The following is a 57,671-nucleotide window of genomic DNA, read 5'->3' on the forward strand; positions in this document are numbered from 1 at the left end:
CGGGAAAGCAGAATGCAGAAACGGCTACGACGAACAAACAAAGCCTGGGAGGGGTGGCAACGACGGGATTTCGCAACGGGCGGGGCTCCGGGGGGGGGCGTGGTGACACAGCATGGTTCTCCATGTTGAGTATACACGTGCATCCAATCTTTCCATGAAAACGCCAGCAAAAAAGGCAGAGACGCGGCGAGAAACGTCCAATTGACCGGTCATCGGGTCTGACGTGATCCTGGATTATTCACGCGACTCGCTGGACTGCTCAAAGTTTGGTGTTGTTTCTTTTTGGGTTTGCGCAAGTTTATGTCTCTACTGCCGGCGCAGCTGGTGGCCCCCAGTGAGCCTCAGGCGCTAGCCGTGGGCCTGAGGCGGATTGTGGTGCCGGCCCACGGCTAGCGCCTGAGGCTCACTTTGATTGCGATGCATAGAACGAAAACATGGACTGAAAAAACAATGTCAACACCAAACTTTGAGCAGTCCAGACCCCGCGGGAGAGGTCGCGTGTCACACTTATTCCTTGAAACGATATCCCACTCCGCGAACCGTTTCGATCAAATCGGCGGCGTCGCCCATTTTCTTGCGAAGCGCACGAACGTGAACGTCGATCGTTCGATCCAGGACGATCGTGTCTTCTCCCAACGCAGCGTCCACGAGCTCGCTGCGCCCGAATGCCCGTCCCGGTTGGCGGATCAAAGTCTCTAGCAATCGAAACTCGCTCTTGGTCAGTTTCAACTGATCACCGCCAATCGAAACAACAAACCGTCGTCGGTCCACGGTGACGTCTCGATGGCTGAACGAATCGCTATCGTCCACGACCGGTTCCCGACGACGCAGTAGAGCCTTGATCCGTTGCAGGAGCACCTTGTAGCTCTCAACGGGTTTGACCACGTAGTCGTCGGCGCCGACCGCAAATCCGACCACTTGGTCAGATTCCTCGCCCATCGCGGTCAGCATCAAAATCAGAATGTCACGGGTCTTGGGATTGGCACGCAACTGTTTGCAAACCTCGATACCGCTGAGCAGTGGCAAGTCGATATCGAGCAAGATCACGTCGGGCAAGTAGAGGCGAGCCATCTCCAACGCTTCCTTGCCATCGGAAGCGCGATAGACCTCGTACCCCGCTCGTTTGACTTGGTACTCAAGTGACTCTGCAAGGGGCAAGTAGTCTTCAACAATCAAGATCTTGTTGGTGGACATGCAGAATGGACGGTCTTTGGATCGTTAACTTCTCTGTTGGCGATTCTGTCCGATCATCGGACAGAACGGACCATTCGTGGTGCCGTCGCCGTAGGCCAGTAATGTGGTTGCAAGCGGGAAAAAAGTACACCAGTGAATGCCCGTTCTGCACATGAAAGTTGCGTTAAGAGACAGGCTCAGCGATCTCCCCTGAGCTCACCCCAGCGGCCGGAAAAGGACGCATGGTTGTCAGCTCAGATTGGGTTTGCAACAGTATTCGATCGGCAGGGCGGTATCATCCCAAATGAGGGAGAAAGTTGCGTGTTTTCGCCACAAATGATCAAATTGCCGTGACCATTGCCCTGACCATTGCCGAACCATTTTCCGATCCAATCGCCCGCAGCGATTCGCTCCATTTCCTCTCTCCCGCTGGACGAAAACACAATGCCCGACCTCTACACCCTGGATGAATCGGGTGCATTGCTGGCCACCCATCTGCCGCTGCCCAGGCGGAGCGGGAAAGTTCGGGATGTGTACGATCTGGGCCAACATCTGCTGATCGTCAGCACGGATCGGATCAGTGCGTTCGACTACATTTTACCGAGCGGAATACCCGGAAAAGGTGAATTACTGACGTCGATGAGCCGCTTTTGGTTCGAAACGCTCGACGTCCGACATCACTTGATTTCCACCGATGTCCCCCAAACACTGGGTCAGCAATTCGACGTGACGCCGCTGGCGGGCCGCGTGATGGTTGTGGAGAAAGCAGAGGTGGTCCCCTTTGAATGCGTGGTTCGCGGTTATCTCGAGGGCAGCGGCCTGCGGGAATACAACGAAACGGGCGAAATTTGTGGGAACAAGTTGCCTGCCGGACTGACACAATGCGATCGATTGCCCAAGCCGATCTTTACGCCGGCAACTAAAGCGGTCGAGGGGCATGATGAGAACGTGACAATCGGACGCATGATCGCCGACTTGGGCAGCGAGCTCGCTCTGCAACTGAGGGAACAAAGCATCGGGATCTACAACGCGGCGTCTGACATCGCGGCGGAACGTGGCATCTTGATCGCGGACACCAAATTCGAATTCGGCATGGTCGACGGTGAACTCGTGCTGGTCGACGAAGTCTTGACTCCGGACAGCTCTCGATTTTGGGACAGCAAGACTTATCAACCCGGTCACGCCCAACCGTCGTTTGACAAGCAGTTCGTCCGCGAATGGCTTTCTCAATGCGGATGGGACAAACAAAGTGATCCGCCGAAGTTGCCCGAGGACATCGTTCGTCAAACGGCAGAAAAGTATCACGAGGCGTATCGACGATTGACGCAAAGTTAGTCTGAACGTGCCATATCATCTGCTGATGCCGCTGATGGCGAGCATCTTGTTTGTCCTCGGTCTGCTGCTGCTAAAACGTGCCACCACGGCCGGTATCAGTCCGTGGACCGTTACCTTCGTTGCCAATCAGTGGGCCGGTTTGATCTTCTCAGCCCTTTGGTTTCTAGGCGGCAACACTCCCACACTGCAGCAGCTTTGGCAGCCGGCTGTGATCGCGTTGCTGTACATCGGCGGCCAAGTAGGAACGTTTGTGGCGATCACGCACGGTGACGTCTCGATCGCGGCACCCATGTTCGGCGTCAAAGTCATCATGGTGGCGGTACTGTTGACCATCATCGGCGGCGTCTCTTTGCCGCTGGCGATTTGGATCGCCGCCGGACTGGCGACCGCCGGAATCGCTTTGGTCCAATGGACGGGAACCGGACTTGGCAAGAATCGGCTGCTCGGATTCACGATTGCTGCGGCGATGGCCGCCAGCACCTGCTTTTCATTCTTTGACGTGCTCGTGCAGCGATGGTCTCCCGAATTCGGCGTGGGACGACTGGTCCCCATCATGTTTTGGTTTGTCGCCGTGTTTTCCATCGGCTTTGCTCCCTGGATCCAGCGACAGAAACTTCGTGATCCTCAGCTACGAAAAGCCGTCTTGGGTGGCGGTCTGCTGATCGCGATGCAAGCCTTCTGCATTGTGTTCACGATCTCGAACTTCGGCGACGCCGCAGCGGTCAACGTCGTTTATTCGATGAGAGGAATCTGGGGCGTATCGTTGGCTTGGCTGATCGCGCGTCGGTTTGGAGGCGCCGAAGCCGACTTGGGACGCAGCAAGATGCTGACCAGACTCGCCGGCGCGACACTGATCACGATCGCCGTCGTACTGGCCGTACTGAGTCGCTAAAGTTGTGCAAACTGAATATTTTTAGGGTAGTGGATCTTGTTAAAGATCCTGTAGCGGTGGGATCTTTGGCAAGATCCACTACGTTAAACCCTAACTTTTAGCTGTCCCAGACCACTAGGTTGTCTCACGGGCGAGCCACCGCTCGACGGGCAAAGATCTCTTGCATCTGTTGAATGATTTTTGGCGAAGGCAGGTCGGTTCGCTCGAGCATCCAGAATGAGAAATTGTCTGCCAAGATCTCGTCGGGGTGAATGATGTAGCCAGTGTTTTGGCCGATCTGCTCTGAAAAGCCTCCCGCATTAACGGTGTGAACCAATTCAGGTTCGGCCTCTGGATCTGCCTGAATGATCCGTCCCGTCGACTCGTCACGTTGGATGACCAGCAAACGAAACTGCAGGTAATCAAAGAATTGGCCGCCGCGTTGCTCGTCGTACTTTTCCTGAGACGCGTACAGGATCGGCATCGCCCACACATCGCGCTGGTCGACGCGCACCTTGATGCAATGCTCGATCACAGGTGCATCCGGATTGGTCAGTTTGCGAGCGGCCAACTCGGATGAAAACTTCACTTCGCCGCAATGTTGAAACCCGATCAAGGCATACAGATCGTCCCTGAGTGAATCGTCCGCTCGCGACAGGATGTGAAACAGTTCGTGTAACAACATCGACTTCAGTTTGTCTGTCGCGGTATTCAATCGTTGCCCAGGAATCACGATCGCCGTCCCACGCGTGTACGGTGCTTGCCCTTCCTCCGATCCATTCGTCTTGACCAGTGTGATCCGATCGGGGACCGTGATTTTTCGTTGCTGAACAAGCTCGCTGATCTCTTTGAGCAAGGGTTGCAACAACTGTCGTTCAGAATCGTTCCACGGCTTGACGCAACTGGCAACGAAATCCAGGTACTGCTGCTCGGTCACCACTCGGCTTGTTTTCAGTCGAGCAGAGCGATCGAAGGGGCTGAGTCGTTTGACGAAATCATCATTCCGCGTCAGCACTGCGACGCCCTCTGGCACGTCGGCAAAATGCCAAACGCTCGTCTCGGGATCATTGAGCACAGGGTCATCGGCATAGGCGAGGACGTCCAGCACACCAGTGAACAACATGCAGAAACAAGCGGTGGTCGTGCAGGCATTCATCATTCGTTTCATTGTCATTCGTTTGAATTTGTGGTGGAAAAACCACACGTAGCCGCGTCCCCCGAGACGCGGAGTCTTTACGCATGTTTACTCGACCACCGGTCCCGCAACTCGGCGAGTCTTTCGGCCATGGTTTGCTTGGGAGTGTACCCCAATCGCTGCTTCGCTGCCGAAATGTCAAAGTAGTGATGGCGTGCCAGTTGAGCAGCGACAAATCTCGTCATGGGCGGCTCCTCTTTCCGGCCCATCCATCGATAGGCGGTCTCAAGCAACGCCCCCATTCGATAAGCGGTCGAGAAACCAATTCGCTTGGTCGGTTTGGCGACACCGGCCGTCTCACAGATCTGCCCGATCCAATCCCAGCAGTTGACGGGCTCGTCTTGTGTGACGAAATACGCTTGGCCGCCCGCGGTTTCAGGGGACTTTCCAAGAGCGTCCAGTGCGTACAAGTGAGACGCCGCTGCATCGGAGACGTGCACCGTGTCGATCAAGTTTTGACCGTCACCGACAATCCGTAGCTTGCCAGAGCGTGCGCGGTCGACGACGCGTGCTAGGAGATGCGGGTCGTCTGCGCCCCAGATCAAATGTGGCCTTAGCGCGCAGGTACTGAACCGTCCCGGTTCGTGAGCTTTCAAGACGGCTTGCTCAGCCAGGGCCTTGGTATGCGGATAGTGACACATCCATTTGGGCGGGTACGGGACTGCTTCATCGATCCCGCACTGATCACTGCCGTCGAACGTGACGCTCGGACTGCTAGTGTACACCAAGCTCGGGATCTTGTTCTGCCGACAAGCGTCGATGACGTGCTCTGTTGCCAACGTGTTGATGCGGTAGTACCGTTGCCACGGCCCCCAAACACCGGCAACTGCGGCCGTGTGAATCACCGCGTCCACATCGACCAAGGCATTTTGTGTGAATGACGCGTTACACAAATCGCCACGTCGATGGGTCATGCCGAGTGCCTCCAGGTCAGCATACGACTGACGAGAAACACCCACAACGTGATCGCCGCGACGAAGCAACTGCCGAACGATCTCGCTGCCCAAGAATCCTCCGCATCCGGTCACTAGGATTTGCATGGGCAGAATATGGCTCGCGAAATAATGAGATCCTCTATCGACGAGCCAAAAAGATAATTCAGACCCTAAAGATTGTCGACCGGCGATGGGATGTCTTGGAACGACAGGACCAGGACCATCTGCTGTTCCACTCGTCCGGCATCTTCGCCACTGAGCATCAGTCGACCCAGCCCACGCCGCGGCAATGTTTCGCCGATGACGAACACATCGTTTTCGCCACCGGTGAGCGAAAAATGCAACGGATCCAGTGTCCAGGCATCGCGACGCGTGTCGATCCTGAGCGCCGAATCACTGCTGGTCCAGCGTTGTCGCATCGCGCCGTGTTGAATCTCCGGAACCAATTGCAATTCGATCTCCCGTGAACTCTTGCCGCGATTGGCGGTCATCGCGAACAGGAACTGCGGTTCGTCCAAGGAGCGTCCGATCACTTGGTCGTCATATCGGACCAGCGGAGTCAGCGCGCCCTCGACGGGCAATCGAACAGGAAACTCGTAGCGTTTGCCCATACGAAGCGGGATCCTGTCCTTACCTGCCGGGTTTTCGCTGGCAACATCTGCCTTGACTAAGAACTCAGTGACCTCATCAGTCGACGTTGGTTGACTCAACTCCGTCAGCTTGGACTCAAACCGTCCCGACTCGGTAACGCGGCCAACGCGAATGCCATTCTCCAACAGCATGCGTCGTTGCTCTGCTGGGATGACCGTCTCGTCCGTCCACTGCCACAGTGACTCGACGTGATCCGGGTTCTTGCTGTCAACGTTCAACGGCACGAATCGTGTCGCCAAAATCATTGACTGTCGACTCTTGTGAACCTGTGGCTCCGCCGGACCGGCTTGCGTCAACGAAGTACGTTCCGACCAGGACGCGCATCCGCAAACAAGGATCACCGAAAGCGATCCAAGACACATCAAGACGGTTGTGTTGAATGTTTTTGCCAAGCGAAAGCGTCGATAGAACGTCAGCCTTTTCAGGCTGACACGAATACAGATCCAGTAACCCACAAAGCCAGACTTTTGTACCGATAAACCGATTGCACGTTAGACAGACGGCGTTTTCCGCGTCAACGGCGATCACCATCAGTCGATTTGCTAGCTTATGGTCGTTTGGCTCGGAAACACGTGTTTCACAATTCCTCTTTCCGTGAAACTGACAGTTCACTAAATTCGCCGCTGTACCCCGCATCTGCGAACACTTGAGCAACCGGACCCGAATGCTCACAGCGACATCACATCGTCGTTGATCAGACAATGGTGTTTGCAACTAGAAACACGTGGCCATGGAGGAGCCTGATCATGCTGCTGGATCGCATCGATATTGATAGTCACGGACCGCTCAATCGAGTAGAGTTGGGACCGTTTGCCGAGCATCTCAACGTGGTCACCGGTCCTGAGGGATCAGGCAAGACGGCGATTGCCCGGTTCATTCGTGACTCGCTCATCCACCGCGAGTACCCGCTTGGAATGATGAGTTCATCTACCGGACGTGTCGTCTGGGCGGACGTCAACGGTCGCCTGCATTGCCGTCGCGAAAAGGACGGTACATCAACCGGACGCCGGACGGTGGAGTTCGAATCTCGCGGCGACTCCGCCTACGGATACGACGGGCTCAGAGGCAGTTGGCTTGCCGCTGCCTCAGGCTCCACCGATGCCACCCGAGCACTGCAATCACTACGTGTGCCCGAATCGCTGATCGATGGCGTCGTCGTCGATACCGCGATCAGCAGTGTGACGCGAGTGGTTGCCGCATGCATTCGTAGCGGATTGGACACGCAAGAATTTTACCGCGATCTGCCGGCGAATTCATCGTCAATGCACCAATGCCGAAACGGGCAACTCGGTTCGGAGTCGAAAGAATCGGATGAACGACGCAAGCTGAGGGACGAGCTGGCGAGAGTGGAAGCCGAATTGGCTCGCTCGAGTCAGCATGGCGAGCATGTCGGGCCGAGCACGACGGAACATGAGCGTCTGACCGCTCGTCGAAACGAATTGTCACGCCGCCTGGCCAATCACAGCAAGTCCGATTCTCCGCGTCCCGTGCCGCCGACGCGGCAGCACTCTGCGGAATACATGCAGTGGAGCCATCGACTGGAGCAGTTGCATGATCGCATCTGGAATCTGCAAGTCGAACAAAACGAGCTGAGACGCTGGATCGATTACCTTGATGCCGATCGTCAACGTTTTGCAACCAGCGAAGCATCGTTGCGAAGCCGATATGCCGCGGATGGTCTGCCGGTCGATTCCTATCAAGCCGTTCGCGCGCTGCGTGATGACGCGCGGTTGCGATCACAGCTGCAAGAAATCGATGTCCAAGTCTTACGGTGGCGTCGTGTCCTGGCAGAAATTCGTGGGCTGCAGGAAGCCGCACTTGCCAGCCGCCAGAACCATCCCGCCGGTTGGTATGGCTTGCGTTACCCTGGTGACCCGACGGAAACTCGACGCAACCGAATGGAGCAGTTCATTCGATCGCTGGACCATCATGGCGAACGAAATCAATGGGATGACTATTATCGACATTCAGGTACGAGCGGCATCGACGAGATTGACGCACGTATCGAAGCAGCGTTGCGACAACTGGATGGATTGGTCCGCCAGTACGCCGGGAACCGCGATCTAGACTTTGCCGCCACTGACGCCCCTATTTGGAACGCGTCTTGGTACCGCGGGGTGACGCCGGTGCACGGACGCGGCGAGAATGCAACGTTGGTGGATACCCTACGATCGATCCGCTCGGACTTGGAAAACGCACGACAACACGGATTCCGGTACGACGGAGTCGACCGCAACGCCACGGAATCGATGCTTTCGGCGACCGCGGAACGGCAACGCCAGCGTCGCGAGTCGGAACTCTACGACTTGGGGCGATGCGAACGATGGCTGGTCGGTTCAATCGAGCAACTGCTTTCGCATCGAGAGTCTTTGATTCGCCAATACGACTTTGCTGATCAACTTCGCTATCCGGCTTGGGGATCGAACACTCGGTACACGGAACACGGCGACGGCCAGTACTCCGACTGGTACTTGCTGCATCTGCAACGCGAAGGTGATTTGCGTCGGGCGGACCATCAACGCGTGACGGCGGAACTGGAACGATGCTTGGATGAAGCAGCGTCGATCCGTCGCTCCATGCGGGGCTTGCCGGTTGTCGCTCAGTGGAATGATGTGACGTCGCACTTGGACTCGGAGATCTGGATTGATCGCGAAGCCATTTTGACGGAGTTGCGGGACATCGACCGACGATTGGCCGGTCACTCGCGGACACGCTGGTTGCGAAACCGCCGCGCGGAGCTGATCGATCGTCTTGGCGTGCCTCACACCAGAGACACTTATCAAGAGATCTCTCCCTTGGCGACAGAGGCCAGTCAGTGGCTGGTACGTTTGTCCGCCGGGCGTCTGCGGCAGGTCAACTGGGATCGCAATGCGGTTCAATGGTCGCGCACGAACGAGCCTGCCAACGGCAACGTTTCCTACGGCCGAGTTTTGATCGACGGACGCGACGAAGCGACATGCTCTGGTGTCGATCGAGCCCTGGCGTCATTGGCTGTTCGCATGGCTGCAGCGGATCTGTTGGAGGGGGCAGGACGAAGCCTGCCGCTTGTAATCGAAACACACCGAGAATTATTGACTCAAGAAACCGTTGCGTCAGGCGAATTCCGCGGCGATGGGTACCTGCCCGCTTCACTGCGAAATCATGACATCGACGGACGCGGTGCCTTGGCATTGGTCGCGGCACTGCAGGATTTTGTCACTCAAGGACGCCAGGTCATCTTGTTGACCAGCAGTGAAGCGTTGACACATCAAGTCATCAAAGCCGGTGCTCGTTCCTTTCGATTGCAAGCCGACCGAATCGTTCATCCCCACCGTCCCATCTGGCGTCCTCATTATGCGTCGGAAACCTATGTCGGTCCGTACGCACACACCTACGGTGACCACGTGGCCACTGGCCCCGCGTCGTTCGTCGACAACTATCACGATCATTTTGTCGATGCGCCGCCAGTACCATCGCCGCCAGTACCATCGCCGGTTGCGCCGCTCCGTCGGCCGGCCTTTCGTCCTGCTGCGTTGTCTCCCAATGCTCCGGCCGCGGACATCAATCGCAACTTCGACATGGCTTGGCGAGAAGCCTACGGGTTGTACGACAACCCCGAGAGACCGGCGCCTCCCGTCAGCCAGCATCCTGAATGGATCGACGGATATTACTTTGCCGATGCCTACACCACGTCACCGAGATCGCGTGACATGGTGATGAATGACTCGGCAAATGGCGTCGCGGCAAGCGGCTCCGTGTTTGGCATGCGAGACACCGTGTTTACCACTGCGGGGGAATCGCAACAGATCTCCCAAAGCATCGCTGCTCGCGGATTGGCTCGGCCGACATCGCCGTTTTTCTTGACCGTCGACAGCCCGATCGACCAAGCTCCATCGGTCGATGCGGTCGCGGCGGCTCGTCTGAGAGGACTGAGTGTCACTCACGTGAACCACTTGATGCAACAAGACCCCAACCGATTGGCCGATGCGTTGGGCTTGGCGAACGTCGACGCCGCTACGGTCCGACGTTGGCAATCCGAATGTCGGCTTGTGTGCCACGTCCCGCAATTGCGAGGATTCGACGCTCGCGTGTTGGTGGGATGCGGCATCACCAACCCTGCCCAACTGGCATCGACAAACCCAGTCGAGCTGCTCGAACGCGTCGAGTCGTTCCTGGCAACCGCTGACGGACAACGAATCTTGCTCAGTGGAACCAGTTACGAGCTGTCTCGCATCACAAGCTGGATCGCCGCAGCCAACCGGAATGCTTTGGATCCGGATACCGTACGATACTACGACACTCGTACCATTGATGGTCGGGTGCTGAAAGCACGCGGTGTGATCGGAGATCACGACAGCGATCGATATGAGTATCGGTTCGACGACGACGGTAATGAGATCGTGTATCCCTCATTTGAGCAGCAGCGAAACCGAGCACGACGCCGCGAAATCTTGCGAGCTCGACGTAACCGCTCCCAATCCAACTACGGCATCCGAAATGTTGCCGGAGACGACCGCGACGTAAGCGGAACGGGAGGCTATGCAGCCGGAAACGGAAATGGTTTTGGAAACGGATTCGGCAGGCCCAACCGGGCGACGGGCAACTCAGTGTCCAGCTCGGGACTCGGAAACGGATCTCGAAATGGCTCAGGAAGCGGCTCAGGAAATGGCAACGGTTCCGGAAGTGGTTACGGATCGGGTGCCGGCAACGGGCAGGCTCGCTCCAATGGATCGCGCAGATCAAGCGAGAGAGGAGAGCGAACGCCACGTCAGTACGTCAGTCTGCCAAACGATGCATCGGTCGAGAGCGAATACCGACGTGCAGAACGACCTGAGCGAGAATCCCGTGAAGCTCGCCAAGCTCGTGAGTCTCGCGACACCCGCGAAGGACGCAGGTCGCGTGAGGATCGCGATCGACGCGAACGCTCATCGAGTGACTCCGAGCGTGAGTTGCGATTCTATTTGGCGAGAAACAGTCCCATCGTTGATGCACCCTCGATCGGATCTCGGATGGCTGCCCGCCTGGAGGCTGTCGGAATCTATACCGTCGATGACTTGCTCAACGCGGACGCCGATGCGTTGGCGGCGGAGTTGGATCACCGTCGGATCGACGCCAGCGTGATCACGGCTTGGCAGCAACAAGCTACCTTGGTGTGCCGCATTCCGATGCTGCGGGGCCATGACGCTCAGTTGCTGGTCGCGGCCGAGATCACGACGGCTGAGGAAGTCGCTTCGCAGGACCCGCAGGAGCTGCTGTCTCTGGTCACTCCGGTCGCGCGGAGCAACGAGGGCAAGCGAATCCTACGTGGCAGCAAGAGTCCAGACTTGGAGGAAGTCACCGAGTGGATCGAGTGCGCCTCGCAAAACCGCGAGCTGGTCGCCGCATAGGGCTGGGCTGTTCAGATTTGGTGTTGGCATTGTTTTTTCAGTCCATGTTTTCGTTCCATGCATCGCAATCAAAGTGAGCCTCAGGCGCTAGCCGTGGGCCGGCGCCACAATCCGCATCGGGCCCACGTCTAGCGCCTGAGGCACTGGACGCCACCAGTTGTTGGTTCCATGCATCGCAATCAAAGTGAGCCTTAGGCGCTAGCCGTGGGCCGGCGCCACAATCCGCATCGGGCCCACGGCTAGCGCCTGAGGCACTGGACGCCACCAGTTGTTGGTTCCATGCATCGCAATCAAAGTGAGGCGCTAGCCGTGGGCCGGCGCCACATCCGCATCGGGCCCACGGCTAGCGCCTGAGGCTCACTGGGGCCGGCAGCTATCGACTTGGAAAGTCGAGCGACGATTGTCGTTCGACTTTCCAAGTCGAAAACGAACACCACCATCCGCCCAAGCACAAGCCATACGCCTTCTGCCTTACTTGCCCACGCCCAAGACAGCGGGGACACGGAAGCATTCTTCGTCGGAGGCGGGGGCGTTGGCCAACGCCTGATCACGGGTCAGGCCTTTCGTCGGCGAATCAGGCCGCCAGCGATTGTCGACATCAAGAGCCGTCGTCATCGGCTCGACCTGATCGGTGTCCAACTCTGACAGTTTGTGGATGAACCCCAGAATGCTTTCCAACTGGGGGCCAAGCGTCTGAATTTCTTCGTCGCTCAGTTCCAAACGCGCCAGCAATCCTAGCTGGCGGATTTCATCGTGGGAAAGTGCCATCGGTCAGATCACTTGATCGAGATGCTCGAGAGACAGATCACGCTTTGGCTTTGCCGCCGCTGACATCAAACGGCTTGGTTTTTACTGTTTTTCGAATCGTGCCACTGCGAATGCATTGCGTGCAAACCCGCATCGACTTGTTTTGGCCGGATGGCATCGTCACGTGGATGCGTTGCAGGTTGGGGACGAATTTTCGACGTGTGATTCCCGTGACCTTGGTACCAACACCACCGAGATACTTCGCCTTACCGCGAGTCTCGATTCGGTTACCCATTTGCACTCCCTTGCCACACACTTCACATTGCCGAGCCATCGTGTTGCCTTGTTTGAACGTTGATGTATTGTTCGGGCCGCCCTGATTTGGCAGGCCACGTTTGTCTTGGTATGCCGGTCGCTGGGTGAAACTCGGCACCGATGCCGATCTTTCGCTAGTCCGGAAAAGCCCAGGAATATAACGATCAATCGGCCGGGGCGAAAGCAGGAAAAGCCAATCGACGCATTCGGAAAACCGCTTTATTTCAGATTGTCTGGCGGAATGGAACCCAGGTAGCCGGCCATTGGTGGAATCCACGAGGGATTTCGTTGCCGAGGGGAGACGGTTCCGCCGAATGGGTGGCGTGGGCTCGGCCAACAAAGACCAATCTACAACGGCAGTCGATTGCCCAGTGCTTTCGGATATTGCGATTTCGGTCGCGGCAACGCTGGCGACCTACTGTCCGGCATCCCGGCCGCGGCGGCTTGAGCTTTATTTACGAAAAAACCTGAAGTCTGACCGCTGGGATCGCCGAAGAGAGTTACAGACCTCCCAATCGGCAAAGTTTTCCAACCTGATCTGCTCCCTCAGACTCACTCCCTCCTCGGCGGATTCCACTGATGTCAAGTCGTCTCACTCAGCGTTCGACTCTTTGGGTCATGCTTCTCGGACTGCTCGCCTGCGCCTCGACGGGCTGCTCCTCGCTTTCGTTACCTGCGTTCAAAGCGCCATCCGTTCCGCTTCCGGGCCTATCCGACGCCTCGGGCGATCCGTCCTATTCGGGACTGGAGGGGCAAACGCTGTCTGCGTCAATGACAGCGGAGAGCTATCAAAAAATCAAACAGGCAAAGGCCCAGAATGCCGTGGTTCTGCAGGTGCAGGGCGACAGCGTCCCGGTACGACTCTTGCCCCTGCCCGACGGTAGTCGATCGGTATTCGTCAGTGAGTTGCTGGAGCAAACAGGGCTTCAGTCGCGTCTGGGCTCGCGAACACAAGCCGTTTTGCATCGCCCGTCGCCCGACTCGTTGACGGGGATCAAGATGGAGATTGAGTTGAATGACAACGGCGAAGGAATCGCAACCGCGTGTGATTATGCGTTGCGTCCGGGAGACCGAATTGTGATCAGCAAGGCTGAGACCACGGGGGCTCAAGAATTGGTCAACATGGTTTTGCGACGTTGAGCGATTAGCTAGATGATTCCGGCAAACAGCGCAGAACCGATCCGCACCATCGTGGCGCCTTCCGCGATCGCTGCTGCGTAGTCACCGCTCATTCCCATCGAGAGATGGGGTAAGTTCAGCGAGAACTCATCGGCCAGTTCATCGCGTAGTTGACGCGCCAGTGCGAATTGACGCCTTGCTTGCTGTGAATCGGTTTCCCAGCCGGCCATCGCCATCAGGCCTTGAATGGAAACGCAAGCCGGTTGCTGCGTTGCGTTTTCGCAGTATGCCCTCAGCAGACGACGTAACTCCGCCGGTTGCATCCCTGTCTTGTTGGCTTCACCGCTCACGTTGACTTCCAGCAGCACATCGATCGAACGAACTTGATCGGCAGTCTCCGTTTGGATCGCTGTCATCAGCCGTTCACTATCGATGGAGTGAATCATCGTCACGTGTGGAATCAATCGCCGGATTTTGTTGCGTTGCAAATGTCCAATCAGATGCCAACGGATCTCCTTTCGCTCGTTCAGCGTTTCAGCCTTTTGCCAGAGCATCTGAGGCCGGTTTTCGCCCAATGAATGACATCCGGCGTCAGCCAAGATCGCAGTCGTCTCTGCATCGACGTATTTGGTGACGCCGATGATTTCGACGGTCGCGGGATCTCGGCCGACCGCTTTGGCTGCGTCATGAACAGACTGACGGACCTCGATCCAGTTTTGTGAAATTTGCTCGCGTTGAGAGATGTTATTCATGTGTTTGATCAGCTCTCGTCCGCTTCACTATCGTCGACGGTCACGAGATCTTCGATCGAACCGTCGCCCATGTTGAAACGGCCGCAGAAGAATTCGACAATGAAGTGTTTGCCCATCACCGTTCGTGGGCGGCGACCGTGCAGCGACCGGTAGACGATCCACTGTTCGCTGCCGAACTGGATCCGGTACCCGACGGCTTCACCTCTGGGCACGATTCGAAGCTCATCGGCGACGGTCAATTGTCGCCAAGTCCGTTTGCGTTGAAAACGACGTCTCTGAAAATCCATCCAAATGGGGGCGAAAAGGCAGCCATTTCCGGTCGATGACAATACGAGATGTCCGTCCTCGGTTCCACGCAATGATGCAGGCGAAGGGCTGGCACGCCATTCACCGGCGTCCAGTGGCAATACCAAGACCTCAGGCCGTTGACTGTCCAACGTGACTTCTCGCGTGGATTCGTCTGCAGTGATCGTTACGTTCTGAGCCGTGGGCAATCGCAGCAGATGTTTGATGCCATGGGCCGGCAAGTCGATGACTTCGTAGCTGTCACTGGAATAGAGTGATTGGCTCGGCAGCACCGAGTCCGCGATCATAACAGATCGATCCTCTCTGATTTGCAAGAACTGTCGCTGCACCACGATCCCGCCGGTCCAGGGCTGCTCCAGCTCCAAGTAATGAACTTCGTCATCGCTGTATTCGCAAGTCGTCACCCAACCCGCCGACGCTTCTTGTGCATCACCATCGATCTCGATCATGGTTTGGATGGGGCCGGACACGATTGTTGACTTGCCAGCTTGGATCTCCAGGACGGTTTCGTTGCCCGAGTAGTCAATGTGCATGCGACCGCGGTTGACATCCCATCGTGGCAACAGGCTCGCCGTTCTCGCGTCTTCACAGTGCAGCATCGATTCAGGCAAGTCGACTTCCCACGCCATTCGTCCTTTGACTTTGGTCTTTCCGAGGCTGGACTCAAACGCGGGAGCAAGCATTTTTTCGTTGAACGATATTGCGACCTCGAACAAACCATGATTGGCAAAGTCATCTTTGCAATCGGCTGACGTCGCTGACGAAAAGACACTGGAGCCGCCTCGTCGAACCTGGCTGGCAACCCATGTCGCCAAGTCTGCGGCAACGCGTCGCTGTTGTCGCTTGAACTTGCGACGCGTGGTGTTTTCCAACCATACTCGGTAGCGACAAAGCGACGCCAGCACGAGCCGTCCGTCTGTCACGCCCGTGATGGCTTGTGAGATCGAGTCTTCTTCGTTTTCCAACCAACGCGACACGGCGTCGATGGATGATTTTTGTAACCGATGGCAGGAGGGCAGGTCAGGCAGTCGATTGGAAATCACCATCCCCAGTTCGCCACCACCGATCAGGTAGTGCGGCGTTGCCGAGTTGCGGCGTAAACATGCGTCGCGATACTCTTGGAGCGCTCCGAGCAATCGCCACCAATCATTGGCGTCCAAGTATTCGATCAACCGAGGCAGTGCGGCCGCCCACATCACCGCTTCGGCACTGTCTAGCACGGTCGTCTGTCCACCGCTCAATGTCTCGCCCAGTAATCGACTCGCCTGAGACAACTCGGCCTCAGCGATCCGCTTTGCGGAAACCTTTCGATCGCAGGCCAGTCGAGAGAGAACCTGTTGGACTTCGTTAGGGGCTTGTCCACTGGCAACGGCAACGCCCCAGCGATAGACACCTCCTTTGGATGCGGAGTCGCCGAAAACGTCTGCCGCTGTCTCTTTCAACCGTCGTTTATGAATCTTCTTTCGCAGCGAATCCCATTGATCTTCAAAAACCTGGGCCGCCAAAGGGTCCGAATCGCCGTCCTGCGTTGATGAAAACTCCTCCTCACCGGACCAATCTTGATCCGCCACGGAAGCCAGAAACTCATCGGTCGTGTCAAAGGTCATGGTGTGCTGTGTATACTGAGGAGGTTGGCTGACGCTGAGTAACTTACCGATCTTTGGGGGCATCTGTCGATCCGCTGGGCGAATCCCAGACGCCGATGGCTCGCGTCTCGTGAGATCCCCATATCCCTTCACCCACAAGTGATGTCCATGCTTGGAAACCTGTTTGCAGTGCTGCTGATGTGCGGGGTGGCTGTGATTCCCGCGAGTTTTTCTGGATCGTGCTGGGCCCAGGAAGCAGCAGGCAACACCGAGGCTGAAACCACCGAGGCTGAAACCACAGCGTCAGAGAAACCACAGTTACCCGCGCCAGGGGCAGCCCAAGCCACCGAGGCCAAATCCGAGACGACCGAGGAAACGCGGTCCCCCGAGGATGTGGCCAGGACGGCGTTCGGGGATCCGCCTGATGCAAAGCAGCTCACCAAGCTGCGTGGGCTGTGGATCGACCGAAAACGTCACCGGGTCTACATCGACGGCTATGTCGCAACCAACCGTGGTGCCCTAGAGATGTTTGCATGTCCAGCTGGCACAAAAGAACACGAGTCGGTCGTCGCAACCTTGGCAAAGAGCAGCGAGGTGCACGGAGCGTTATTGGCAGTGGAAGCCAATCCGGGGACCCCGGTTCGCTTTGACCCCGAGTTCCTGCCGCCCACGGGGCAAGTCATTCAGATTTGGGTTTGCTGGCGTGACGACAAGAAAAAGTTCCATGTCGCTGATGCCCGCAGTTGGGTTCAAAAAGAGGGAACAGAAGAGTCGATGGATTCTGATTTCGTTTTTGCCGGCAGCAGTTTCTGGCAGGATCCCAGCGACGGCAAAGAGTACTATCGCGCGGACGCGGGCGACATGATTTGTGTCTCCAACTTTTCCAGTGCGATGATTGACGTTTCCGACAACAGCAGCGCCAATGCCGACGCGCTGCTGTTCAGTGCTTACGAAACTCGTGTCCCCGAGCGTCACACGCCGGTCAGGTTGATCCTGGTCCCCGTTCCGGTGCCCACCGATGACCCGGTGCACGACGAAAAAGCCAAAGCGAAATTGACCAAACCAGAGGAAGAGGTGCTGCCGCTGTCGCGGAAGTGATTTCACCCTTTTGGACTTTTTCATCAAAATCGATGTCGACGCGTCGAAGGAAACGATGTTGTCGGTTTTGTTCGATGAAACCATTGTCCGGCCTCTGGATTTGCAATTTTGCGTCAAAGCGTTTGCTCCTGTGGTCACATCGGTCACAGCTGGAGGAAAACGGGCACCTCCGGACAGCCATTGCTTTCGGCACATTCGTGTCAAAGTGATTCCCTCTTGCGGGTGAGTTTGGCGTGAATTCGTCAACGCATGGTTGTCGACAATCTGCAACGTAGTGTTTCGCGGAAAAGACGGTTAGCGTTCATGCGACCAAAGTCACCCCACGAAGCACGGCTATGAACAATCCAAAACTGACAGTGAAACGGCTGCTGAGTCCCGACGTCGCTATTTTTGTGATCGCTGCGACTTTTCTCGCAATGCTGCATCAATTCGCGTTTGCGGATCGCTTTGCATTAATCCTCTATTATCTCGTGGCAGTGGGATCAGCGTTCGCTTTGGTGCGCCGTCGAGCGGTGGGTTTGGCCAGCTTGGTCATTGCGGTCGTTGCTGCAACCATGTTTGCCCAGCTCTATTACCAAGCCGCGGAAACGAACTGGAACCCGATCTTTGATTCCGTTCGTGACATGGCGTGTCTGGCAGGTTTGATTTATCTGACCGTTCGCGTCCTGATCACCAGCTACAACTTGCAGCGTGATGAAAAGAAGCGAGCGTTGCAGAACAAAATCCAAGAACAACTGGTCGCAATGCGAGCTCAGGCGCTGCGGCAAACGTCTCATGAAGTCCGCACGCCACTGTCGACCATCACGGCGATCAGCGAATCGCTGCTCGACGGCAGCACTGGCGAATTAAACGAAGCTCAACGCGAGTTTGTCGGCGACATCGACGAGGCCGCTCAGCACTTGTTGGCTCTGGTCAACGACATCCTGGACTACGCGAAAGCAGAAGCGGGCATGATCCGCTTGGCACCCCAGCCCGTTGCCTTGGTCGAACTGGTCGACCAATGTGTTGGCATGATCAACGCGAGAGCCGTGCAAGCTGGCGTTTCGGTGACCGCCCAAGTCGATGTGGAGCTGAACGAAGTCACCGCCGACCCGTTGCGGCTGAGGCAAATCCTGCTGAACCTGCTTTCCAACGCGATCAAGTACAACAGCGCTGGTGGAAACGTGATGGTGCAGATTCGCCCCGATTCCGATGCACAGTTCCGAATCAGTGTCCGAGACACAGGTCGGGGAATTGCTCCGGAACACCTGGAACATCTTTTTGAGCCTTATTACCAAGCCGCGATTGCCGATCAAGGCATCGGTACCGGACTCGGCTTGGCGATCATCAAGCACTTGACCGAGTTGCACGGAGGCAGCATCGAAGTCGAAAGCGTGGTCGACACAGGCACCATGTTTACCGTGCGACTGCCTCGGGAAGCCGTCGTCGCTCCTCTGGCCGGTGACCAAAACGCGGACGAAACCATTCGCCCTATCCCAGAGAAAATTGATTTGACAATGGTCTAGCAAGCGAGACATTTCGCGATCCGATGAACCGGATTGCGTCAAAAGACCACTCAACTCAACCCAATCTCATTCAAATTCATTCAATATCTATCAGCACCAATTGCTGATTCCCAAAGGGAAAAACGATGGAAACCGCAGAGTTGCATTCCGAAATCGCACAAGGCATTGCCGACACATTCAGCCAAGCCGCTGCAGATGTCGAGCAGAAAATGCGAATCTTGATCGCCGACGGCAACGCCACGATTCGCAAACTATTGCGTTTGGGGCTTTGTGACGAGTCGTACGAAATCACCGAAGCGACCACGGGAACGGAAGCGTTGGAGAAAGCGATGTGCCGTCCCGAGCCGCACGCGATTTTGATCGACGCCCAAATCAGCGGCGGACTATCGGGATTAGCCGTCTGCCGCAAATTGAAAAGCGACATGCAGTATCGCACGATTCCGGTCGTGATCCTGACGACCACCGGATCGAATGAAGAAATCACGGAAGCCGTCGAAGCGGGCGCAGACGAATTCTTGAGCAAGCCCATCAATCGCGGCGAGCTAAAGATTCGTCTCAGAAGCATCACGCGAATGCATCGCGGCAATACGGAGCTCATCGGTGCCGAAAGTGTCGCGTTGAGCTTGGCCAGGGCCGTCGCCAGCAAAGACGGTTACAGCGGCGGGCACGTCGAGCAGGTTGCCAACTACGCAGTGGCCTTTGGCAAGAAAATCGGACTCGACTCCTCTCAACTCAAAATGCTTCGCTACGGCGCGATCTTGCACAACGTCGGCAAGATCGCGATTCCGGATTCGATCTTGGAAAAAACAGGCCCACTGACACCACGCGAACGTGCACTGTTTCATCAACACCCACGCGTCGGATGTGACATCTGTGCGCCACTGAAACCGCTCGCACCCGTGCTGCCGATCATTCGTCATCACAAAGAACACTTTGACGGCACCGGCTATCCCGATGGCTTGCGTGGAGACGAGATCCCAATCAACGCACAAATCGTTGGCATCGTGGATGTGTACAGCGCCTTGACCAACGATCGCCCATTCCGTCGCGCGAAAACGCACGAAGAGGCTCTCGAAATCCTGCGTCACCGAGCCCGGCAAGGCATCCATGATCCGAAACTGGTGGAAAAATTCTGTGAGTCCATTGTGGAAGAACATGACAAGCAAACGCCGCCAATCATGGCTCCGGTCGAAACGAACCGAGAAATCCTGCAAGCCGTTGGCTCAGATCCAGAATTGATCTAAGACCTGACCAGTCAACAAGTGCCACATCCATGCTAAGAACGAACAAACAGAAGCAGAAGTCAGAACGCGTTGCCCAGACGATTCCAGTCTCTCAAGTGCATCATCACCTTCCTATGAACACCGCATCAAAAAAGATTTTGATCGCCGAAGACAATCCCGGTCTTGCGCGAGTCTTGACGTTCAAGATCAAATCCGGCGGTTACCTACCGCTGACGTGCGGTGATGGCCGCGAAGCATGGAGCGTCTTTGAGGCAAATCCCGACATCCAGGCGATCATCAGCGACCAGGAAATGCCATACTTGACAGGCATCGAGTTGTTTCATCGCGTACGCCAAGTCAATCAGTCGATAATCCTGTTCTTGGTAACGGGTCGACAGCTGGAATTATCACAATCAAGCATCAGCGACGAACTGAATATCTCGCAGATTTTTGGAAAGCCATTCAGCCCCGGCGCCTTGCTGTCAACGCTCGATGCGGCCCTGGCGTGCGAGAGGGCGTCATCGCAACCGATTTCCGCTCCGGTTGATCTCAGTCATGTTTCGTTGACCGATCGCAGGGGATTCAACGAGGTACGTGAATAGTGAATGAATTGAAACCCATCGGCTCATGCCTCATCAATCCATTGGATCTCGATCGGTCTTTAGCTGCGATCCTCGCGGAGCAATTGGGCTGCGACGTGCATGTTGTCAGTGACGATCAAATCCGCCGGGACACGCTGGCCCAGCGCGCCATTGCAGACCCCAATCAGTGGCACTTTCGCTATGAACAAAATGTGCAGAGCCCGGCGAAGTCCTGTCGCATGGCGATTGCGCTACCGGCCGGTGGTGTTGCCGTCTGGCACAGCACGGCGGAGAATGCTGCTCAAAGCGGTCGGCACGGACTGTGTGTCCTGGACCTGGAAAAGGCACGGTTTGAAACGGACCAATTGCATGCCGAAATCGAATCATTGACATCCCAAGTGATGCAGGATTTCGAAGAACTCTCACTGATCCGCTCTCTTTCCACCAGCCTGAAACTCTCAGCGGACCAGAACGCATCCGACGATTTTGTCTTGTCTTCACTGATGCCACTCGCCCTTGGCGTCGGTGCCGTCACGATCGCGGCCGTCATGACGGCGGACCAAGAGACAGATCTGAGAGCGCCGATGTGGACCAACGAGTCCGACATCAGTGATGATGGAATTTTGTCGCTCGTGCGCAAATACGCGGACGCTGCCAAGAACTACCCCGTGGTTCAAAACAAAGCCTCCGGGCAGGATAGTCTCGGGATAGACGGACTGAACGAGTTTGTGATGGTCGAATGTGCCAGCGAAGAACGGCTGCATGGTTGGATCGTCGCATGCAATCGTATCGAGGATGACATCGAAGACGTTCCCTGGGCACAACTGGGGTTCACAACGGTCCAAGCATCCTTGATGGAAACGGCCGCCAATCAGCTCGCATCCCAACTCCACAACATCCGACTGCTGAAACAAAAAGAAGAACTTTTTACCGATGTCGTCCGCGCGTTGGTCAACGCTGTCGAAGCACGGGATCCCTACACGTGCGGTCACAGCGAACGGGTCGCAAGCTTTGCTCGCTGCTTGGCGTCCCACTTTGGTTACACATCGGCCGGACTGGAAAGGATTTACCTGACCGGGTTGCTACATGACGTCGGCAAGATCGCCATTCCAGATGGCGTGCTGCAAAAACCATCTCGGCTGGACGACTCAGAACGCGCCATCATCGAAACTCATACCGATGCCGGCTGGCGAATTCTGCACGAGTTGGAAGCCCTGCAAGACGTTTTGCCCGGTGTGCTCTATCACCACGAACACTACAACGGCAAGGGGTATCCCGACCAACTCGTCGGAGACAACATCCCCATCGATGGTCGAATCCTGGCCGTCTGTGATGCCTTTGACGCAATGACTAGCGACCGACCGTATCGTAAAGGCATGTCGATCGAGAAAGCCGTTGAGATCCTGCGTGAAGGTGCCGGAGAATACTGGGACCCCAAACTGATCGACTGCTTTGTCAATCACCTCGACGAAATCGACCGGATTCGAATCGAGCACCAACCACGTCAACCCGCCAATCGCCCCGCACCCATCGATGGCGTGCCGGCGATCAACCTCGGATTCACGGTTCGTAACGAATCCGTTTGATTCAACCTTGGTGTACAATCCCACTCGTTCCTGCAGTTCTTGCAAATCCGACGAGGAGATTTTGATGGGATTCCGCCTACGAATATTGGTCGCAGCACTCATTCTTGTTACCGCATCGTTCGCTGGCCTGCAGGACGGGATGCTTTTTGCGCAAGCACCCAATGAAAGTTCGAACGGCCTCAGGGTCTCCGTCGTCGATCATCCGCCGATGGTTCTCAATTATGATCCCAAGGTCCTGGCGGTCTTGCCGCGGATCAACGAACCATCCCTTCGCGGCCACATCCGCTTCCTTGCCGACGATCTCTTAGAGGGCCGCGGACCGGGAACACGCGGAGACCAGCTCAGCCAGCTTTATCTGTCCACTCAGTTTCAAACGATGGGCTTGAAACCCGCTGCTCCTGATGGTGGTTTCACGCAACCGGTCCCACTGATCGGAGTGACCACGTTGCAACCGGAGCAAGTCACGTTTCAGAGCAAGAGCGGATCGCTCACGTTGAAAACGAGCGATGATTTCATGGCAACGGTCGGAAAACCCGTTGAGCACATCGAGGTCAGCGACGCGGAATTGATGTTTGTCGGCTATGGCATCCAAGCTCCCGAGTACGACTGGGACGATTTCAAAGACGTCGACCTGACGGGCAAGATCCTGGTCGTCATGAACAATGATCCGTCGGACGATCCCGAACTTTTCGCCGGTCGTCGGCGGCTGTACTACGGTCGCTGGGATTACAAATACGAAACGGCCGCCGCTCAAGGTGCCGCGGGTGTCATCATCATCCACACCACGGCGTCGGCCGGGTATCCTTGGCAAGTCATCCAGACGTCGTGGAGCGGCGAAGAATCCGAGTTGCGAGACCACGACGGACCTCGACTCGACCTGGAATCGTGGGCCACGGAAGAGGCTAGTCGAAAACTCGTTGCACTGGGCGGTCATGACCTGGACAAGTTGCTGGCGGCCGCCGAGTCTCGTGACTTTCAACCCGTGCCGTTGGGCGTGACGCTGTCGATGAAACTCGATGCGAATGTTCGTCAACGCGATACGGCCAACGTCCTGGCCATGTTGCCCGGCAGCGATCCAGAACGACGCGACGAAGTGGTGATTTTCATGGCGCACCATGATCATTTAGGAATCGGTGCCGACCGGGATGAATCGGGCGACAACATTTACAACGGTGCCGTCGACAATGCAGCGGGTGCCGCGATGCTGCTGACGATGGCGGACGCATTTGCCAACATGGATCCGGCACCGAGACGCTCGATTCTGTTCGCCGCCGTCGGCGCCGAGGAACAAGGCTTGCTGGGATCCAAGTACTTCGCCGCCCATCCCTCCATTCATCCCGGCAAGATCGCGGCCGTGATCAACATGGATGGCACCAACATCATCGGCCGCACCAACGACGTCAACGTGATCGGATACGGCAAGTCGAGCTTGGACGCCGTGATCAAGTCCGTCGCCGCAACTCAGGGCCGCGTGGTCACACCCGATCATGCACCTGACAAGGGATACTATTACCGGAGCGACCAATTCAGCTTGGCAAAAATCGGCGTCCCAGGTGTTTACCTGCACTCAGGCCAGTTTGTGATCGGCAAGCCCGAGGGTTGGGGCAAACAACAGCTTGAGCACTGGACGGAAAACATCTATCACCAACCAAGTGACGAGTATCGCGAGGACTGGGATCTGGCCGGTGCGATCGACGACGGCAAATTGCTGTTCTTGGTCGGAAACGAAGTCGCTGATGCGGATAAGATGCCGACGTGGAACGAGGGAGACGAGTTCCAGGCCGCCCGCAAAGAGGCCCTCGAGTCAGCCAAGTAAGAAGAGGCGACGCCATACCGTAATGGGATTCGCCAGAATTCCCTTTTCGACGAATGCGTCTGGTGATGGTTGGCCATTGAGATGCCACACGCTATCGACTTGGAAAGTCGAGCGACGATGATCACTCCGGTGAGTGATAACGCCGATTAAAGAGTTCCGGATCGAAAGGGTTCTGGACCGGTGGCAGTCTGGCGAGTCTTTTGGATGAATCGGCTTCGGACAACTCCGTTTCGTCTTGCGGAGACTCCGAGGCATCCAGTTCATGAACGGAAATGATCTGAGACGCTGCGTCGCGATCCCTTTTCGCTTTGCTATAAAATGTCTTGACCGTTTCTGTGTTCGGTTTGGCGATCGTGCCCCACTGCGTCAGCGTCGCTATCCATCGATCTTGGATGGAACTGGTGCGAGCGTCTGCGCCCGCGTGATCATCGGAGCTTCTCGCGATCAATTCACTTGATTCGGGGGCATCCAAATCCATGTACCCCAACACGGTGGACAGGTTATCGACCGAGATCGCTTGCGATGGGCGAGAACCATTTGCGGGTGAATTCAGGCGGAACGCATTCTCGCAGTCCAAGTCATGGCACTGAACGCATTGGTTCAGCAAGATCGGTTGGATGTGACGGACAAAGGTGCGAAGCGTTTCAGGATCGGCTTCGCTGACGATTTCTTCGGCGACGTCAGCATTCTCAGTTTCGTACGAGGCTTGCTGGACCGCGCTCTCGCTGTCGCCTTCGCTGTCGACACTGCTGTCGCCGTACGCGGCAACCGCATCCGCGATTTGATTCATCAACTGCACAATTTCGCGTGTGTCGCCCACAACATGGCGTGCGAGTTTCACGTCTTCTGCGGATTCAGCCAACAACCCATATCGAAGGCTCCAGCGTGCATCTTGAATCAATCGATCAGGTCGCACTCCTCGTCGCCGATCGGCTTTGTACTCGTAGAGCGATAATGCACTGGGACCCCAGCACAGCACGTCTTCTCGCGGCAGGACGATTCGCGAACCATTGTCTCGCCGCACCGAAATCGAATCTCCCAACTGAACCGCTTCGCCGTAGACAACGCTTTGGTTTCTCAGCAGCACACACGGCCCCTTGGCGAACATGGCGGCGCGAGCTGCGTTCAATTGCCGCGTCAGATTCGTTGCCATCGGAGATGTTCTTGCAATCGGCGATGCTCCCGAAACGGCTCGGAGGTCCAATGGCGATTGTCCCGACGCAGCGGAAACATGCACCACCGCACAGCAGGCGACGACAGCCAGCACACGAAGCAGATGGGCGGAGCGGTTTGAGGGACTATCCATATTGATGGAGCTATCAAACCGACGACGCGTGTGTCAAGACATCACTGAACAGCCTAATCGTCGGCTGATTCACTCGTTTCGCCCGTCCCGCTTTTGTATTGATCCAAGCGTCGGTACAGGGTTCGAGCCCCGATGCCCAGGATCTTTGCCGCTTCCTCGCGATTATCGTTGGTCAATTTCAACGTTTCCTCGATCGCCCAACGCTCGATCACGCTGAGTGGCTGCCCGACCAAATCCGAGTTGCCCCCCGGTATGGACGCCGGCAGCTCCGGAAGTTCCACATTGCTGTCATCCGAAAGTTCGGGGGGCAAATCATCGACATCGAGTTTGCCATCCGTGTCCAAAACGACCATCATTTCCACAAAGTTTCTCAACTCGCGGACGTTTCCCGGCCATTGGTAGGCAAAGAATCGCTTGGTCACCTGAGGCGTGAAGTGAGCGGTCGGCTTGTCGTGACGACGCAAGAACTGTTTGCGGAAGTGATCCATCAAGGGGATCACGTCTTCGTTTCGCTCCCTCAACGGTGGCAACTCCACGGTGACGACTTTCAATCGAAAGTACAAATCGCTGCGGAAGGTGCCCGCGTCGATCATGTCCTCCAATGGTCGGTTGGTCGCCGACACAAGACGCACGTTGACATTGATCGGTTTGTTGCCGCCCACTCGTGTGATCTTGCTCTCCTCCAGGACCCGCAGCAGCTTGATCTGCGTGCTCATCGGCATGTCGCCGACTTCATCTAAAAACAGCGTTCCCCCGTTTGCGTACTCAAATGCGCCCACGCGATCCGCATCGGCACCGGTAAAGGCACCTTTGACGTGACCGAACAGTTCGCTCTCCACAAGATTCTCAGCGATGGCACCGGTGTTGATCGCGACGATGCTCTTGTTGCGCCGCGGGCTGTTTTGGTGAATCGCCTGCGCGACGACTTCTTTGCCGGTACCGTTTTCTCCAGTGATCAACACCGTTGCGTCGGTGGCAGAGATTCGACGCAGACGATCGACGACGGTCTGCATCTTCTTGCTGGTGTAGATCAGGCCTTCGAAGCCAAAGCGTTCATCCAATCGTTGCAGCAATTCTGTATTGCGGCGTCTCAGACCGACTGCTCCGACGGCCTTCTCGACGATCGCCCGCAAGCGGTTGGGTGTGATCGGTTTTTCGAGGAAATTGAACGCACCCTGCTGCATCGCTTCCACCGCGATCGGCACCGTCGCGTGCCCCGTCACCATGACGACTTCACAATCCGGCAAACGCTTGCGAGCCAGTTCGAGCACCTTCATTCCATCGACATCATTCATCACCATGTCGGTGATGATGATGTCAAAGGTGTCACTCTCGATTCGCTTGACTGCCTCCGGACCGCTGGTGGCGACGGTGCACTGATAGCCCACCTTTTCCAAACTTTCGGTCATCGCGCGGGCATGAGCGGCTTCGTTGTCCACCACCAACAACCGAAAATGCGAAGGTTCGTAATCGGGCATGGCCGACAGATTTGCCGACAGATTTGCCGACGCTGCAGCGGACTCACGATCCGTGACAGAATTGGATTGACTCTCTGGATTGCTCATCAGCACGCGACCTTTGGGAGCGGATCAAACAAAGCGTAACAGAGCATAATTGCGTTTCCCCTTGCGGAGCACCATCACGGTTTCACTGGCCAAGTCTTTTTCGAAAAGACGCAGATCCATGTCGGTGACGCGTTTGTTGTTGATGTACGCACCGCCTTCCTTGACCGTTCTCCTGGCCTCGCCACCGCTCTTGGCCAGCCCGGCATGCTGCAACGCGTCGATGATCCAAAGTCCTTCGCCGCCTAGCTCGCTGGTGGCCAGTTCCTTGCTGGGCACATCGGCAAAGATCTCGACCAGTCCGGCATCCGAGACGTCTTCGATGTCCCCACCGAAAAAGATCTTGGTGGCTTTCTCCGCCGACGCCAGGCCATCTTCACCATGGACAAAACCTGTCATCCAGCTTGCCAACCGCTTTTGAGCCTCGTTGCGTCCCGGATCGTTCTTGGTCGCGTCGGCCAGGCCGTTGTACTCGTCCTGTTCGATTTCCGTCAGGTAGGCGATGCACCGCATCACGTCGTCGTCGCCGACGTTGATCCAGTATTGGTAAAACGCGTAGGGGCTGGTGCGCTCGGCATCGAGCCAGATCGCTCCACGCTCGGTCTTGCCCATTTTCTTTCCGTCGCTGGTGGTCAGCAGCGGAGCGGTCAGGCCAAAGAGTTGTTCGCCGAGCATTCGGCGCCCCAAGTCAATGCCTGCGGTGACGTTGCCCCACTGGTCGCTGCCGCCTGCTTGAATGCGACATCCGTGCTCGCGACACAACTGCACAAAGTCATAGGCTTGCAGCAGCATGTAGCTGAACTCGGTGTAACTCAATCCCGCATCGCTGCCCAAGCGGGCGCGAACGGATTCCTTGCCCATCATCGCGCCGACGGGAAAGTTCTTGCCGACATCACGCAAGAATTCCAGGTAGCTGTAGCCTTGCATCCACTCGTAGTTGTTCAACAACAAGGCGGCATTGGGTCCGTCGAAATCCAGGAACCGCCGCATCTGTGCTTCCACGCCGGCGACGTTGGCCTGCAACTGCTCGGCCGACAACAAGTTGCGTTCCTCGCTTTTGCCACTGGGGTCGCCGATCATCCCCGTCGCGCCACCGACCAACGCGATCGGACGGTGCCCGGCCTTCTGAAATCGCCGCAGCAACATCAACTGCATCATGCTGCCGACATGCAAGCTTGACGCAGTCGGATCAAACCCGATGTACACCGTTTGTTGACCGGATTTGAGCAACTGATCCAGTCCGGCTTCGTCGGTCGTTTGATGGATCAGTCCTCGCCAGCGAAGTTCCGCAATCAGATCGTCAGTCGGCATGGGGCATCGTGTTGGAATGGAGTTGTCGGTTCAAAATGGACTCTGCGAGCGGCAGGTCGTCCGGATGCGTGATCTTTAAGTTGTCGGTGGAACCCGCGATCAGTGCAACCGGACGCCCCAATCGTTCCACCAGTTCGGCGTCGTCAGTGGCAGGTCTGCCGCGGTGTTTTTCGTAAGCCTCCGCCAGCCAATCCAGACGAAAGACTTGCGGGGTTTGGGCAAGCCACAGGTCGCTCCTGTCGATCGTGGAGATCGAGTGTTCGTCGTTGAGCCGGCGTTTCACCGTCGAAGAAACCGGAGTCGCCAAGACTGCCGCTCCGATTTTGGCCGCCGCCTGGATCACGGCGCCGATGTCGTGGTCGCTGACCAGTGGCCGTGCGGCGTCGTGGACCGCGACCAAACGAACGTCCTGAAAACGCTCGTCCGATCGCAAAAAATCCAGCCCGGCTCGCACGCTGTCGGTTCGCTCCCGTCCACCGGGCACGAGGTGAATCCCGCGTTCCTGGATCCACACGCCGAATTCGCCTTCGAACCTTGGCCGGTCGGTTTCCGATATCGGCATGACAAGGTGACGAACATTCGGGTTCGCCGACAGACGCTCCGCCGCATGCTGCCACAGTGTTTTGCCGGCCAGATCGGCGAACAGCTTGTTCTGCTGCGCACCGAAACGCCGACCGCTGCCCGCCGCCGGCAAGATCACAGCGGTACATCGTTCACTCGATCCCATCGATGAATCGGCATTGGTGTCGGTCGCGACGGGCATGTTGTGAACGTTGGATCCCGAGTTACTTTCGCGCCGCAGCGTGCTTCAACGGCAACCACGCCGCGTCTTGACTGCTGCTGGCAACGCATTGCTGAATAAAGTACATGCCTTCCACCCCATCGTACACGTTCGGGTACACCGTGTCGCGTTGCTCCACCGTCTCGCCCGCGGCACGAGCGACCATGGCATCAAACGCGGACGAGTAAACATTCGCAAACGCTTCAAAGAACGCTTCGGGGTGACCACTGGGCAATCGGCATGCCGCCGCACCGCTGCCGTTGGTGAAGGGCGCGTTGGGGTCACGCGTGTAGATCTGGTGCGGCTTGCCGTTTTGGCGAACGATCATTTCATTCGGGTTTTCTTGACGCCATTTCAACGAACCCTTGGTGCCATCGATTTCGATTTCGACATCGTTCTCGCGGCCGTGGCTGATTTGCGAAGCGGTCACGCTGCCAAGGGCACCGCTTTCGTAGCGGATGATGGCGGTGCCGTAGTCATCCAGCTTGCGGCCTTCCACAAACGTCTTCAGCGAACAACTGACCGTCTCGGGCAACAAGCCTGTCATGTAGCGTCCCAGGTTGTAGGCATGCGTCGCGATGTCGCCGAACGCGCCGGCCGCGCCGCTCTTGCTGGGGTCGGTTCGCCAAGCGGCCTGTTTTTGATCTTCCGCCTCCAACTGAGTCCGCAGCCAACCCTGGATGTACTGAGACCGAATCGCGTTGATCTCACCCAGCTCGCCGTTGAGAATCATCTCACGTGCTTGGCGAACCAACGGGTAACCCGTGTAGTTGTGCGAAACCGCAAACACGACGTTGCTTTCCTGAACGGACTTCAGCAACGTCTCGGCTTGATCCAAATCGAACGTCATCGGTTTGTCGCAAACGACGTTGAACCCGGCCTTGACCGCCGCATCGGCGACTTCAAAGTGGACGTGGTTGGGTGTCGTGATGCTGACGAAATCGATCCGCTCGTCTTCGGGCAATTTGGCTTCCGTTTCCAGCATTTCCTGGTAGCTGGAATATGCCCGGGATTCCGCGATGTCGTAGTCGGGGGCCGACGCTTTGGCTCGCTCTGGGTTGCTGCTCAACGCTCCCGCAGTGACCACGGCGCGATTGTCCAGGCAAGCCGCAATGGAATGGACACGGCCGATAAAGGAGCCTTGTCCGCCGCCCACCAGGGCCATACGTAGTTTTCGATTCAACGGTGCGTTAATGCCCATGGCGGTTTTCTTGACCTCGCTGGTGGGATGGAGACAATGGGGGAATCGTTCAAAAACGCAATCGTAAAGTTCGATCCGCGCCCGTACAATTGGCGGTCGGTCGCAATCGGCGAATCCCGACGCGAAAAATTCGTTGCACGATTGAGATTTACGCCGTCATGGGGGAAGATCTGGTTGACGATCACCGCCTGTGCGACGGAATTGCGTTTTTCTCACATTCTGTTTTTCTCGCGTTCGACTGACCACTGCTGGAAACTTCTCCCCACATTTCGCTCGGAGCCCACGATGTCTCACAACGAATCCTCTCGATCCAATGATTCCGCGGGTGTCCCGCTGGAACTGGCGGTTGCCAGCGATAACGGCCCATTTTCGGCGGATGAAACCGGCGGTCCGTGCTGCTCCGGCGCCAAGATCTGGAATTCTCTGCGTCACTACGGTTGGCGAGTGACTGGCGTTGCCGTGGTCGCAGCCTCGTTGTTCACGGCCACCTTCTTTGCCGGTAAAGCGACCTCGCTGTCAGAGCAACTGAATCGACCACAGACGGGTTTTAACATCCCTGGATTGCCCACGATCGGTGCCACAGCATCCGTCACCAGCGAAAAATTTTCCATGGCCACCGGCCCCGTCAGCCAGCAAGCCGAAGGCTTGTTTGTGCTCGATCACAACTCGGGCTTGCTGCAATGCAGCGTGATGTATCCCAGACAAGGTCGATTCTTGGGGCTGTTCACCGTCAACGTGATGGAAGCCCTGGGTTCAGGTGACAAGGGCGGCGGATACATCATGGCAACCGGTTTGGTCGACATGCCCAGCTCCAGCCAAAACCCTGTCGCGTCCAGCGTGGTCTATGTGCTGAACACATCCACCGGCGCTTACGCGTGTTACGGGATCCCATTTGACCGCGTCTCGATGAACGGCGGACGCCCGCAACAAGCTCCCATGGTGTTGGTTGCCGTTGGCAACGCCGATCCTATTCTCGACCGTGACGATCGATAGGTAACACCAAAACCATGTCTGACGGAGCAGCCGGCAATCACGGATTGAACGAAGCCCAAGCGGAAGCGGTGCGGACCCTGTCCGGACCGCTTCTCGTGCTGGCCGGTGCCGGGACCGGCAAGACTCGAGTCGTCACATTCCGCATCGCGAATCTGATCCGCAGTGGGATCGCGCCCGACCGAATCCTGGCGGTGACCTTCACCAACAAGGCCGCCGGTGAGATGAAGGAACGGATCGGGGAACTGCTCGGTCACAAAAAACGACGACTTCGCAAGGGTGAGAAACCGCCGCCTGCCCCCACCGTCAGCACGTTCCACGCCCACTGCGTCCGCGTGCTGCGACGTCATGCCAAAGCGCTCGGCTATCCGGAAAAATTCTCGATCTACGATCGTAGCGATCAAGAATCCCTCGCTCGCGGCATCTTGCGAGAACTCAGGCTGTCCAACACCGCACTCAAACCCGGTGACATGCTGTCGATCATCAGTAATTGGAAGAACGCATCGATCCATCCCGATCGAGCCGCCATGGTGGCGGGCAACGACAAAGAACACTTTGCCGCCGCCGGATACCGCCGCTACCAAGCCGGTTTGCAAGCTCGCGGCGCGATGGACTTTGACGACCTGCTGCTGCAAACCGAAGTCCTCTTTGACCAGCATCCCGACATTCGGGACATCGAGGCCGCTCGCTTTGATCACGTCCTGGTCGACGAGTACCAAGACACCAACGGCAGCCAATATCGAATCACCAAACACCTTGCCGGTCGACATCGAAATCTGTGCGTCGTGGGCGACGACGATCAATCGATCTACGCGTGGCGTGGCGCCGATGTCACGCACATCCTGAGCTTCGGCAAGGACTGGCCGGATGCCAAGATCGTCTGCCTGGAAAGCAACTATCGCAGCACCGGCGCCATCCTGGAGATGGCAAACCGTTTGATCCAATTCAACAGCGAACGCCACGACAAAATCCTCCGAGCCTCTCGCCCCGACGGCATTCGACCACGAATCGCTCAGTTCAAAGACGAACAGGAAGAGGCCAAGACCGTGGTCGCTGAAATCAGCCATCTGATTCACAACGAACACATTCAACCTCGCGACATCGCCATCCTGTTCCGCACCAACGAACAGCCACGACTCTTTGAAACCGAATTGCGCAAAGCCGACGTGCCCTACGTGATGCTCGGCAGCCAGTCGTTCTTTGATCGTCGCGAAGTACGTGACATCGTCGCTTATCTGAAATGGATCGATCAGCCCAACGACGAAGTCTCCCTGCTCCGCGTGATCAATACTCCCGCACGCGGCATCAGTACCAAAACGATCAAGACCCTGATGGAGAATGCGGTCAAAGTCGGCAAGCCGATTTGGCAAGTCATGATGGATCAGGAGGTGGTCGATATGCTGCAACCGGCAGCCCAACGAGGCATCGCCGATCTTCGTTCGATCCTGGAAGACGTCCAACAAAGAGCGACCAACGAAAGCCTGACGGCCGCAATGGATACGCTGATCAGTCGGACCGGATACGCGGGCGAAATCACGCGACTCTACGATGATCCGCTGGAACGTGAATCCAGAATGGCGTCGATCGGCGAAGTCAGCAATGCGATCGGAGCGTTCGAAGACGGTCGCGAAAAGGCGGACCTGACCGGCTTCTTGGCGGACATCGCGCTGAGCGGCAAAGAAATGGGCAACGAAAAGGACAAGCTCGCGGCGCAAAATGCAGTTTGGCTACTGACCATGCACGCAGCCAAAGGACTGGAGTTTCCTGTGGTGTACATGGTCGGCATGGAAGAAGGCCTCTTGCCCCACAGTCGCAGCGTCAAAAGCGGTCGCGAGGAGGACATCGCCGAAGAACGCCGTCTGTGTTACGTCGGCGTGACCCGCGCCCAGGAAAAACTCACGCTCTCCATGGCCCTGACACGTCGCAAATGGGGCAAAGCACGTCCGACGATCCCGAGCCAATTCTTGTACGAGATCACCGGGCAAGCGCAAAACCCGAATCAGTTTCGCAAGCGACGTTCCGCGACCATCAACTCATGACCCAAGATCCCGCAAAGTCGCTTCATCACTTCTTTGTCTACGGAACTCTCAAACGTGGCCAGTGTCGCGAACGAATGTGGCCCGCCGCCCCGCTTCGCATCGCCCCCGCGTGGACCCTCGGTCACCTCTACGGCCGCGATGATTACCCGGCCATGACAACGGGCACTGACAGGGTTTTGGGTGAGTGTTGGACCTACGAATCTAGCGACGTCGAGGCCGTCTTCAAAACCCTCGATGAGATCGAAGGCACCGAGGGTAATTCCCCAACGGACCTGTACCATCGCCACGAGATCCAAATCCATTTGCTCGACGATGAAACACGCCTGTTCGCCCAAGCGTACTTCTACGTCAAGCCACCCGAAACCGACGGCTTCCAGCGAATCCAGCCCGACGCCAACCACCACGTGGTTTGGCCACCATTCATCCCCTCCTGAGATTCGCCTCAAAAAATAGTCGCTATCGATTTTCCAAATCGATAGCGAACTCATTGTCGCTCGATTTTCCAAATCGATAGCGGGCGCAACCAGAGGACTCACCAGTGCCGTACGTACGCACCCATGGAAAAAGCCGTCCAGATCATGGACGATGGCTGAGCGTACGACAGCCCGCGCTATCGATTTGGAAAATCGAGCGACTATTTGCGGGCGCAACCAGAGGACTCACCAGTGCCGTACGTACGCACCCATGGAAAAAGCCGTCCAGATCATGGGCGATGGCTGAGCGTACAGCAGCCCACGCTATCGATTTGGAAAATCGAGCGACTATCTTGCTCAGCCGATCAACTGAAACGAACCCAGCAGCCCGGCGGCGTTCGGGTTGCCTGCCGTGTCAACGATGGCACCTTCGGCGACGGAGACGAAGTACTCGCCGAGTTCGAATGGCAAGCCGTCATCACGCGTCAGATAGAAAACCTCAAACACGGTGGCTGGAGCCTGACTGCCGCCAGCAATGGCTTGGGCCGTTGCCGAGAAACCATTGGGTCCGGTCACCGTCACGCGATCAGGAACCTGCCTCGTCTCAGGGTACGTGACGTTGTCGTCGTACTGCAGCGAAAACTGAATGATCCCATCAGGCCGAACATTGGTTTGCGTCGTCGTCAAGCTGACCGTTGGCGGCACAAAATCGATCGGGACCTGGACGTCGACCAAAAAGGTTCCCAGGACCTGCCCAGGGGCAACGTTGCCAGCTTCGTCACGAAGCGAATCCGGCAGCAGTTCGACCGTGTAGGTTCCGTTGGTCGAGGTGTCAAAGAATCCTGAGCTGGATGCCGCGTCGACAAACGTGATCGTTGTACGCTGGTCAGGATTGAACGCATTGGGATCATCAATCGAAAATGCCACACGAGCGATTTGGTCAAACCCGTTCGGGCCGGTCACACGAATTCGTCCGTCCGGTCCCAGCTTAAAATTGTCTTCGTACACAACGGAGAAACTGATCGTGCCTGTTCGTTCCGTGATGGTCAGGTTGCTGTCAAAGGATGCGGTCGGTGGCGTGGTGTCCGCCGAAGTGATTTTGTCGAGTGACACCGACGAAATGATTGCCGAACTTTGCTCCACCGCGACTGGACTGGGCCCGGCCAAGTCCGTGTTCTGAACCCAAACCCAGATCGATGCATATCGGGCGTCTGTGGGCGTAGTGAATTGCAATGTATTCACATTTCCGTTGACGACATCATTTGTCTGCAAAGCGACGAATTGCTCGCCGATTTCGACCCCCGATTCATCATAGAAATCAATGCCGACAACTGCGGGGCCAGCGGTCACAGCGAACGCCGACGTTTCTCCTTGGCGGAATCCGTCGACGGAGAACACGTATTCGGCACCGCCGTCGATCGTGGTTCCCGTCCACGCCACACCATCAGCTTGTCCCGCGGTGACCACCAATTGACCGGCACTCATGTAGGCCGTGGTGCCCGGGTTGTCGTTGAAGTATCGCCCGTCCAGATTCAGCAAACCGGTCGGCTGTGAGCCACCGTATTGGAAATAGCCGTTGGCGTGCAACGTATCACCACGCCCATACCCGGCGGCGATCCCGTCTTCATTGAACCATGTCCCCGTTGAAAACGTTGCTTCGCTTTCTGACTCAAAACGTTGCCCGTTGATCTCGACATAATCGACGGTCAAGTTGCGGTCGATTCCCAACTCAGGTTGATACAGATCGTTGACGAAGTGGACTTTGATTTGATCGGCCGTCAGCAATTGTTCGGATTGATAGACGAATGGGCTTTCGCTGGTGCCGACGTCCCACTGCGCAACCACGGCATCGTCGATCAACAACTGAGCGATTTCTTGTCCGGTACTGCCCGTGGCCGCAACGGTGACATTCAATGTGCCACGAAATCGGTTTCTGGAATCGACAGTGAACGCGATCACCGTATCGATCTGGCCAACGTGCCGTTCCAACGTCCAGTTGCCGTGCTCGCTATCGGCGCCGGTTCGGTCGATCGAAGCAGCCACATCAGCACCGGTCAAATCCGAGATCAATTCCATCAATGATTGGCCAGAGACTCCCGAACCAGAATGACAACCGTACAGCAAGATATCGGCGTCACTGGAAAGGGACTGAGACCAAAGAGAAACATCCGATGACCGAGCAGCCAGAGCCGACTCATCGATGACTTGCCCTCCCAGCACGATTCGCCCCTCAGCCCCATGGGTGACCAAGTGAACGGCCGATACGTTGTATCGCCCCGACAATCCCTTTCCAATTTGATCGATGAAATCTTGTTTGGGATCCAACAACACGATCTCGGCCGACGGGTCGACTCCGTCAATGAGTGTCGTCAAATCGACGAGCGTCTGATCCACAAAGACGACCGAGGGGACGCTGGATTCGTTGGTCGTCTGCTCGGTGGTGGGCAAATCGACCGTAGCGACATCGGCCACGGCAAGCCCGGCGTCGCCTGCCAGCATGGTGCGAGCTTCCAAGGGCGCAAACGACCATTGGGTTTGTTTCTTCATCCGTTTCATCGATCAATCACTCATGATGTGTATTTTCAAAGAGAGCGTCATCAGGATAAACCGCTGGGCAGGGGAAATGAACGGTATGCCGCTGTGATGGATCGTTTTTTCCTGATCTCAGCAGTTAGGTCGGCAGCCGAGCCGGGGATTCTGAAATCGCTGGCCCTTCATTAGATCCTCTGGGCACCCAGTGAGTCGAACGATCGGATACAATCTCGCATCTCCTACAGGCAGCTACCATTTCGGTGGTTCCTGTCACACGAACATGGATTCCACGTGACGCGGTCCGAGCAGATTTCTAGGGCCTTGATACCAGCACGACGCGCGAGCGAGTGGTTGATGGTTTCTTGTTCACTCGCTTGCGCTTCTTGCTGGTATTTGCCTCGTTTCCAACCACTGTCAATTCGCGCTCACAGCGTGCACCGAAAATCGACGCAGATAGTGAGGTTGCGTGGGTGGCCGAGGAAGCCTGATAACCTCAATGATCAACCAACCCAATGCGTCTGCCCCAAGTTCCCAAAGACCGCGTGATTGATGCCACGCCGGTCGCTCTTTCCCTGATTCTCATCAGTTTGCTGCAGGACGCCACTTACGTGGGGCTCGCACTGTTGCACCTTTGGCTTTGGTTGAGACATCCCCGATCGAAATCTCGTTACTGGGTTTTTGCGGCCGCCGTGTCGCTGTACCTCGGCCACTTCGTAGGACTGCCTTTGTTGATTGACTATGTAGGCAAGATCAACTCACCCTTCAAGTGTGATGCTTGGCAAAGAGTGTCCATGTACATGCTGATCGCATCGGCAACGGGGATATTGCCGATCGCGTATCGGCTGATTTCGCGTTGCTCTCTGACGTACCGTGGTGAGCAGCAAGACGACGACGATGCAAGTGATTCCCGTGCGGGAATCTCGGATCTCATCTTCCTCTCGCTTCTCTGCGCAGTCGCTTTGTTCAGTGCCCGGATACCGGAGTTCGCTTGGGACTACTACTGGTCACCCTCACACACGCTGTTGGTGACGCTCTACTACTCCGCACTCGCGATCGCAGCGATGCGAATGGGAGCGTCCGGCTCTCGCACGACTGGCGTCGTTGTTTTTCTCGTCACCTGGATCGTTGGATACATCGGATGCAAATTCTTATTGCTGGGCGTCGGCGTTGTTAGCGATGAACTGCTAGATGATCCGTATTGGCTGACACCAAGGAATGCATCACGGTATCACCAGCCGAGTTTCATCGGAGCATTCTTTGTGGGTTTGTTCCCCAGCATTTGCAGAAAGTGTGGCGTAACGCTGAGGATTCCCAGGCCGTCTGTCGCCAACTCCGCAGTTTTTGCCGACACAAGCAGTCAACCAGCTCAACGTGAGCACGTGAGTCGATGGTCGCGTGTTGGCAGAATCCTGGGCTCATGGTTCTTGTTGGTCAGCCTGCTGATTCTGGTTCTTCATCCGTTCGGAACGATCGGTCGCTATGATTCAGACGGTTATCGGGTCGCAGGCTGGCCATTGAGGTACCTGGAACAAGATCAAGTCAATCAATCGTCTGCTCCGTTGATTTGGACAGAGTCCGATACCTGGGCCACGGTGGACTTCAGTGTTGTATCACTCATCCTCAACCTCCTGATCGCGATCGCCATTTGGTTGATCTTTCTGCCTCCAAAGCGGCTCAAACAGCTGGTTTCAGCCATGACGCTGCGTCGCGTCCGAATCACCACGTCTGTCTGTCTGGTGATTCTCATTTTGATGAGCACACATGGTATCTACTGGCTGCGCATGATCGCGCTTCGTTCTCAGGAGGGAGTGCGATATCATCGTTTTGAGCAATATCCCAAGCTCGGATCGATTGCCAGCCTCGCTGATAAGTTTGATTCCGCCATCCTGCCATCGGAATACCGAATCAAACGTGGTCGTCCGACATCGGTGACGTTGAGCGAAAGTCCACCCTCGGTAATCACGCATGTTTTGGGCTTGCCCGTGCTCCATGACATCACCTTGCGGAGGTGTCGCTTGCTGCCGGAGCATGTTGAGCAATTGGCAACGCATCAAAATCTCGAATCGATTGAATTGGAGGACTGTGAGCTTTCCCCCGATGCCGTCCAACGACTTCTTGCCGTACCGCAACTGGTGGATTTGCAACTTGAGCGGACGCAGGGCGAGGAGGAACTCATCCGAATCACACGCTTGGATTCGTATTACGGACGCAGGGACTCTGACGCAACCGATTCGCCGCGATTTGAAATGGCGTTGTCTCGCAACGGTGGCGATATCTCGGTGCCACAGCGGGTCAGTGAATTGACGATTCTGGCGCCCTATGATATCGATTGCGAGTTTCAGATTCGGTCTGCACCTGACCTGCAAGTGCTGCAAATCAGCAGCATGTCCGTAAAGATTTCTGAAGCGGTCACCCGTCTAACGATCATGGATGCCCCTGCATTGGAATCCGTCTTCTTGAGCAACTCACAGAAGGTCGATTTGGAAATCGAGTCTGCGGAGAGCGTCCACACGATCAGTGGTATCCCAATACGCGGCCTCGATCCCTTTGCGAGACTGACCGCGTTGCGGTTCCATCGTCCAACGCGTCTGGAGAAGCTATTCATTGATATTTCTCAATGCACAGAGTTTACAGTGGGCGGTCGTTCAAATGGGCAGGATTCCCGCTCGGGTGATGAGCCACAGGACGCGTCGGGCAAAGTTTTTGTGGAGCAACTGAGACTGGCAGGATTGTCAGGTGTGGAACACCGCGATGACGAGTTATCAAACGAGAACTTGGTGACCTCGTGGCTAGAATTTTTTCCAGAACAAATCGACGCCACGTACCTTTCGGTCGAGCGGATGAGCATCTCTCAGGAAGCTCTGGAGTTGCTGCCGAGTTGCTCGGAAACTCTCCGTTTCATTGATTGCCGAGTTGCTGCAGATACATTCGATCACGCTGATGAAAGCGTCCCGTCAACACGTCGCTTGATTGCCCCCGATTACTCGCCCGATGATGTGCAACTCGCAACTCTACTGAAAAAGGTTCCGAGTCTATCGGGAATTCATATCAGCGGGAGAAAACTCACAACCATTCCTCGTGCTTTGGCGAGGGATATCGTGCAAGTGACCATCGATGATCTCAGTTTGAACGGGGATGATTTGATGGGATTGGCATGGCCGGACGTTTTGAAAGCGAGATTCTGGAATCTGAAAGTTTCCGACGAAGTGTTCCAGTCTTGGAAGATGCCATCGCTCGAAGCCATTGATCTTGCCGGTTCATCCGTTTCGATCGAAGCCTTTGCCTTGTTCGCAGGCAAGTCTCCGAGTTTGAACTCCATCAATCTGGAGACCGAAGCGACGTCAGAATACGAGGATTACGAGAAAGAAGGCAAGATTTTCCTCAGCGGCCGACGAATCACGAGTCAGGATTTGAAATCCATTGTTCGACTTCGATGCGAAATGGTCGACTTTCAAGGCTGCGAGATATCGCCTGCCACGCTGCGAGAAATCGAGCAAGACACATCCGAAAAGTACTTCATATTGGATTGACGCCCGTACAGTGAACTTCAAAGCTTGAGTTTTTTGGTCAACAAGCTTTCTTCCTCTTCCGCAGTCAATGGTTCCCATTGGATTTCGATGTTGGGGCAATCGACCCTCAGACGCGCAACATCGGATTCGGTGACGTCGACCCATTTCAGTTTCAACGTTTTCAGGCTTGAAACTGATTTCAGTTGAATCAAGCCCGCATAGGTCAAACGGGCCTCTTGCAGTTCCAATGTCTCCAGGTTGGGCATTCTGGCGATCTCACTCAGCGTTGCGTCGGTCAGGCTCGGCGGTCGACTGCCTTTCCAATCGGGCAATCGTTGCCCCATTTTTAGCTTGGTGAGCGGCAGTTGTGTCAGATGCTTGATCGCGGCCGGCGACTCCGTGTTGTGCCACTGGCTGAATTCCTTCAGTTGAGTCAACTGCCCGACCGCCTGAAATGCAGCATCACCTGCCGTCGCACCAGCAAAGGTCAATCGTTCCAGTTTCGGGAGCGCCTTGAGATGGGCCAATCCGGCACCGGTGAAAGCATCAACGTCACGAGAGGGATGGAACAAGGAGAGTCGCTGAAGATTTTGAAACGCGGCAAAGTGCTTGTATCCATCGTCCGTCAAACGCGTGCCGTTGATTTGAAAGCTCTCCAATTGCGAAAGTCCACTGAGCAACACGAGCTGCTGGTCGGTCATCGATTTTCCGTCAAACGAAATCGACTTCAGCGTCTGGAGCCGAGCGACCAATTGATAATCGGCATCGGTCATCTGATCGCAGTTGATCTTCAAGTCGACGATCTCTCCGGCGACTTCTTTGACCTTGGCGTCCAGTTCGTTTAACCGCTGTCCGGTGGGGGAATCAGCGAATGTGGTGACGCAGGCGAGTGTGAGAACGATTGGAATCGCCGGGAAGCGAAACGTGTTGAATACAGTTTTCATGAGCGAATTGTGATGGGAGAAAAATGCTGCGATGACTCAGGTACAATCATGCAGTGTTGGTCGACTGCTGAGGCCATTGACTGCTGACGCTATTGTACCTCGACTGCCGCGGGTTGGCGGCGAACTTGTGTCAAGAACAGACAAAGCCCAGTGCCGAAGGGACACTGGGCTTTGCAAAAAGTTTCGATTCGATTGCGGCGGTCAGATCTCGGTTTCGTTCAGGATGTCCTCGTTGGGTTCAAAGTCGACCAGGATTTCTTCATCGTGTCGAACCGTGGTCGTGGTCGTTTGTATTGTCGGGCGACGATTAGAAATGAATCTGTTGAAGTTACGGATATCCAGTGTGATTCGTTGGAATACCGGCTGAACGACTTGGGTGATGGTTTCCAATTCGTAGAATTGAATAAAGGTGTCGACGCCGAGGCCTCCTTGCAGTCGATCTCGCTCGCCGTCGAAACCGCCATTGAGGACGTCATTGCCGTCTTTTCCGCTCAGGACATCCTCTCCCAATCCCCCTTGCAATCCGTCGTCCATCATGCTGCCCTGCAAGATATCGTTGCCATCTTCGCCAAAAGCAAAGATGATGACCGGAACATCGTTGTCTGTAATCACTACGTCGTTGCCGTCACGGCAAAGGATGATGACCCGCTGGACATCGTCGAAACCGTTGCGGTAATGAAAGTCCTTGTCTGCCAAATTTTCCAATTCTTCTTCGTCGAAAACGAACGGATCGGGCACGTCGTCGAAGACATTGGAGTCAAACATCAATCCACGAATGTCAAGCTTGTCGTCATCACGTGAAATGTAGATGAGATCATGAGAGTCGTCCAGAATGAGCTGAACGTATCCGTTTAACGGGTCACAATGATCGTCGATGTCGTAATCGGGGCCACCAGCGCTGGCGGATCCGATGAGGCAAGCGGTGGTCAGAAGTGCTGCTGCAAGTGTCTTGAAGTAACGCATAATAGGTATCCCGTGTTGGTTACCGCCCACGAAGGAGCGTGTGGTTGTTCGTCAAACAGCCAAGCGGTCGGGAAGCGATTACGTTACATGTAGTGCAGAAAAACACGCTTGCATGAGTTCGGGAGACGCCAGCAGGCATTGGTTCGTTGGTAAACGTTTTCCCGCTGTCAGCCCAGTTGGCGACGGAGGGTTTTCATGCCGCGGTGCAGCAGTCCTGCGACGGCTCCGGTGGACTTGCCCATCTGCTCGGCGACTTCGCTGAGTTTCAGTCCATCCAGATAATGCAACCGAACCGCATCGGCTTGAGTGCCAGGCAACCGGTTGATGGCGTCTGCGACTTGGATCACGTTTTCGCCGAGCACGAATTGTTGACTGGCGGTGGGACCTCGGCCGGCCAACAGTCCTTCCAAACGCATCGAGGACTGGGCCAGCTTTTGCTCCATTGATTGTTCGCGACGGATATCTCGTTTGTCTCGGTGCAGATCGCGATCCAAATGACACAGATGGCGAGCCAAGATCTGACGCAACCACGCCCTGAATTCGGCTTCGGTGGCTCCACGAAATCCGTCCAAACCCTGCACGGCTTGCAACATCGCTTGCTGGACCATGTCCGACGCACCGATCTTTGCCTGGTACGCACGACGCATTTGAGTGCGTGCTAGCATTCGCAGATAGGGTTCGTATTGTGCGATGATCGCCGGGTCGCTGATGTCGACCGGTGGACTTTCCTGGCTACATGCCTCACCCGTATCTGGATCACTAGAATCTAGGGCATCCGCGAGGACACCCTTCTGGGAATCGGAACTCGATTCCGAGGCGTCTCTTGGAGAATTTGGGCTTTGGGGATTCGCGGATTCGGTCATTTATCGTCCATTGGCAGCGGAGGCAAGATTTTGCGGTTCGCTTGCAGCGTGTGAGTTTGTAAAACGGAGTGGTGCGGGGATTGCCGATTCTTTGAAAGCATCAATGTACGGCATTCCCCTGCGGGAATGATGTGGTCCACTGGCCCGATTTTCCCACCCCGAAACAGAAATTTTCCAGGCCTTGGCTCTATGGCACGAGAAGCAGTTTACCAACAGACCGATCCCCGAGTTCCCGGCGACGAGCCTCCGGATGGACCTACCACCCCAGGAATACTAGCGTCGCCGGCGCCGAATAATGACGGCGACGGGAAATTGCGGCCGCGGCGTTTGGACGAAATGGTCGGCCAGCGGGACGTGATCGAACGACTGAAAATCGCGATCGACGCCGCCACACGGCGTAGGGAACCGCTCGGGCACATCCTCTTTGACGGACCACCTGGTCTGGGAAAGACGACTTTTGCGACCGTCATTCCTGCCGAAATGGGAACGACCGTCGAAATGGCCAACGGTGCCGGTTTGTCAGCCCCCAAGGATCTGTTGCCCTATTTGACGAACGTCTCCGAAGGTTCGGTGCTGTTCATCGACGAGATTCACCGAGTCCCCAAAGCCGTGGAAGAATACCTCTACACGGCCATGGAGGACTTTCGGATCGACATCGTGTTGGGCGACGGCGTCAACGCGAGGACTCTCAATTTCGAACTGAAACCCTTTACGTTGATCGGTGCGACCACTCGAGCCGGAATGCTGAGCGCGCCCCTCCGCGATCGATTCATGATCCGCGAACACCTCGGCTGGTACACCAACGATCAGCTCAAAGAAATCGTGATGCGGAACTCACGCAAGCTGGACATACCGGTGGACGATGATGCCGCAACGGAAATCGCTCGCCGCAGTCGCAGCACTCCGCGTCTGGCAAACAACCGCTTGCACTGGGTGCGCGACTATGCACAAATCAAAGCGAACGGAAAGGTCACCTTGGATGTCGCTCGCAACTCGCTCGACATGATCGGTATCGATGTGCTCGGCTTGGACAAACAAGACCGAAACTATCTGGACACGCTGTTGAGGGTCTTTGCCGGCGGCCCGGCTGGCCTGGAAGCGATCGCGCACACAATGAACGTCAGCAGCGACACGCTGGAGGACGAGGTCGAGCCGTTTTTGCTACGAAGCGAGTTGATGGTCCGAACACGTCGCGGTCGCATGGCCACGGCAAAAGGATACGAGCACATGAAGGTTAAGCCACCGGATGCCGCCTGATGGACGGATCGTGCTGATCTTGTTCCATTATGCCTCCCATCTCGGGCATCTACACACTTCTTTCGTTTGACCCGCAGCCGAGGCGCAGGCGACACCACCAGCCGGCTTCAATGAGTCAAACGACAGGCTGATGCAACTTCCCTCTACTGGCAACCATGAGCGAACTCGACCTTTACGATTACGACTTACCTCGCGAGCGGATTGCTCAAGAGCCATTGCGCGTTCGCAGTGACGCACGGTTGATGCTCGTTGATCGCGCTAGTGGCAAAATCGAGCACTACCACGTTCGTGACTTGCCGGACCTGCTGCGATCCGACGATACCCTGGTGGTCAACGATAGCCGAGTGGTGCCCGCACGATTGGTCGGCTACCGCAGCGAGACCCAAGGACGATGGCAAGGACTGTTCTTGCGTAGCGACGAAGACTCCGGGATTTGGGAAGTGCTCACCAAGACACGTGGCACCCTGACACCGGGTGAAACGATCACCGTCCAAGACCGTGATGGGCTGGATGGAATGCTGCTAAGCGTGGTCGCGAGGACCGACGAAGGTCACTTGTTGGTGGTGCCCGAGTTGCCGGAGAGATTTCCAGAAGAGTTGGATTTGAATGATCCCGCAGATTGGTTGCAGCGTTTCGGACGTGTGCCGTTGCCTCCCTACATTCGCGATGGCCACATGGTCGACGCGGATGTGGAAGACTACCAGACGGTTTATGCCAAGCATCGCGGCAGTGTCGCCGCACCGACCGCCGGACTGCATTTCACCGATGCACTGCTGAAACACATCGCGGCCAAACACGTGCCGATTGCCAACGTCACCTTGCACGTCGGCCTGGGGACCTTTCGTCCGATCGCGACCGACGACCTCAGAGATCACGAGATGCACACCGAATGGGGGCAAATCACTGCCGAAAATGCTGCGGTGATCAACGAGCGTCGCCAAGCAGGCGGGCGATGTGTCGCCGTCGGGACGACATCCGTTCGCGTTCTGGAAAGTGCCGCGGCAGCGGGCGGTGGCAATTTGAACCCTTGGACCGGCCAAACCGACTTGTTCATCAAACCACCCTACCAGTTCCAAGTTGTGGATGCGCTGATGACCAATTTCCACTTCCCCCGCAGCACCCTGTTGGTGTTGGTCAGCGCGTTTGCCACGAGAGAATTGGCCCTCAAGGCCTATCGGATCGCGATCGAAAACGAATACCGTTTCTTTAGCTACGGCGACGCGATGCTGATCGTGTGATGCTCCGGGTCCACGTCAACTTGTCCAAGCTGACATCGGACGCATGAATTCCAATCGCAATAACGAATGAAGGAGGCACTCAGGTGGGCGTGATTGTATTGAAAACACTTCCCGACGACTTGCGATCTCGGGTCACTGAACTCCGTTTGCAGGGTGACCAGTTTCGTGACGCCGGCGACGATCTAACGGCACTTGCGAAATACCAGGAAGCCTATGACTTGATTCCCGAGCAAAAAATCGAATGGTCGCCGGGGTGTTGGCTGCTCAGCAAAATGGGAGAGGTGCATTTCCGCCTCGGCAATTTCAGCGACGCCGCACAATGTTATCTGACGCAGTTGCCCGTCAATGATGAATCCGGTGTGTTGCAACTAAGCCTTGGTGAGTGCTTCTTTGAATTGGGACAACTTGAGTCTGCCACAAAACACTTCGCCACTGCCGTGCAACTGAGCGGCATCACGATTCTAGAAGACCTCGATCCGCGATACTTGGAGCTGATCCATTCAACATGCCCGGCACCCTTTGGCGGGTGGCACGACGAGATCTTTGAGTTTGAGCCTTGGATCGATGTGAATACGCTTCGTGAGATGTATCGAGACGCCACTCGTCAAACGCTGCATCGACTCGGCAACGAATGTGCTGGCCAAACCGTGTACGGGTTCACGCTTTGCTCGTTCTGGGACTGCCACGACTTCTTTCCATCCGCCTCAACGACAGAGGGGCATCAATCGCGTTTAACAAAACACCCAGCCCTTGACCTGCAATGGTCACCGTTTGATTGGGAGCACGAGCGGTTCGGTGCTGAGCTTTTTGCGGACGTGGGAGAACTGATTCGAACAACAGTCGATCAAGAGCCAGCGTTTTGGCAGATTGGCAACGCATCCGCCCACTTTCACGGAGACGTGCTGTCTCAGATGGTTCTTGCACTTCACGACCTGCGCTGCGAAGGCGGCTTCGAATCCTTTCCAGGCGTCACTGTTTTTTGTGCAGAAACCGAATCGGACGGTTGGCTGGAGAGATATTCGGCGACACTGCTGAACCCAAGCCCGGTCGATACGCTACTGCTGGAGAATTTCAAGGCAATCAATCCAGCCTATGATGAGATGAACCCCATCTTCAGACGGTTTCGCAAACGCCTACGTCACAGCGGTGAAGGGCTCGACGTGTGGCAGGCAGAATAAAGATCGGAATCATCGTCTTTTTTTTGGGCGGCGTTTTAAGTCAATCGGGCAATTCGAGATTGACGCGTTCACTCCTCCATGTCGTGAAGTTTATAGATCAGCGACCGACGGCTGATCCCAAGTTTCTTTGCGGTCAGCGTTCGATTTCCTTCACACTCCTCGAGCGTTGCCAGGATGGTGGCGCGTTCGACCTGTGACAACCTTCCAACGTCGACTGTGTCGGCAGTCGAGATGGTGGAAATGTTCACCGGCAAATGCTCTGGCAAGATGACGTCGCCTTGGCACAGAAGGCATGCCCGCTGAATCGCGTTTCGCAACTCGCGAACGTTTCCCGTCCACGAATGTGTCAACATCGACTGGGACGCTTGCGGGGAGAACCGGACCTGCCGCTTTGAAAACTGGTTCGCGAAAAACTTAGCAAGCGGCAAAATGTCCTCGCGACGCTCTGAAAGCGGCGGAACAACCAATTCCACCACGTTCAGCCGATAGTACAGGTCTTCTCGGAAACGCCCCTCCCGGATCTCGTCCGCCAAGTTGCGATTGGTCGCAGCAATCAAACGCGTGTCGACTTCAATCGGTCGATCCGATCCCACCGGTGTGACCAAGTTCGTTTCCAAAGCACGCAGCAGTTTGGGTTGCATCTCCATCGGCATCTCGCCGATCTCATCGAGAAACAAGCTGCCACCGGTTGCCGTGCGAAACAATCCTTTGCGATCCTCCGACGCGCCGGTGAACGCGCCTTTGACATGTCCAAAGAGTTCGCTCTCGATCAGCGTTGCAGAGAGACCCGCGCAGTTGGTGGTCACGATCGGCCGATCGGCACGAGGGCTCCAGCGATGGATCAGTTGTGCAATTCCCTCCTTGCCGGAGCCGCTGGGACCCTGAATCAGGATCGGCGCATTGGACGGTGCCACGATTGCGATCGTTTGGATCAACCGTCTCATCGCTCGACTTTCGACGATGAAGTCGGTGGGCAGATCGGGCAATTGAACATCGCTCTCGACCTCCTTGGAACTGGGAATGGCAAGCGCATCAAAGACAGCGACCTTCAATTCCTCCAGGTCAATTGGTTTAGCAAGATAATCGTCCGCGCCGCTCTTGACCGCAGCAACCGCTTGACGGACATCCGCGTACGCCGTGATGAGGACGACGGGAACGACTGGCAATCTCTCTCTGATCTTGGGCAAGGCATCAATGCCGCTCATCTGGGGCAATCGCACATCCAACAGAATCATGTCGGGCGTGTGCTCATCCAGCAGCTCCAGCATTGCTTCGGCAGAGCCAGCGGTGACGATGGCAAAACCCAATCCAGCGAAAAAGCCGCCGATCAATTTTTGTTGAGACGGTTCGTCATCGACGACCATCAACGTTCGCTGGGCAAGAGAGTCTTTCGTCATTTGGCTACTTGTATACCATCGATCCAGATCACGCTGCCGCCATCCGTCCCCGGATGGTATCCGACTTGCCAGCCGTGTGCGACCGCAATGCGTCGAACGATGCTGAGCCCCAGCCCAGTGCCACCGGCTCGCCGCGTCACATAGGGCTCGAACAGATGGTCTGCAATCTCCGCCGGAACTCCGGGGCCTTGATCGATCACCTCCAAACAGAATGTTCCTCGACTCACTTCGGTTTTAACGCGAGAAGGGCCGAGCGAGATGGTGATGGTGCTGCCCGGTGGTGCAAACGCAATCGCGTTCTGAGTCAAGTTGAACAGGATCTGCCTGAGTTGATCTCGGTCGGCTCGGATCGTTGACGTCGGCTTGGGGATCTTGGTCTCTAATTTTAACTCACCCGCATCCAGGTCCGACTGCAGCAGGACGCTCAGCTCTTGGACAAGATCGAGTACGCACACCGATTGCAGATCGATTTCCGCTTGACGAGCAAACGCCAAGAACTGATTGATCCTCGCGGTGACGCGATCGCACTCCTCCAATACCGCTTCGGCTTGCTCCTGCTGCTCGGCGTTGGGAAGCCCCGCACTGGCCAATCGTTGGGTCCATCCGCGAATCAGGCCCAATGGATTGCGGGTCTCATGAGCCAATCCAGCGGCAGCCTGACCAAGCTCCCTTAGATGCCGCGTTTCCGTCTGCAATACGCGGTTGGTTCCCTCCGCTTGAGCTAACCTGACGGTGTATTGCCAAAGAGTCCCTGCCGCAATGAGAAACAATGTTCCCAACGCAAAGATCAAGAGCCGATTCCTGGCTTCGAAATAAACTTGCGCCATCATCGCCGTTCGATCCAAGACGATGATGGATCGAAAATCGACCGTCTCAGGGACATCCAATGGCTCTCCAAAACGACCGTTCGGTGGCCCCGTGTTTTGCATCGAAAAGTGCTCAACGACCTGTAGCGTGTTGTCGACAACATGCTCGCCGATCGGAAGCGAAAAATCGATAGCGTCTCTGTCTCCGGCGACAAAGACATCCTCCGATCCGTCCAACACAACCACCGCGATCGCACGCACGTTCTTTGATCCGGCAAGGATCTCCAACGTGGAGGGAAGCTGTTGTCTGACAAAGGGGCCAAACCATCGATGCGACTTCACGCCACTGGTGACCGCACCCGTCAAGGACTCCGCCTGCGATGAAAGTGACGCACGGATCAATGTGCATTGATGAACATGCTCAGACCGTTGCCAAACGGAAAACAAAATCCACAACACGAACAGAGCAATTAGACCGACAATCTTGGGTTTCGGCATTCGGCTACCTTCGTCCACCCCGATTACCGCCACCCTGTTTGCCTTTGCCCGGGTTTCCGCCACCGACATTTCCGCCGCCCGGACGATTCTGACCGGCGGCTCCGCCCACGCCGCCTGGCATGCCCTGACCTTGCCCCTGACCGAATCCTGCCGAACCCTGTTGACCCTGTCCCTGTTGACCCTGTCCCTGTTGACCCTGTCCTCGGCCTTGTTGCCCGCTGCCCGTACCGGACCCCCTCGCAGTCTGATCGAACTCAGCTTGCGTCAAGAACTCAGCGTTGTAAGTCCCACCCTGAATGGCGATCTGCGATGCAAATGCGCGCAAGTGGTTCTGGGAGCCTCGCATCAAGTGCTGCAGCACTTGACGAACCTGAGCATCGTTGGTCCTGGTCAACAATTGTCTCAAGTCCGCGATGTCCATTTCTTCCACTTTCGCACCGACCATCAACGCGGCCAGCGGGTTCTGAGTTCCGCTGGCGACGAGTGATTGATAGAGCTGTTGGTATTCAGGATAGGAAAACACGCCGGGGACATCTTGCAGAGTTGCCCCATTGCCCGCACCGGTGCGCATCACGCGTTCGATGGACTGCATGTGCTGAGACTCCGCCCGAGAAATGTTGCGAAAGATCATCAGTTTAGACGTCTGTGCAAGTCGGTTGTAAACATCTCTCGCCAACTTCTCCTCCTCCCACATCCGTTGCAAGTCGAGTCCGCTGCCCGATGCGTTGATGGCTCCCCCTGAGCCTCCTCCCATTGGGCCTCCTCCCATTGGGCCTCCTCCGCGGATGTCTTGACGCGGGTTGATCGCTGCCTGATTTCCAGGGCGAGTTTGCGATTGGGATTGGCCGGCGCCGCGCCCTTGACCGGCGCCTTTGCCACCACGCCTTTGCTGCGCAGAAGCGTCCGATAGGAACAGGGACAGGACCAACATGGTTCCGACTCCCATGAGATAACGTTTCATTGCTCGGTACTCCAGTGACTTGGTGATTCCATTTGACAATTCAATCAACGCAAATCAGAGGCCGTTGTGCCTTGAAATCCGATTCCTGCGATCCGCGAGCGTATTCAGTGAATGAGTTTCGCGCGACGCTGCAATTCATGCGCACCGCACCCCTGCGTCACGCTGCAAATCTTGCACACTTGGCCTGCTTCCTCGGCGACCGTGGAAATCATCGGCCAGAACCCCGTCTCAATGACTTTCTCAAAAAAAGGCTTCCCCACGCTATGCATGGTTGATACCGCTGAGTTCATTCGCACGGAATTGGCATCGATGGCACAGTTCTTGCCAAGCGAAGGTTCGTGACTGTGATCCAGTCGTTCGAATCGCACTCGTGTTCAGCCTGGCTGAATCAACCCACCAAGGAACCAATCATGAAACGAATCATCGCCATCGCCTTTCTCGTCGTCACAGCCACGGCGCTGGGCACCGCATTGACGAAGGCCGACAATGGCTCTTCGTCGGCGGCTGAAAAAAACGTATCAACAACGACTGATTCATCCTGTCATCGTGGCCAACCATGCGAAAGCTGCAAAGACGCATGCAAGAAAGTGTGCAGTGATTGCAAGGAATCTTGCACCCCGATGCCCGATAATGAGCATGATTCTGCAGCAAAGTTGCCACCTGCGACAGCAGCGATGGCGTCTGTTCGCGGTCGCGGCCACGCTGGTGATTCGCAACACGCAAAGGATCACCAGGATTTCTTTTTTTTGATCGAGCACCGCGAGAAGATCCAACGCACTATCAAGGAAATCCCCGACGGTGTCGAAACGCTTACCGAGTCCGATGATCCGGCGGTCGCCGCGATGATTCAAACGCATGTCAACGCGATGTACGACCGAGTGGAGCATTCTAACCCGATCCGCATGCGAGACCCACTCTTCCGTGAAGTCTTTGCCAATGGCAAAAAGATTAAAATGCAACTCGAACACACCGACAAAGGTATCCGGGTCAAGGAGACATCGGACGATGCGTACGTGGTCAAGCTCATCCGTGCGCACGCGGCCGTCGTCTCGCTGTGGATCAAGAACGGCTATTCCGAGCTTCCCAAAAACCACGCCGCTCCGGCTCGATGATTCGGAATCGGACCAGTCATTCGCGTCATCACGACGTTTTCCTCAGCGAATCACTCATGCGGGGTCGAATGGTGGCTCGCTGTTGTGTCCAATAGCAGAAACCTTTCGCGAAAGGTGTTCGATTTGTCTTTCTGAGACATAGGTCCCTAACAAATCGAAGTTGACCTGCTGACACGACGATCGACTGGCTTAACGCGTGAATTTGCAACAGCACTGGATGCTCAATCCTGAGATTGATTTTCTCAATCATGGTTCGTTCGGGGCGACGCCGAAGGTCGTTCTGGAGACGCAGCGGCATTTTGCCGATGCGTTGGAGTCCGATCCGATCGAGTTCTTGGCGCCGGAGCGTCGGTTGCTGCCCAAGTTGGACGCCGTGCGAAACCGACTAGCCGGACTTGTTAACACGCCACCCGATTCACTTGCTTTCGTCCGAAACGCCACCGACGGTGTGAATGCCGTTGTGCGATCCATCGTCCTGGATCCAGGTGACGAAGTGGTGATCACCAACCACGGATACAACGCGTGTAACAACGCCGTGCGATTCGCGGCGGAGAGACAAGGTGCCACTGTCCGGGTGGCTGAGGTCCCTTTTCCGCTCCGAGACGCGGGAGAAGTGGTCGAGGCAATCGAACGCGTCTTTTCTAATCGCACGCGTTTGCTGGTGGTCGACCATGTGACAAGCCCCACCGGCTTGGTTTTCCCCATCGATCGCATCATCGCTGCTTGCAAACAACGTGGGATACGAACACTGGTCGATGGTGCCCACGCACCGGGCATGATGGAGATCGATTTGAATGAACTCGCCCCGGACTACTACACCGGCAATCACCACAAGTGGCTGTGTGCACCGAAGACATCCGGGTTCTTGTACGTCCGAACGGAATACCACGACGAAGTGCGACCGACGGTGATCAGCCACGGTGCGAACACGGTTTGGCCGGGTCGATCCAAGTTTCAATCCGAATTTGATTGGGTGGGAACCTACGATCCCACGCCTCTGCTGGCAGTTCCCGCCGCTCTGGATTTCCTTGAGTCGTTGCACGTCGGTGGGATCATAGGGCACATGCTCAGTAATCATCAACTGGCATTGGCTGCCCGGGCGATCTTGCTGGACAGACTTGCGATCGAAGCACCGTCGCCTGAATCCATGATCGGCAGCATGGTGACGATCCCGCTGCCACAGCACATTGTTGATTCATTCGCGGCATGCGAATCGTTGCAGCAGTGGCTTTACAAAGAGCACAAGATCGAGTTGCCGATTTTTCGCGGCTCCCGCGATCGTTGGCTATTGAGAGTGTCGTTGCAGGCTTACAACACCATCGAACAGATCGAGCGATTGGTGAGGGTAATGCAAACCATCGGCATCCATCGTAGGTCATGCTCAGCATGACGAAATACGGTCCGCCCTGCGTCACGTTTGGAGTCCTGGATCCCGCAAAATCTCTTGCCGACGTCGGATGCGTTTCGGTTGCCGTTTGCGGAAGACGTCATGCAGGGAACATGAAAGGAATTGTTGCTGCATATGACCGTGAAGCGGTCTCAGACGGTAGCCGGCGATAGAGCGTAGCGATCATCGCCGGTCGATTCTTCTGCGATCCCTTGCGGGATCCAATTTCGCTCTCACGAATCAGTACCCTTACAGCCGGGTAATCAAAGACGTCAGCAACACATTCCACATGCAGAGCATGACCTACCGGGATTCCAAGACCGTTTCTGTACCCACGATCGCTTGAGCCTGCGACGTGCTGTGATCCAGAAGGAACGGTCCGACGGTTCCATCAAAGTGCAGCAGCAAGACGGTGTCGCTATCCGGCTCAAATCGTGTTTCCGGCTCGAAATCCGCGGTGTATCGAGCGGTTTTCGACAAACGTACTTCGTCGATGCGACCGCTGAACTCGCGTGTCGGCTGGCCGGCACCATCAGGGTCGGCACCGATGATTAGCGGCAAGTCGTTCGTGCGGCGTTTTCCGGTTCCCGCTTGCGATGCGACCTTGTGGCCGTTCACGAACAAGGAAACGTTTTCGCCGTCAAAAACACCGGCGAGGTGCGTCCACTGATCGGTCGACATCAGAGTCTTTGAACCTGCCGAAACGTAACGGCCACCGAGATGGACATCGAACAAGGGCGCTCCCTCATCCGAAAACAACGCGTACTCGGCGTTCTCCGTCTTGGCAATGATTCCCCGATAGCCCGAAAGCTGATCGGGTTTGACCCAAGCCTCCACGGTCATTGGTCCATCAGGAATCTTGATTGTGTCCGCCGTCACACGAACGGCTGACGCGGGGCTGCTCACAACGAGGCACCGTGGCGTAGGGTTGCGAAAGTAATCCGTGGGTACTTCGCTCAGCAACAGATCGATCGGCACGAGTGCTTCCGGCAGACGTACGCGAGCGGTCTCGCCCAAGTAGTGGACTTGAGTCAGCACCTGCGGCATGGCCACACCTGCGGTATTACCTGGCCCGCGTTGCAGTCGAAACGACATTTCGATCGATTCGCCGGCAGGGATCGTCATTTCTTTCGGATCCAACGTCGACTGCCAACCGCTTCGCAGGCTAGCCATGTCCAAAATAGCGGAGGCCACGACATCACGTTCGCTGGGGTTTTCGATTTGCATCGTCACCGTTGCCGCAGCGGAACCGTCGATTTCCAATTGAACCGGTGGGCTGGTTTGCTGGGGAATGACCGATCGAGCAAGTTTGATGTCACTGAGCAGTTCAGGCGTGAACTCCTTGGGATCGATCACTGCGCCGACGGGTATCGCACTGACGCTGACGCGATCTTTGCGGACGGTCACAATGTTAAAATGATGCAGCAGTCCCGCATCAGGGATGTCGGCTTGCAAGTGTCCGCCGGTGGTCGCGAGGGCAAAGTACTCGATGCCATCTTTTTGCCCATCGTATCGCATTTGGTGAATGTGTCCGGCAAACACGGCCGTGACGTTACCTGCACCGACAAGTCGATCGTGTACGGCGTCCCAGTTGCCGCCGCTGTATCCGCCGCCGATCCATCGCGGGTGATGCAGAAAGACAAACACGTGTTCGGTGTGCTTGAGTTCCGCCAAAGCTTTGTCCAGAAACGCAAGTTGCTCATCACTCATCGTCTGCAGCTTACCACTGCTAAACGATTTCATGTTCGTCACGGGATCTCCTTCGTCCGAGTAGAGAACGATGAAGCCGGCATTCTTGTGCCGAAACGAATACCACAGCGGCCCAAAGTGTTCTTCGTAGTTCGCGTCGTGCTGTCCCTGAGGAGGCTTGCCGTTGCCACGCCAGTAGACATCGTGATTTCCGGCGACAGGGAACCAAGGCATTTTTAAGCCGTTCATGATCTGCTTGAACTCTTTCATCTGCGCCAGCCATTCGGGCGTCTCGTTGTAACCTTGGATCAAGTCACCGACGGTCATCACGAGATCGGGATCGATCAGATTGGTGTCCTGGACGGCTTGCTCCAAGACCTTCAGTCCCGCAGGGACGCCGCCGGTTCGATCGCCGTAGACGATGAAGTGAAAGACGTCTTGCTCAACGGTCGGCGGCAAGACCTTCGTCCCCTCGCGGGTCGTCATTACGTTGCCTTTCGGCTCGTCATGATCGTGTTTGTGATCACCCACACCATCGTGTGCGGAACACGAATCGGCGGACAGAGTGGTGAGTATCACGATCACAAGCAACGAGAAAACAACGCGAGTCGCTTTCACGAGCGGATAGAGAGTGATGGAACGTTGACTCGAAAGGAAAGACATGATGCAGGCGTTTTCTGGTGGGGTTGATGGATGTTGTCGAAGACCACGATCCACAGCTTTTCGCAACAATCGCGACAATGGGAAAGGCGTCGGATGGGATGACTAACCAATCGTGTAAAGCCGGACAATTCAGGAGTCGCGTGCTACTAATCTACACCAACTGAAATCACCCGAAATACGGAATTGCGACTGCACACGAATTTTTCATCAGCCACATCGCGATCGTGAACATTCAGCTTAACACCAGCACTGCTTCACATCTGGGCTCAACATGTGTCGGCCCGACGGTTCCTTAGCCGCTTGCCGCGTTCGTCGAAGTCACCAGCCCGATAAACTCCGCTTCGTTCATGATTTGAATTTTGTGTCCAGATTTCGCTAATGCGCGAGCTGCATCCATTTCTGCTTGTTCTGGACCAGTCGCAGAATCAGGCGAGTCGCTCATTTCGTCGACGTTCGTGCCGACGATCAGGCAACTCGTATCGCCATCCACGCTCATTTGCGTCTTTCCGCCACACCGTTGCGTCAAACTCATGGCCTCGTCCCGGCTCATGCAATTGAGCTTTCCCGAAAACACCACCGTGTGTCCTCGCAAGGGCTGGATGAACTCGGCGCGAATCAACAGGCGTTGCAAATCCAGCGACAACGATCGCGATTCCGCAGGTGTGGACGTGACGTCATAGCTCGCTCGATCTTCTGCCGCAACCTGCGCGGATCGTTTGCCGTTGGACGATCGCTTGCCGCCGGGATGGGTGATGCCCCATGTGCCCGCTTTGCCACGACCGATTCGCAAGCGACGCTCCAAGCTAGGCAGATCATTGGCCTTCTTTTCGATCCCGGCTGCCAACAACACCTTGGCGCATGCGATGGAATCCTCCAACGCATCGTGATGTCGAAACCGAACCCCCAGCCATTCAGATAAAGGCTTCAGCCCATAACGACGCCGACCGGGCCAAGTTCGCCGGGCGATCAAACGGGTGCAAGTGAACTCTAACTCCGGCACTGAGATCTTGTGGCGTGCCAAACAGCCCAGCAGCACGTTCATGTCAAAGGCGGCGTTGTGGGCGACCAAGCATCCGTCGGTCAGGTAGCCCGAAATCTCCTCCCAGTGACCAGAAAAATCAGGCTCCGACTCGACGCGTTCGGGACGGATGCCATGAATCCGAATGTTTCCCGGACTGAAATAAAAGGGCTCTGGACGTATCATCCACATCCGCTCGTCGACGATCTTGCCGGCACGGACCACGACGGCAGCCAACTGACACGCGCTGTCCGAACGACGACTCGCGGTCTCAAAGTCGATCGCGGTGAAATCAGATGCGAACTCCATTGGACATGCACTGCTGGCTAGGAATGACTGTTGCGCTGTTGTAACGGTGGTGAAAATTCTACCGCAGACACACTGTTCTGGCGACCAGCCCGGATGATTCACGCGACGCACTGCCGTCATCACAACACGTTTGCACGAAATGGTTCACGCGGATGGGGACGAAAACAGTCTGCTCATATCAGCCGCCACGCGATGGAGAGCGTCCTGCTTAGAACGTGGTGGAATCACAGTATTTCGCGGGAAATTTGGATTCAATCCGCAATAGCTCAACGTATCTAAACGGATGACGCTATTAAACGCCGTGAGCCGCGACGCGTGGGCGGCCGGGTTTTGCACGTATCGAGCATCCATTGCCAAGCGTAAAACCCGTGGCCTGACGGCCAGCGGCTCAGGGCGTATGACACCACCCAGCGTTTGACAACACAACCATGCTAAGCGGGACGCTCTCGCGTGGCGGTTGATGAATAATCCGGGCTAGAGAGCGACTCTTAGACACATTTGCCAGCCCCCTTGGCCGCCCCGGTTTGAAACCTTTAAGCTCTATCACACTATCCAGATAGCCCGCCCGTGCGAATAACGCTACCGCCACACAAGAATTACATGATAACACTGCAAGCCAACGGAATCTCCACTCCGATTCTGATCGTCGGCATCGTGTTCCTGATCGTCAATTTGATCTTCTTGGCGATCTTGGTTTCGCTGCTGCGACCTTGGTTTCGTGCATTCTTAAGTGGCACGCCGATCTCACTGATGCGAATCGTGGGGATGAGATTTCGCAGAACCAATGTTGCTTTGGTGGTTGACCAAGGCATTGCGGCACAACAAGCAGGCTGCCCCATTTCATGGCCCGAACTGGAGGTGGCACACTTGGCAGGGATCGACTTAGAGAAAGCCGTGCTCGCCTACATCACGTCGCGAAAACGAGACATGAACTACACCTTCCAGGAAATCGTTGACGCCGCACGAGAGTCACGTCTGGAAAAGCTGCTCCGCTGAGCTATGCCAGCTTGTAGTACTCTTCCCAACCCGGACGTGGTGCATGTCCCTTGAGCAACTCGTTGGCTCTCGCGTTGTTGGTGATCTGCTTTGTCTTTGTGTCGAACTGCAGGTTCTCTCCCAAACGCTGGGCGATGCAACCGAGCATAAAGACCTGCGTCAGTGGTCCAGACACTGCGAACGAAGAGTTGCAGTAAGAATCCAATCCGGCCGCGGCTCGCAAGAAATTGTTCATGTGATTGGTTGATGTTTCGCTTTCGGGCAACTCGGGCAAACTCGCTTTGACGTCGTCTTGCCTTTCGCCGCCGACAATCTTTAGCGAAGCACTGTGTGTTCCACCGACGAAGGTCAGGTCGTCGCTGAAGATCGCTTTGCCGCAGCTCGGGATATCCACATCCTCCGCACTGGCTGGCCGGTTCTTGACTCCGTCGTACCAGTTGATCGTCATCGCAGGCATGTCCGGGCCCCGCTCCGCAAAATCAAACGCGATCGTCGTTGCGTGTGGAAAGATGAACTCGTTTGGTTTCTCGATTTTTTCTGCTCGTATCTCATGTGGCAATCCAAGCTTCAAGAATCGATGCACGGTGT

The 57,671-nt window shown here is 56.1% G+C and carries 44 protein-coding genes (1 of these 44 cut by a window edge); 20 read left to right on the top strand and 24 right to left on the bottom strand.

What is annotated here, in order from left to right; translation table 11 throughout:
• Positions 1–507: 507 nt before the first annotated feature.
• Positions 508–1,194 carry a winged helix-turn-helix domain-containing protein gene (locus tag Pla52nx_RS23680; protein WP_146518566.1) on the bottom strand — a complete coding sequence of 229 codons (687 nt, stop codon included), beginning with the start codon at positions 1,192–1,194 and terminating at the stop codon, positions 508–510.
• Between the two features lie 423 nt (positions 1,195–1,617).
• On the opposite strand from Pla52nx_RS23680, the gene Pla52nx_RS23685 reads away from it, so the two are divergent.
• Positions 1,618–2,508 carry a phosphoribosylaminoimidazolesuccinocarboxamide synthase gene (locus Pla52nx_RS23685; protein ID WP_146518567.1) on the top strand — a complete coding sequence of 297 codons (891 nt, stop codon included), beginning with the start codon at positions 1,618–1,620 and terminating at the stop codon, positions 2,506–2,508.
• A 7-nt stretch (positions 2,509–2,515) separates the two neighbouring features.
• Positions 2,516–3,400 (top strand): DMT family transporter, encoded by an 885-nt coding sequence (locus tag Pla52nx_RS23690; RefSeq protein ID WP_146518568.1) that lies wholly within the window; start codon positions 2,516–2,518, stop codon positions 3,398–3,400.
• Between the two features lie 124 nt (positions 3,401–3,524).
• On the opposite strand, the gene Pla52nx_RS23695 is transcribed toward Pla52nx_RS23690, so the two are convergent.
• From Pla52nx_RS23695 to Pla52nx_RS23705, 3 genes are all read right to left on the bottom strand, one after another.
• A complete protein-coding gene (locus tag Pla52nx_RS23695) occupies positions 3,525–4,553 on the bottom strand; it encodes a hypothetical protein (protein ID WP_146518569.1) in 1,029 nt (342 codons plus the stop codon).
• A gap of 59 nt (positions 4,554–4,612) precedes the next feature.
• Positions 4,613–5,614, bottom strand: a complete 1,002-nt coding sequence (locus tag Pla52nx_RS23700; RefSeq protein WP_146518570.1) for an NAD-dependent epimerase/dehydratase family protein — start codon at positions 5,612–5,614, stop codon at positions 4,613–4,615.
• A gap of 65 nt (positions 5,615–5,679) precedes the next feature.
• Entirely contained in the window at positions 5,680–6,615 is a 936-nt protein-coding gene (locus tag Pla52nx_RS23705) for a hypothetical protein (RefSeq protein WP_146518571.1), read from the bottom strand.
• Between the two features lie 291 nt (positions 6,616–6,906).
• Here Pla52nx_RS23705 and Pla52nx_RS23710 point away from each other — a divergent pair, with 291 nt between their 5' ends.
• A complete protein-coding gene (locus Pla52nx_RS23710; protein ID WP_197454306.1) occupies positions 6,907–11,526 on the top strand; it encodes a DUF4332 domain-containing protein in 4,620 nt (1,539 codons plus the stop codon).
• Between the two features lie 471 nt (positions 11,527–11,997).
• Here Pla52nx_RS23710 and gatC read toward each other — a convergent pair whose 3' ends face one another.
• Together gatC and rpmB are read right to left on the bottom strand one after the other, a co-directional pair.
• Entirely contained in the window at positions 11,998–12,294 is a 297-nt protein-coding gene (gene gatC, locus Pla52nx_RS23715; RefSeq protein ID WP_146518573.1) for an Asp-tRNA(Asn)/Glu-tRNA(Gln) amidotransferase subunit GatC, read from the bottom strand.
• Positions 12,295–12,331: 37 nt separating this feature from the next.
• Positions 12,332–12,607 carry a 50S ribosomal protein L28 gene (gene rpmB / locus Pla52nx_RS23720; RefSeq protein ID WP_146518704.1) on the bottom strand — a complete coding sequence of 92 codons (276 nt, stop codon included), beginning with the start codon at positions 12,605–12,607 and terminating at the stop codon, positions 12,332–12,334.
• A 560-nt stretch (positions 12,608–13,167) separates the two neighbouring features.
• Here rpmB and Pla52nx_RS23725 point away from each other — a divergent pair.
• Positions 13,168–13,728 carry a hypothetical protein gene (locus tag Pla52nx_RS23725; RefSeq protein ID WP_146518574.1) on the top strand — a complete coding sequence of 187 codons (561 nt, stop codon included), beginning with the start codon at positions 13,168–13,170 and terminating at the stop codon, positions 13,726–13,728.
• A gap of 8 nt (positions 13,729–13,736) precedes the next feature.
• On the opposite strand, the gene Pla52nx_RS23730 is transcribed toward Pla52nx_RS23725, so the two are convergent.
• On the bottom strand, positions 13,737–14,459 hold the full coding sequence (locus Pla52nx_RS23730) for a YggS family pyridoxal phosphate-dependent enzyme (protein WP_146518575.1): 723 nt from the start codon (positions 14,457–14,459) through the stop codon (positions 13,737–13,739).
• An 8-nt stretch (positions 14,460–14,467) separates the two neighbouring features.
• Complete coding sequence (locus Pla52nx_RS23735; RefSeq protein WP_146518576.1) at positions 14,468–16,435, bottom strand: hypothetical protein; 1,968 nt, start codon at positions 16,433–16,435, stop codon at positions 14,468–14,470.
• A gap of 84 nt (positions 16,436–16,519) precedes the next feature.
• On the opposite strand from Pla52nx_RS23735, the gene Pla52nx_RS23740 reads away from it, so the two are divergent.
• The 6 genes from Pla52nx_RS23740 (at position 16,520) to Pla52nx_RS23765 (ending at position 24,160) form a co-directional block, all read left to right on the top strand.
• The gene (locus Pla52nx_RS23740) at positions 16,520–17,449 is read left to right on the top strand and encodes a YdjY domain-containing protein (protein WP_146518577.1); all 930 of its coding nucleotides are present in this window, start codon (positions 16,520–16,522) and stop codon (positions 17,447–17,449) included.
• Between the two features lie 335 nt (positions 17,450–17,784).
• Positions 17,785–18,954 (top strand): sensor histidine kinase, encoded by a 1,170-nt coding sequence (locus tag Pla52nx_RS23745; protein WP_146518578.1) that lies wholly within the window; start codon positions 17,785–17,787, stop codon positions 18,952–18,954.
• A 125-nt stretch (positions 18,955–19,079) separates the two neighbouring features.
• The gene (locus tag Pla52nx_RS23750; RefSeq protein WP_146518579.1) at positions 19,080–20,198 is read left to right on the top strand and encodes an HD domain-containing phosphohydrolase; all 1,119 of its coding nucleotides are present in this window, start codon (positions 19,080–19,082) and stop codon (positions 20,196–20,198) included.
• Positions 20,199–20,311: 113 nt separating this feature from the next.
• A complete protein-coding gene (locus Pla52nx_RS23755; protein ID WP_197454307.1) occupies positions 20,312–20,779 on the top strand; it encodes a response regulator in 468 nt (155 codons plus the stop codon).
• Entirely contained in the window at positions 20,779–22,344 is a 1,566-nt protein-coding gene (locus tag Pla52nx_RS23760; RefSeq protein WP_146518581.1) for an HD-GYP domain-containing protein, read from the top strand. The genes Pla52nx_RS23755 and Pla52nx_RS23760 overlap by 1 nt, the downstream gene beginning before the upstream one ends.
• A 64-nt stretch (positions 22,345–22,408) precedes the next feature.
• On the top strand, positions 22,409–24,160 hold the full coding sequence (locus tag Pla52nx_RS23765) for a M20/M25/M40 family metallo-hydrolase (RefSeq protein ID WP_197454308.1): 1,752 nt from the start codon (positions 22,409–22,411) through the stop codon (positions 24,158–24,160).
• Positions 24,161–24,281: 121 nt separating this feature from the next.
• On the opposite strand, the gene Pla52nx_RS23770 is transcribed toward Pla52nx_RS23765, so the two are convergent.
• From Pla52nx_RS23770 to Pla52nx_RS23790, 5 genes are all read right to left on the bottom strand, one after another.
• The gene (locus Pla52nx_RS23770; protein WP_146518583.1) at positions 24,282–25,313 is read right to left on the bottom strand and encodes a hypothetical protein; all 1,032 of its coding nucleotides are present in this window, start codon (positions 25,311–25,313) and stop codon (positions 24,282–24,284) included.
• Positions 25,314–25,519: 206 nt separating this feature from the next.
• Positions 25,520–26,944, bottom strand: coding sequence for a sigma-54-dependent transcriptional regulator (locus Pla52nx_RS23775; protein ID WP_390620372.1), 1,425 nt, complete (start codon positions 26,942–26,944; stop codon positions 25,520–25,522).
• Positions 26,945–27,055: 111 nt separating this feature from the next.
• Positions 27,056–28,339 (bottom strand): tyrosine--tRNA ligase, encoded by a 1,284-nt coding sequence (gene tyrS / locus Pla52nx_RS23780; RefSeq protein ID WP_146518584.1) that lies wholly within the window; start codon positions 28,337–28,339, stop codon positions 27,056–27,058.
• Complete coding sequence (ispD, locus tag Pla52nx_RS23785; RefSeq protein ID WP_231741731.1) at positions 28,329–29,102, bottom strand: 2-C-methyl-D-erythritol 4-phosphate cytidylyltransferase; 774 nt, start codon at positions 29,100–29,102, stop codon at positions 28,329–28,331. Before ispD ends, tyrS begins: the two co-directional genes overlap by 11 nt.
• Before the next feature lie 22 nt (positions 29,103–29,124).
• Entirely contained in the window at positions 29,125–30,321 is a 1,197-nt protein-coding gene (locus Pla52nx_RS23790; RefSeq protein ID WP_231741732.1) for a Gfo/Idh/MocA family protein, read from the bottom strand.
• A gap of 285 nt (positions 30,322–30,606) precedes the next feature.
• On the opposite strand from Pla52nx_RS23790, the gene Pla52nx_RS23795 reads away from it, so the two are divergent.
• The 3 genes from Pla52nx_RS23795 to Pla52nx_RS23805 are packed head-to-tail and all read left to right on the top strand — an operon-like array spanning position 30,607 to position 33,784.
• Positions 30,607–31,314, top strand: coding sequence for a hypothetical protein (locus Pla52nx_RS23795; RefSeq protein WP_146518585.1), 708 nt, complete (start codon positions 30,607–30,609; stop codon positions 31,312–31,314).
• Between the two features lie 14 nt (positions 31,315–31,328).
• Entirely contained in the window at positions 31,329–33,350 is a 2,022-nt protein-coding gene (locus tag Pla52nx_RS23800) for an ATP-dependent helicase (protein ID WP_146518586.1), read from the top strand.
• The gene (locus tag Pla52nx_RS23805) at positions 33,347–33,784 is read left to right on the top strand and encodes a gamma-glutamylcyclotransferase family protein (protein WP_197454310.1); all 438 of its coding nucleotides are present in this window, start codon (positions 33,347–33,349) and stop codon (positions 33,782–33,784) included. The genes Pla52nx_RS23800 and Pla52nx_RS23805 overlap by 4 nt, the downstream gene beginning before the upstream one ends.
• A gap of 336 nt (positions 33,785–34,120) precedes the next feature.
• Here the strand turns inward: Pla52nx_RS23805 and Pla52nx_RS23810 are convergent, their stop codons facing one another.
• Positions 34,121–36,310, bottom strand: a complete 2,190-nt coding sequence (locus Pla52nx_RS23810) for a DUF4347 domain-containing protein (RefSeq protein WP_197454311.1) — start codon at positions 36,308–36,310, stop codon at positions 34,121–34,123.
• Between the two features lie 497 nt (positions 36,311–36,807).
• On the opposite strand from Pla52nx_RS23810, the gene Pla52nx_RS23815 reads away from it, so the two are divergent.
• On the top strand, positions 36,808–39,825 hold the full coding sequence (locus Pla52nx_RS23815; RefSeq protein ID WP_146518589.1) for a hypothetical protein: 3,018 nt from the start codon (positions 36,808–36,810) through the stop codon (positions 39,823–39,825).
• 17 nt (positions 39,826–39,842) lie between these two features.
• On the opposite strand, the gene Pla52nx_RS23820 is transcribed toward Pla52nx_RS23815, so the two are convergent.
• The 3 genes from Pla52nx_RS23820 to Pla52nx_RS23830 all read right to left on the bottom strand — a co-directional run bounded on the left by Pla52nx_RS23820 (position 39,843) and on the right by Pla52nx_RS23830 (position 42,574).
• Entirely contained in the window at positions 39,843–40,748 is a 906-nt protein-coding gene (locus tag Pla52nx_RS23820) for a hypothetical protein (RefSeq protein WP_146518590.1), read from the bottom strand.
• A gap of 201 nt (positions 40,749–40,949) precedes the next feature.
• Positions 40,950–41,711: a calcium-binding protein gene (locus Pla52nx_RS23825; RefSeq protein ID WP_146518591.1), complete on the bottom strand. Its 762-nt coding sequence runs from the start codon at positions 41,709–41,711 to the stop codon at positions 40,950–40,952.
• A 167-nt stretch (positions 41,712–41,878) separates the two neighbouring features.
• Positions 41,879–42,574 (bottom strand): sigma-70 family RNA polymerase sigma factor, encoded by a 696-nt coding sequence (locus tag Pla52nx_RS23830; protein WP_146518592.1) that lies wholly within the window; start codon positions 42,572–42,574, stop codon positions 41,879–41,881.
• Positions 42,575–42,763: 189 nt separating this feature from the next.
• On the opposite strand from Pla52nx_RS23830, the gene ruvB reads away from it, so the two are divergent.
• The 3 genes from ruvB (at position 42,764) to Pla52nx_RS23845 (ending at position 46,247) form a co-directional block, all read left to right on the top strand.
• Positions 42,764–43,831, top strand: a complete 1,068-nt coding sequence (ruvB, locus tag Pla52nx_RS23835; protein ID WP_146518593.1) for a Holliday junction branch migration DNA helicase RuvB — start codon at positions 42,764–42,766, stop codon at positions 43,829–43,831.
• Between the two features lie 155 nt (positions 43,832–43,986).
• The gene (gene queA, locus Pla52nx_RS23840; protein ID WP_146518594.1) at positions 43,987–45,069 is read left to right on the top strand and encodes a tRNA preQ1(34) S-adenosylmethionine ribosyltransferase-isomerase QueA; all 1,083 of its coding nucleotides are present in this window, start codon (positions 43,987–43,989) and stop codon (positions 45,067–45,069) included.
• An 83-nt stretch (positions 45,070–45,152) separates the two neighbouring features.
• Positions 45,153–46,247, top strand: a complete 1,095-nt coding sequence (locus tag Pla52nx_RS23845) for a DUF4303 domain-containing protein (RefSeq protein ID WP_146518595.1) — start codon at positions 45,153–45,155, stop codon at positions 46,245–46,247.
• Between the two features lie 68 nt (positions 46,248–46,315).
• On the opposite strand, the gene Pla52nx_RS23850 is transcribed toward Pla52nx_RS23845, so the two are convergent.
• The 4 genes from Pla52nx_RS23850 to Pla52nx_RS23865 all read right to left on the bottom strand — a co-directional run bounded on the left by Pla52nx_RS23850 (position 46,316) and on the right by Pla52nx_RS23865 (position 50,277).
• A complete protein-coding gene (locus Pla52nx_RS23850; protein WP_146518596.1) occupies positions 46,316–47,644 on the bottom strand; it encodes a sigma-54-dependent transcriptional regulator in 1,329 nt (442 codons plus the stop codon).
• Positions 47,641–48,948 carry a sensor histidine kinase gene (locus tag Pla52nx_RS23855; protein ID WP_197454313.1) on the bottom strand — a complete coding sequence of 436 codons (1,308 nt, stop codon included), beginning with the start codon at positions 48,946–48,948 and terminating at the stop codon, positions 47,641–47,643. The genes Pla52nx_RS23850 and Pla52nx_RS23855 overlap by 4 nt, the downstream gene beginning before the upstream one ends.
• A 4-nt stretch (positions 48,949–48,952) precedes the next feature.
• A complete protein-coding gene (locus Pla52nx_RS23860; RefSeq protein WP_146518598.1) occupies positions 48,953–49,909 on the bottom strand; it encodes a DUF2202 domain-containing protein in 957 nt (318 codons plus the stop codon).
• A gap of 104 nt (positions 49,910–50,013) precedes the next feature.
• A complete protein-coding gene (locus Pla52nx_RS23865) occupies positions 50,014–50,277 on the bottom strand; it encodes a hypothetical protein (protein WP_342190246.1) in 264 nt (87 codons plus the stop codon).
• A gap of 42 nt (positions 50,278–50,319) precedes the next feature.
• On the opposite strand from Pla52nx_RS23865, the gene Pla52nx_RS23870 reads away from it, so the two are divergent.
• Together Pla52nx_RS23870 and Pla52nx_RS23875 are read left to right on the top strand one after the other, a co-directional pair.
• Positions 50,320–51,021: a hypothetical protein gene (locus tag Pla52nx_RS23870; protein ID WP_146518599.1), complete on the top strand. Its 702-nt coding sequence runs from the start codon at positions 50,320–50,322 to the stop codon at positions 51,019–51,021.
• Positions 51,022–51,217: 196 nt separating this feature from the next.
• Complete coding sequence (locus Pla52nx_RS23875) at positions 51,218–52,411, top strand: aminotransferase class V-fold PLP-dependent enzyme (protein WP_231741733.1); 1,194 nt, start codon at positions 51,218–51,220, stop codon at positions 52,409–52,411.
• Between the two features lie 300 nt (positions 52,412–52,711).
• On the opposite strand, the gene Pla52nx_RS23880 is transcribed toward Pla52nx_RS23875, so the two are convergent.
• Together Pla52nx_RS23880 and Pla52nx_RS23885 are read right to left on the bottom strand one after the other, a co-directional pair.
• Complete coding sequence (locus Pla52nx_RS23880; protein ID WP_146518600.1) at positions 52,712–54,760, bottom strand: LamG-like jellyroll fold domain-containing protein; 2,049 nt, start codon at positions 54,758–54,760, stop codon at positions 52,712–52,714.
• A gap of 292 nt (positions 54,761–55,052) precedes the next feature.
• Positions 55,053–56,087 (bottom strand): exonuclease domain-containing protein, encoded by a 1,035-nt coding sequence (locus Pla52nx_RS23885; RefSeq protein WP_146518601.1) that lies wholly within the window; start codon positions 56,085–56,087, stop codon positions 55,053–55,055.
• Positions 56,088–56,687: 600 nt separating this feature from the next.
• Here Pla52nx_RS23885 and Pla52nx_RS23890 point away from each other — a divergent pair.
• Positions 56,688–57,083 (top strand): flotillin-like FloA family protein, encoded by a 396-nt coding sequence (locus tag Pla52nx_RS23890; RefSeq protein WP_146518602.1) that lies wholly within the window; start codon positions 56,688–56,690, stop codon positions 57,081–57,083.
• Position 57,084: 1 nt separating this feature from the next.
• Here the strand turns inward: Pla52nx_RS23890 and Pla52nx_RS23895 are convergent, their stop codons facing one another.
• Positions 57,085–57,671 carry the 3' portion of a Gfo/Idh/MocA family protein gene (locus tag Pla52nx_RS23895; protein ID WP_146518603.1) on the bottom strand. 781 nt of this gene lie beyond the right edge of the window, so 587 of the gene's 1,368 nt are visible here — the last part of the coding sequence; its start codon lies beyond the right edge, outside the window; it ends in the stop codon at positions 57,085–57,087.

The organism is Stieleria varia (genome assembly GCF_038443385.1).
Lineage (GTDB): Bacteria > Planctomycetota > Planctomycetia > Pirellulales > Pirellulaceae > Stieleria > Stieleria varia.

What these genes read in the sequence shown, in the direction of transcription:
- Pla52nx_RS23805 (WP_197454310.1), top strand. Translation starts at nt 33,347, where the DNA reads ATGACCCAAGATCCCGCAAAGTCGCTTCATCACTTCTTTGTCTACGGA.
- Pla52nx_RS23685 (WP_146518567.1), top strand. Translation starts at nt 1,618, where the DNA reads ATGCCCGACCTCTACACCCTGGATGAATCGGGTGCATTGCTGGCCACC.
- Pla52nx_RS23790 (WP_231741732.1), bottom strand. Translation starts at nt 30,321, where the DNA reads ATGGGCATTAACGCACCGTTGAATCGAAAACTACGTATGGCCCTGGTG.
- ruvB (WP_146518593.1), top strand. Translation starts at nt 42,764, where the DNA reads ATGGCACGAGAAGCAGTTTACCAACAGACCGATCCCCGAGTTCCCGGC.
- Pla52nx_RS23770 (WP_146518583.1), bottom strand. Translation starts at nt 25,313, where the DNA reads ATGGCAACGAATCTGACGCGGCAATTGAACGCAGCTCGCGCCGCCATG.
- Pla52nx_RS23795 (WP_146518585.1), top strand. Translation starts at nt 30,607, where the DNA reads ATGTCTCACAACGAATCCTCTCGATCCAATGATTCCGCGGGTGTCCCG.
- Pla52nx_RS23765 (WP_197454308.1), top strand. Translation starts at nt 22,409, where the DNA reads ATGGGATTCCGCCTACGAATATTGGTCGCAGCACTCATTCTTGTTACC.
- rpmB (WP_146518704.1), bottom strand. Translation starts at nt 12,607, where the DNA reads ATGGCTCGGCAATGTGAAGTGTGTGGCAAGGGAGTGCAAATGGGTAAC.
- Pla52nx_RS23750 (WP_146518579.1), top strand. Translation starts at nt 19,080, where the DNA reads ATGGAAACCGCAGAGTTGCATTCCGAAATCGCACAAGGCATTGCCGAC.
- Pla52nx_RS23880 (WP_146518600.1), bottom strand. Translation starts at nt 54,760, where the DNA reads ATGTCTTTCCTTTCGAGTCAACGTTCCATCACTCTCTATCCGCTCGTG.
- queA (WP_146518594.1), top strand. Translation starts at nt 43,987, where the DNA reads ATGAGCGAACTCGACCTTTACGATTACGACTTACCTCGCGAGCGGATT.
- Pla52nx_RS23825 (WP_146518591.1), bottom strand. Translation starts at nt 41,711, where the DNA reads ATGCGTTACTTCAAGACACTTGCAGCAGCACTTCTGACCACCGCTTGC.
- Pla52nx_RS23735 (WP_146518576.1), bottom strand. Translation starts at nt 16,435, where the DNA reads ATGCCCCCAAAGATCGGTAAGTTACTCAGCGTCAGCCAACCTCCTCAG.
- Pla52nx_RS23820 (WP_146518590.1), bottom strand. Translation starts at nt 40,748, where the DNA reads ATGAAAACTGTATTCAACACGTTTCGCTTCCCGGCGATTCCAATCGTT.
- Pla52nx_RS23810 (WP_197454311.1), bottom strand. Translation starts at nt 36,310, where the DNA reads ATGAAGAAACAAACCCAATGGTCGTTTGCGCCCTTGGAAGCTCGCACC.
- Pla52nx_RS23700 (WP_146518570.1), bottom strand. Translation starts at nt 5,614, where the DNA reads ATGCAAATCCTAGTGACCGGATGCGGAGGATTCTTGGGCAGCGAGATC.
- tyrS (WP_146518584.1), bottom strand. Translation starts at nt 28,339, where the DNA reads ATGCCGACTGACGATCTGATTGCGGAACTTCGCTGGCGAGGACTGATC.
- Pla52nx_RS23775 (WP_390620372.1), bottom strand. Translation starts at nt 26,944, where the DNA reads ATGCCCGATTACGAACCTTCGCATTTTCGGTTGTTGGTGGTGGACAAC.
- Pla52nx_RS23860 (WP_146518598.1), bottom strand. Translation starts at nt 49,909, where the DNA reads ATGAAACGTTATCTCATGGGAGTCGGAACCATGTTGGTCCTGTCCCTG.
- Pla52nx_RS23890 (WP_146518602.1), top strand. Translation starts at nt 56,688, where the DNA reads ATGATAACACTGCAAGCCAACGGAATCTCCACTCCGATTCTGATCGTC.
- Pla52nx_RS23830 (WP_146518592.1), bottom strand. Translation starts at nt 42,574, where the DNA reads ATGACCGAATCCGCGAATCCCCAAAGCCCAAATTCTCCAAGAGACGCC.
- Pla52nx_RS23815 (WP_146518589.1), top strand. Translation starts at nt 36,808, where the DNA reads ATGCGTCTGCCCCAAGTTCCCAAAGACCGCGTGATTGATGCCACGCCG.
- Pla52nx_RS23885 (WP_146518601.1), bottom strand. Translation starts at nt 56,087, where the DNA reads ATGGAGTTCGCATCTGATTTCACCGCGATCGACTTTGAGACCGCGAGT.
- Pla52nx_RS23680 (WP_146518566.1), bottom strand. Translation starts at nt 1,194, where the DNA reads ATGTCCACCAACAAGATCTTGATTGTTGAAGACTACTTGCCCCTTGCA.
- Pla52nx_RS23800 (WP_146518586.1), top strand. Translation starts at nt 31,329, where the DNA reads ATGTCTGACGGAGCAGCCGGCAATCACGGATTGAACGAAGCCCAAGCG.
- gatC (WP_146518573.1), bottom strand. Translation starts at nt 12,294, where the DNA reads ATGGCACTTTCCCACGATGAAATCCGCCAGCTAGGATTGCTGGCGCGT.
- Pla52nx_RS23710 (WP_197454306.1), top strand. Translation starts at nt 6,907, where the DNA reads ATGCTGCTGGATCGCATCGATATTGATAGTCACGGACCGCTCAATCGA.
- Pla52nx_RS23855 (WP_197454313.1), bottom strand. Translation starts at nt 48,948, where the DNA reads ATGCCGAAACCCAAGATTGTCGGTCTAATTGCTCTGTTCGTGTTGTGG.
- ispD (WP_231741731.1), bottom strand. Translation starts at nt 29,102, where the DNA reads ATGCCCGTCGCGACCGACACCAATGCCGATTCATCGATGGGATCGAGT.
- Pla52nx_RS23870 (WP_146518599.1), top strand. Translation starts at nt 50,320, where the DNA reads ATGAAACGAATCATCGCCATCGCCTTTCTCGTCGTCACAGCCACGGCG.
- Pla52nx_RS23745 (WP_146518578.1), top strand. Translation starts at nt 17,785, where the DNA reads ATGAACAATCCAAAACTGACAGTGAAACGGCTGCTGAGTCCCGACGTC.
- Pla52nx_RS23725 (WP_146518574.1), top strand. Translation starts at nt 13,168, where the DNA reads ATGTCAAGTCGTCTCACTCAGCGTTCGACTCTTTGGGTCATGCTTCTC.
- Pla52nx_RS23850 (WP_146518596.1), bottom strand. Translation starts at nt 47,644, where the DNA reads ATGACGAAAGACTCTCTTGCCCAGCGAACGTTGATGGTCGTCGATGAC.
- Pla52nx_RS23730 (WP_146518575.1), bottom strand. Translation starts at nt 14,459, where the DNA reads ATGAATAACATCTCTCAACGCGAGCAAATTTCACAAAACTGGATCGAG.
- Pla52nx_RS23695 (WP_146518569.1), bottom strand. Translation starts at nt 4,553, where the DNA reads ATGACAATGAAACGAATGATGAATGCCTGCACGACCACCGCTTGTTTC.
- Pla52nx_RS23755 (WP_197454307.1), top strand. Translation starts at nt 20,312, where the DNA reads ATGAACACCGCATCAAAAAAGATTTTGATCGCCGAAGACAATCCCGGT.
- Pla52nx_RS23740 (WP_146518577.1), top strand. Translation starts at nt 16,520, where the DNA reads ATGCTTGGAAACCTGTTTGCAGTGCTGCTGATGTGCGGGGTGGCTGTG.